A 49720-nucleotide genomic window follows, 5' to 3' on the forward strand; every position below is an offset into this window, starting at 1 on the left:
GCCACCTGGAATGATTTCCAGAACGCCAATGCCGGCACGATCGTCGCCGGTGACCTGGATGTTCAGGCCGACCCGGGAACCTGGACCAACGCATCCGGCAAGGAGATCGACATCAACTCCTACACGGTTGTCCCCGGTGACGTCCTCACCTTCACCCAGCCCGTCAAGGTTGTGCTGTCCGGTAACCAGATGAGGGCACAGTTCACGATTACCGGCCTGCCGCAGAACAGCTTCACCAATAGCGCGTATCCGAAGGTGAAGGTTGCCGGCGCGGACGGCGTGGATATCCAGAACGCGGTCCTCACGCAGAGCGGCGACTACACCGCATCAGCCGTCTTCACCTTCAACCCCGCCACGAGCGAGCGGGCGGACACCAACGCCAAGTTGAATCTCAGCGCTGTCGGCTACACCCTGAAGCAGCTCGCGGTCACCAAGTAACACCAAGCATTTCCCCTTGTTTCAACTCGGGTTGTGCGCGGACGCCAACTCCCCGCGCACAACCCGTTTCCCCTGGAGGAAGAACCCGTGAAGAACGTACTGAAAGCAGCCGGCCTGGTCCTGGCTGCCGTGGTACTCGGGCTCATGACCGTCCAGGGAAGCTATGCACTCTGGAATGCTTCTGCTCCGCAGAACGCAGGCACAATCCAGGCCGCGGACTTCAATGTTGAGATCAACGAAGTCAATATGGGACAGACTCCGCAGCTGCTGCTGGACCTGGGGTCTATCAGCCGCGGAACCTCGCTTTACTCATCCGTCCGGGTGACCAACAAGGTGAACGTCACTGCCGAATCGCCGCTGGTTCTCCAGCCGGCTGTAACGGCTCCGACGCCCGCCAACACCCTGAACGGGAACCTGACGGTGACCACCGCCGTCGTGCAGGGGCCCGCAGTCTGTTCGGCGGACCTGCCGTACCGGGCGGGGGCACCAGTTCTCCCGGTGCTTGCCACCGGAACCACACAGACCATCTGCTTCAAGGTCAGCCTTGGAGCCAACACCCCGGCAGCCTCCCTGGGCCAGCCGGTCAGCATCCCCGTAAACCTCAGCGTGGCGCAGCTTGCGCCGGCAGCTTAGTGATGGATAGGAAAACCATGTCGAGTGGCCGCAGGACAGCAGAGAAGCCCGCCAGCCCGTTGAGCATCATCGGAACCGGCCTGAGCTACATTGCCCTGTGCGCCACGGCACTCATCGCCCTGGTCCTGGTGGTTGTTCCGCTGGTAACCGGCTCTCAGACCTACAGTGTGCTCACCAGCTCCATGGCCCCCAAGTACGCCCCCGGCACGTTCCTGGTGGTGAAGCCCGTGCCCTTCGAAGAGTTGAAGGTAGGGGACATCATCACCTACCAGATCGAATCCAATGACCCGGCAGTCATCACCCACCGCATCATTTCCATGGGCGCCACCCAGGAAGGTGAACCGACGTTCATCACCAAGGGCGACAACAACGACGTCGCCGATGAGAACCCGGTCCGCGAGGTCCAGGTCCGCGGCAAGCTCTTCTACGCGGTTCCGTTTGTCGGTTTTGCCGCGAACGCACTGGGCAACTCCGACCGCGGTGCAGCCATGCAGTGGGGCGCGGTTGCCCTGCTCGGCTACGGTGTGGTGACCATGGTCCGCGGCGCCCTGGCGAAGAAGCGCCGTGACGGCGAAAACCCCCAGGGCGAGGCCGGCACCGACCAGCCCGGCGACAATTCCACCGACGGCGGCGCTGGTGCCCGTGAAGAGGTCGCCGACATCTTCGGCACACGGACCTTCGGCTCGCACAGCATGGAGGGCGACCCTGTCCTGGAGGAGTGCGAACACTGCACCCACGACAGCGCCCACTCCCACAGCCTCCGGAAGCCCGTAGCCGTCTAATGCCCGGCACCACGCCGGTAAGGCGCTGGCTCACCCTCGGCGCGGTGGGCAGTGCCGCTGCGGCCATCACCTTCGCCGGAATTCCTGCCGCCTTTGCGGCGGACAGCTACCTGAGTTTCAGCTCCAACGGTGCCGCGTTCGCACCCACCCTGACGGCTCCGGTCTTCAACCAGGGCGTGCGGCTAGTCCCCGGAAGCGCAACCGGCGGATCGGTTTGGGTCCGCAATGACGGCTCGGAAGCCGCGTACCTTTCGGCCGGCGCGGTCAGCACGTCCACGGACCCGGAGCTGGCCGGACTCCTCAGCGTCAGCGGATCCGCAGACGGCTTCACCGCTGGCTCCGGGGTCCTTCCCGAAGCGGGCAGCTGCACGGACATCTCACAGGCTTGGCGCCTGGCACCGGGGCAAGCCGTGCGCATGGAACTTACGGCTGCGCTTTCCACCGAGGCGCCGAACGCCGCCCGTAACCGAAGCGCCGGATTCGATCTGGTGTTCTACCTGCAGTCCGCGGAAGGCCCGGATGCTGGTCCCGGTGCCTGCCAGGCCCTGGACGGATGGATCGGCGGCGTACCGCAGAACCCCGGACCCGGAAACCCGGGAAACAACGACGCCGGTACCAGCGGTTTCGGCGGACCCGGCAACGGCCGCGGAAGCGATGCGGCACCGACCGACGGGAATACGGGGAACAGGGCACTGTTCCGGGCTGCGGCAGATAGCCGGGGTACCGCCGCGATGGCGGGTGTCCCGGCAACGGCTGCACAGCCGGGCCAGATACCGGGCAGCTCGCTGGACTTCAACACCAACGTGACGCCGGCGGAGGACGGACGCCTGATCGAGGCCGCCCCTGCAGGTTTCCAGAGCACCGTTGAACCGATTATCCGATCCCTCTCAGGTACGCTCCTGATAGTGATGTCGGTGGCGTTCTTTGCCGCGGCCGGTTTGCGACTACGAAGCAGGAGCCAATGAGCAGGAAGACGCAGCAGGGGACTGCGGAGCATACGACGGAGCGGATTGAGGCTCCCTCCGGCCGGTTCAGCCGGTTGCGGGCGCTGCCGGGATTCCGGCCGGCCGCCGTTGCCTTTTTCCTCACCGTTGTCCTGGGGATCGGCGGGACGGCCGCCTACGCCTATTGGCAGGTGTCCACAACGGCCACCATCAGCGTGACGCCCACGATCAACGTGGGCCAGCCGTCCGGCCTTAAGTGCGAATGGTATGCCGATCCGAACCGGATCTTTTGGACCGCCGTACCAGAGGCCGACGTCGATCGGGACGTGGTCTATTTCCTGACTTTCACCCGTGAGGGCCGGAGTAAGTCCTACGCGGTGCCCCGTACCCAGACATCTGTACGGCCTGCCAGGCTTGACAACCTGCAAGCGGCGCTCGGTCAGTCGCCCCTCGACTTGCGGCCACTGACGGTCACCCTGCAAACCGCTGTTCTCCGGACGCCGATAGCAGGCAAGGAACCGGTGGAAAGCAATCCGGGTGAAATAGTGGCGGCGTCCTCACCGTTGGAGCTGAAGATGTACTACTACACGTCCATCTGGGCCAACTACCCCTGCGGAAAGTACTAGTCCTCGCGCCCCTCGTACACATCGGGAATTCCGTCCCTGTCCGCGTCGATCTTTTCCTCGGCCTCAATCAGCCGGTAGCGGCGGTTCCGGGCGGTCAGCAGGGCTGAGGCGATGAGCGCGGCCAGGACGGAGGCCACCAGGATGCCTACCTTGGCGTCGTCGTTGTGCAGCGATCCCACGTCGAAGCTCAGGTCGTTGACCAGCAGCGAAACGGTGAAGCCGATGCCGCCGAGGATACCGATGCCCATGAGGTCCACCCAGCGCAGGTCCGGGTCCAGCTTGGCCCGGGTGCCGGCGGTGATGACCCAGGTGGTGAGCATGATGCCGATCGGCTTGCCGGCCACGAGACCCAGGATGATGCCGATGGCCACGGGGTCGGTGACTACGGATGCGAGCCCGCTCCATCCGCCCAGGGCGACGCCGGCAGAGAAGAACGCGAAGATCGGCACCGCAATACCGGTGGAAATAGGCCGGAAGCGGTGCTCGAAGATCTCCGAGAGGCCGGGAAGTTCCGGGTTGGCGGGAAGCTTCTGACGGTCCGGTCCCCGGCGGAGCACCGGCACGGCAAAGCCCAGCAGTACGCCGGCGACCGTTGCGTGGACTCCGGAGGCATGCATCAGGGCCCACGTGGCTATGCCCAGCGGCAGCAGGATCACCCAGGCCGCCCAGGGGCGGGTGCCGAAGAACCGGGCCCGGCGCTGGACCAGCAACGTAAAGACGGCCAGGGGAAGCAGCATCCAGAGCAGGAAGGACAGGTGCACGTTGTCCGAGTAGAAGAACGCGATGATCGCGATGGCGATCAGGTCATCCACCACGGCCAGGGTCAACAGGAAGATCCGCAGGGCGCTGGGCAGGTGGGAACTGATGACGGCCAGCACGGCCAGGGCGAAGGCAATGTCGGTGGCGGTCGGAATGGCCCAGCCGCGCAGTCCGTCGGAGCCGGCGATCAGGTTCACGGCCGCGTAGATCAGGGCCGGCACGACGACGCCGCCCACAGCCGCCGCAATGGGCACAATCGCCTGCCGGATGTCACGCAGATCCCCGGCAATGAACTCCTTTTTGAGTTCCAGACCTACCAGGAAAAAGAAGATAGCCAGCAGCCCGTCCGCGGCCCAGGCGCCCACGGTCAGCTTCAGGTGCCACGGTTCGTAGCCGATGGAATAGTCACGGAGCGCAAAATAGGTGTCCGCCGCGGGAGAGTTGGCCCAGATGAGCGCGGCGACGGTGGCGACCAGCAGCAGGATGCCGCCCACAGTTTCCTTGCGGAGGATTTCACCGATGCGCAGGGCTTCGCCGTAGCTGCCCCTGCCCAATACGGTCCGGGCGCCATGGGGCTTGGGTGAGTGGGGACCAGAGGCCATGAAAAATGTTCCTAACGGATTCGGGTACGGCAAACATATTGCCGACCAGACTTCCCGGCGCACCGTTGACTAGTCTACCCGCTCAATCGCCGAGCTGTGACGGGACCGACGGGGGCCGCTCCCGGCGGTCCCCCGAAGGCCGGAACGGCCGCGGGCAGCACAGTGCCCCGGCAGGCAGCCCGCCGGGGCACTGACAGTCTTTGCTGCGGAGGCTTTATCCGGCCAGGGCCCGGATGCCGACCACTACGGTGGCCAGGTTAAAGACCATGGCGGAGCTGATCTTCATCAGGCCGACCGTCATGGAGCGGGTAGGTGCACCGTTTTCATCGCGGGAAGCGGGCGACTTCAGGACGTTCCGCAGGAACGGGGCCAGGACGATAAGCGACCAGAGGCCGGCAACGATCAGGACGAAGGCGAGGGGAGTAGGAAGGCTCACGTGCGGCTCAGCCCTGGCGGCTTTCGATCCACTTGCCGGCCTGGCCGGCCTGGATGGTCAGCGCCTTGCCGATCATCGGCTCGGCAGCCTTGGCGATCTTGTCCCCGAGGAAGGGGATCGAGGAGCCCACCTTGCCGTCCACATCCACCCGGGTGCCCTCGGCCACGGTGACCAGGCGCTGCACAGCGGTCACCTTCAGGGGCACACCGCCAACGGACAGTTCGACGTCGGCCTCCCGGGATCCGTCCGCTGCGGGCGCGGCCCACTGCTCCTTCTGGGTCACCGTGAGCGTTGCACCCACGAACTTCTTGGCAATGTCCGGCAGCCGGTCCGTCGGCATGGTGCGCACGGCGGTCAGGACGAACGCGCCTGCAGTGTCTCCTTCAACCGAGGCGGACACCAGGGAACCGCCGACGTGTTCGCTGATGCTGCGCAGGAAACCTTCGTCGGCGAAGGTTTCCGTGACGGTAGCGACGTCGTAGGGCAGGATGGTTGATGCGTTCAGGGCCATGGGTCCTCCAGATCGGGTGTGGCGCCGGATGAAATCCGCGGGCTTGCAGCCCGCCTCCGGCCAACCCTCATCCTAAACTGCAGGCCGGCGTGCCCCGAAACCGCCGGCGGCCCGGTCCTATTGGCGCAGGGTCATGCAGCCTGCGGCAGCGCCATCGCCGCTTGCAGCCTCATCGAAGATCAGCAGCGAGTTTCCCGTGCCGTTGTCCGGCAGTATCCAGGGCACAGTCGCCGTGGCCGTGGCGTTGCCGGTGGAATCCGTGGTGAAGTCCACGGCCAGCCCGCTGCCGCCCGTGCCCTGGCTGGAATTCCGGACCTCCGCGCCGGCATCGGACGGAGCGGCGCCGCAGGCGTTTTCATGCAGCCGTGCACTGTACATGCGCTGCGCAGCAAAACCCTGGGCGGAGAACTGCACCGTGGTGTCCGCGTTGGTTTCCGTCACAGTCACGATGCCGGCAGCTTCATCGGGAATCGCGTCCGTGTTGTACGTGGTGGCGATGGCGTTGTCGCAGTACGGACCGAACGTCCCTTCGATGAGGCCGGCAGGGGCCGAACCGGACGCAGCAGGGTTGCAGCGGTCATTTCCGCCGGTGCTTCCGGGGATCCCGGCCGCCTGGCAGCTCGCCTCTCCGGGGCTGTTGGGGGAAACCGTGGCGCAGGCCGGATCGCTGGAGGCCGTCTGGGAGGGGGTTCCCGTGGTTGCGGTCCCGCCGTCGTCGTTGTTTCCGGAGCATCCGGCAAGCAACAGGGCGAAGACCAAAAGCCAGGCGGCCCGGAAAGAGGCTTTGCGTGCCATGGGGCTATCCTCCGTGGATCAAGGCGGCGGCTGTATGCCAGCCGCTGAAAGGAAGCTGCTGGAGAACTGCTGTGGTGCCGTGCCTTCCAAGCGTGGCAGTCACCCGGGGCAAAATCCAGACACTCTGCCCGGACCGGAGACGCTGGACGGTACGTGGCCAAATGGACGCCGGCTGCCGGGGGAACCAGCTGCTCAAATAGCTTCTGACCGTACCAACCAAGGGCGGGAGGCCTGCTTCGGCAGCCTCCCGCCCTTATGCGTGTTCCATGCGTTTTCCGCTCTCAGCGGGAGCGGACCGCGAGCGGTTCGGCAGCGGGTAGGGTGGAAGAAAACCCCGGGGTTCCGTCTGTGAACTTCGGGTATTTGCGTTGCGTCATGAAGGAGAAAACCACCCCATGAGCCTGAACGGACTGCGTGCCGCCCTCGCCGAGGACCCGTCCTACGCCCGGGTGCGGACCCTTTCCTCCCGGCCGCCCGCGACGCGGAGCGAGGACCTGCAGATCGGCGCGCCGCAGGGAATGCGTGCAGCGCTGCTGGCGGAAGTGGTGGACGGTCTGGCCGCGGCAGGGGCGGGCGACGGCGTGCCCCCGGTGGTGCTGGCCGTGACCGCAACCGGGCGTGAAGCGGAGGATTTGGCGGCGGCACTGCGCAGCTACCTCCCGCTGGCCGGCATCGAGGAATTCCCGAGCTGGGAAACCCTTCCGCACGAACGGCTCTCCCCGCGCTCGGACACCGTGGGCCGCAGGCTCTCCGTGCTCCGCCGGCTGGCCCATCCGGAAACAACCCCGGTGCAGATTGTGGTTGCCCCGGTGCGCGCCGTCGTCCAGCCGCTGGTTGCCGGACTGGGGGAATTGAAGCCCGTCTCGCTGAAGGTGGGACAGGAACAGCCCTTCGACACTGTGGTAGCGGCGCTGTCCGATGCCGCGTACGCCCGGGTCGACATGGTCTCCCACCGCGGGGAGTTCGCCGTGCGCGGCGGCATCCTGGATGTCTTCCCGCCCACCGAGGACCACCCCATCCGCATCGATTTCTTCGGCGATGAAGTGGATTCGATGCGCTGGTTCGCCGTCGCCGACCAGCGGACTCTCGCCGGCGAGCACATTACCCACCCCACCGAGCTCTATGCTCCGCCCTGCCGGGAAATCCTGATCACCCCTTCGGTCATGAGCCGGGCGGCCAAGCTCAAGGACCAGATGCCCGCCGCGGCCGACATGCTGGAGAAAATCGCCGGCGGCATTGCCGTGGAAGGGATGGAATCCCTGGCGCCAGTCCTGGTGGATGCCATGGTTCCCCTGATGGGCGAGCTGCCCGCCGGCTCCATCGCCGTGGTGATCGAACCCGAAAAGGTCCGGGCCAGGGCCCACGACCTGGCCGCCACCAACGAGGAATTCCTCGCCGCGGCCTGGGCCACGGCGTCCGACGGCGGTGCCGCGCCGGTGGATCTGTCGGCGGGGCTCAGCGCAGACCTGGACGCTGCCAGCTTCCGTTCCCTGGCGGACACCCGCAGCGCGGCCCATGCCAACGACGTCGCGTGGTGGTCCATCACCTCCTTCAACCCCGACGACGAGACCGTCCTCGATATTGACACCCTGACCATCAACGCGCGGGAGCCGCGCGGCTACCAGGGCGACGTGGCCGAGATGATGGAATTCATCGGCGGCCGGGTCCGGGACGCCTGGCGCGTCGTCGTGGTCACCGAAGGTCCGGGTCCGGCCTCCCGCCTGGCGGAACTGTTCCGGGAGAACGACATTCCGGCCGCGCTGGTGGATTCGGTCGACGACGAGCCGCGGCCCGGCGTCATCGCCATCACCACCGCCAGCGCCGGCCGGGGATACGTCTTTGACACCCTCAAGACCGGGCTCCTCACGGAAGCGGACCTGCTGGGCCGGGCGAGTGCCTACTCCACGCGGGACATGCGCAAGATGCCCTCGAAGCGGCGCAATGCAGTGGACCCGCTGCAGCTGCACGAGGGCGACTTTGTGGTGCACGAACAGCACGGCGTCGGCAAGTTCATTGAACTGATCCAGCGGGCCACCGGCGCCGGGGCCAACAAGACCGTCCGTGAGTACCTGGTCCTGGAATATGCCTCCTCCAAGCGCGGGGCACCGGGGGACCGGTTGTTTGTCCCCACCGACCAGCTGGACCAGATCACCCGGTACGTGGGCGGAGAAACGCCGGTGCTGTCCAAGATGGGCGGTTCGGACTGGGCGAAGACGAAGAGCCGGGCGCGGAAGGCCGTCAAGGAGATTGCCGGCGAGCTGATCCGGCTGTACTCGGCCCGGATGGCCTCCAAGGGGCATGCCTTCGGCCCGGACACGCCGTGGCAGCGGGAGCTCGAGGAAGCTTTCCCCTACGTGGAGACACCGGACCAGCTGACCACCATCAACGAGGTCAAGGCGGACATGGAACGCGAAGTGCCCATGGACCGCCTGGTCTCGGGCGATGTGGGCTACGGAAAAACCGAGATTGCGGTGCGCGCGGCCTTCAAGGCCGTGCAGGACGGGAAGCAGGTGGCGGTGCTGGTGCCCACCACGCTGCTGGCCCAGCAGCACATGGAAACGTTCGCCGAACGTTTCTCCGGTTTCCCCGTCCGCGTGGAATCCCTCTCCCGCTTCCAGACGGCCAAGCAGGCCAAGACCACCATCGAGGGGGTCAGGAACGGGTCCGTGGATGTGGTCATCGGCACCCACCGCCTGCTCTCCGCCGAGGTCCAGTTCAAGGATCTGGGGCTGGTGATCGTGGACGAGGAGCAGCGTTTCGGCGTTGAGCACAAGGAAGCGCTGAAGAAGATGCGCACCAACGTGGATGTCCTGGCCATGAGCGCCACCCCGATTCCGCGCACCCTGGAAATGTCCCTGACCGGGATCAGGGAAACCTCCACGCTGGCCACGCCGCCGGAGGAACGGCACCCGGTGCTGACCTATGTGGGTCCGTACACGGACAAGCAGGCCTCGGCCGCCATCCGCCGCGAGCTGATGCGTGAGGGACAGGTGTTCTTTGTGCACAACCGGGTGTCCTCGATTGAGCGGACCGCCTCGCACCTGCAGGAGCTGGTGCCCGAGGCGAGGATCGCCGTCGCGCACGGCCAGATGAGCGAGTCGAAGCTTGAACAGATCATTGTGGACTTCTGGGAAAAGCGTTTCGACGTGCTGGTGTGCACCACCATCATCGAAACCGGCCTGGATATCTCCAATGCCAACACCCTCATTGTGGACCGGGCTGACCACTTTGGCCTGTCGCAGCTGCACCAGTTGCGCGGCCGGGTGGGCCGCGGCCGGGAGCGGGCCTATGCCTACTTCCTCTACCCCTCGGAGAAACCGCTGGGCGAAGTGGCGCTGGAGCGGCTGAAGGCCGTGGCCACGCACAACGAGCTCGGCGCCGGCATGCAGCTGGCCATGAAGGACCTGGAGATCCGCGGGGCCGGCAACCTGCTGGGCGGTGAGCAGTCCGGCCATATTGCCGGCGTCGGCTTCGACCTGTACATCCGGCTGGTGGGTGAGGCCGTGGCGGATTACCGCGGCGAGGCCGAACAGAAGGCCGCGGAAATGAAGATCGAACTGCCGGTCAACGCGCACCTGCCGCACGAGTACGTGCCGGGGGAGCGGCTCCGGTTGGAGGCCTACCGCAAGCTGGCCAGTGCGCTGACCAATGAGGCAATCGACGAGGTCCTGGCCGAACTTGTGGACCGTTACGGCGAGCCGCCGCAGGAAGTGAAGAACCTGATAGATGTTGCCCGGTTCCGGGTCGACGCCCGCGAGGCAGGACTCACCGACGTTGCCCTGCAGGGGAACTTCATCAAGTTTGCACCGGCCGACCTGCCCGAATCACGCGTTATGCGGTTGCAGCGGATGTATCCGGGCGCCCAGGTGAAGCCGGCCCTGAACGCGGTGCTGGTGCCGAAGCCCAAGACCGCCAGGATAGGCGGCCGGGATCTCGCGGATGCCGAGATTCTCGCGTGGGCCAAGCAGCTCCTGGACGCCGTGTTCAAGGAGTAGCGGAGGATCAGCCCGTCAGCGCCACCAGCAAGAGCGCGGCGGCAGCCACCACGCAGGAGGCCAGTACCGAGTAGCCGATGAAGTTGACGCGCTGCTGCCGGGCCCGGTCCCGGCGCCATTCCCTACGGGTCATGGTGGTAGTCATGCAGCGAATCTAGGGAGGGGCAGGCGCGCGCGCTAAGAGTAAGCGCTACCTGCCTGCCCCGGAGGGCTACCTAGTTTCCGCTCCGCGAACCCGAATGTTACCGGTGGTTTTCGCAGTTTGTGATCCTTGCAGCGTCCTGCAAGGCACTGCGCGCAACCGTCTTAAACACCGATGCACCCGGGCCGGGCGGCTCGGGTGCATCAGCGGGTGGTTCGTGTTGCCGGCGGATCTACTCGTTGTGGGAGTATCCCTTGGCCAGCTCGGTGGTGGTGTCCGAACGGCCGATGCTGAAGGCCACGAAGTACATGCCGCAGGCGACCACCAGCAGGATGGCCATGGGCCAGACGTTGCCCAGGGTCAGCCAGTTCAGAGAGTAAAGGGCGCCGAGGAAGATCGCGAACATCACCGCGAAGGTGACGATGTTGCTGACCAGGTGGCCCTCACCCGAGTGTGTCGGCTGCTTTGACCGTGTTCCAACCATGGAGTTCTCCGTTTCAAAAAGTGTTCAGTAGCTATGCGGGTCAGTAGTCCGACGTGGCTTTGCTTCCATTAACAATAGCGATTCCGGAGCTCGCCCCGATACGCGTGGCCCCGGCGTCGATCATTGCCTGGGCATCTTCGGCCGAACGGACGCCGCCGGAGGCCTTCACGCCGAGGTCCGGACCAACGGTGCGGCGCATCAGGGCTACGTCTTCAACCGTGGCTCCGCCGCCGTTGAAGCCGGTGGAGGTCTTCACGAAGTCCGCGCCGGCGTCCACGGAGGCCTCACAGGCCAGTACTTTCTGCTCGTCTGTGAGCAGGGAGGTTTCGATGATGACCTTCAGGATGCCGCCACCGGCGTGGACGGCGTCTGCCACCGCGGCGATGTCGCGGACCAAGGCGGCGCGGTCGAGGCGGCGGGCTGCGGCGATGTCGATGACCATGTCGATTTCGTCGGCGCCGTCCTGCAGTGCACCCTGCGCCTCGAAGACCTTGACCTCGGTAGTGGTGGCACCCAGGGGGAAACCGATCACCGAGCAGGTCAGCACACCGCTGCCCTTCAGGGCATTGCGGACCGTGCCCACCCAGAGCGGGTTCACGCAGACGGACTTGAACTGGTATTCCGCGGCCTCGGCGCAGACCCGGAGGATATCCTCACGGCTGGCCTCCGGCTTCAGGAGCGTGTGATCGATATAAGAGGCAATGGGCGTAGGCATGGAATCTATCTTGCCACAGGGGGGTGCCGCGGGGACGCTCGGGAATGGGGCGGGCACGCGGACCAGCGGTAGATATCGACAAAAGAAAAGCCGGGTTCCAATGTTAGTGGAACCCGGCTCCTTACCAGCGGGCTGGTTTAGTGGTAGTCCGGCCAGTTACCGAACGGCTGGACAATGGAGCTTCCGGGAGCTGCCGTCGGAGTCGCAGCGGCGGCCGGCGCTGCGGCGCCTGCACCAAAGAGGACAGCTGCCAGAAGTGCTGCTGCACCAAGTTTTTTCATGGGGGCTCCTTGTAGAAAAAGTTACTCAAAAGGCGGGACGCTCAAAAGTATAGCTATGCTTGGGAATCTATTCATATGCGATACAGCATCCTTTGGTGAAAGCTGAGCAAATATTGAATGAGACCTTGAACTTCACCCTGAAAGGGCAAGCCGCGATGGAGCAAAATCCGGTCGTCGTCGTCAATGAATATAGGGCGCAACAGGCGAAGGCCAACCGCGACTATGCCGAGGCTGTTCGTTACACATCCATTGCCCGGGATGCTGCCATTTCCGATGGGGATAACTGGAGCTACTGCAGGAGCTCCTACAACATGGCGCATTTGCAGTATTCGCTGGGGCGAATCGATGACTGTATCCGTACTCTTGAGGATCTGGTGGAACATCCCGCGATCGCCGAATATCCGGAACTGATAGCTCAGGCACGGATACTCTTGGCGCACGCCCTCCAAGACAACGGTGCAAGTGAGCGGGCGGTGAACGTTGCTGAATACGCCTCAAATGCCGTTCCGGATCAGTCCGGGCAATTGAGACTGAAGCTCCAGCACTCTCTCATCTCCACGCTGGCAGAAAAAGGCGAGGTGGAAGCCGCTTGGAAGGAAGCGCTGGTCCTGAACGACCTGATCAGCTGCGATATGGATTCCCGGGCCAGCGGTATCGCCTACTGGTCCATCGGCAATGCCGGCTTTATGTCGGGCCGGATTGAGGAAGGGCAGAAGTACCACCGTAAGGCTGCGGAATCACTTGTGGCTGTGGGAGATGTCAACCTTTGGGCACTCTTCAACAAGGCTGCAACGAATATGCGCCTGGAGGCGGGACTTATAGACAACGAGACACTCGACTCTTTGGAGCGGGCAGAGGTCGCTATATCTGTCGCGGACGGCACTGTGGCCGACAAGTTGGAAATTGTTCTTGCTCGTGCACATTGGGAGCATGCCACCGGTAAGCATGCGACGGCGGAACGTTTGCTGCGAACCGTAGCAGACGAGGCCAAAGGCGTCTTCCCTTTTATACAGGCGCAGGCCTTTCAGCTGCTCGCGGGATGTTTGCTTCGAGTCGGGCGAACGAGTGAGGCGCTGAAATGCGCGCGCGATAGTTCCCGTTTGTTCGAAGAATCAGGGGCGACGGAACGCATGTCGCAGGTAAGGGTGATGATCGACAACATCCTGGACGACCCTGGATTTTAGCTGAAAGGAAAATTGTAAGAAACACGAGGATACCAACTCGATATTTAAGCATCGAAGGCGCACAATACAAGCACAGTCTCCGAACCATCGGCGGCAGGCACTAATCAGTTGTTGTTGGCACGGCGAAGCACATCCGCTGCAATGAGGTCCTGCGCGGCGACTTGGGGGAAGCATGGCAAGACACGAGGGACTGTCACAGGTTGAGACAGCACAATACCCGCAGGCCCGCCCCGGGCGGTCCGGCGGAGAAGCGCCAGACTCCCGTGCTCCGAAGGATGCTGCAGCGGTCCGCGTTGACCTGGCCGAAGAAGGGCACCTGGTGCTCCGCCTCCCTGCGGGGGAGGTCGTTACCGGTTCCATGGCGCTTTGGGCGGCCAAAAACATCGAGGCTATGGCCGGAGTCCACAAGCTTCCGTTGCTCCTGATTCTGTCCGGGGTCGAATCCATCACCCGTGGTGCACGCGACATCTTCAGTGCGGCCCGTTCCCTGTCCGCTGTCGCTGTCCTCGGAATCTCGCCTGTGGACCGGGTCATTGCTAACTTCCTGCTCGGGGGAGAGGTTCAGCCCTGCCCCACCCGCTACTTCTCGCGGGAGGCAGATGCCCTGCTCTGGCTCAAGCGATACGCGGCATGATGCCCATACAGGAACCCGGCCCGCTCTCCCGGGAGGACACCCGCCTTAACCAGATTGTCGAAGGCATTGTCAGGATTGCCGCCGGTGATCTGTCCGCCCGGATCCCCATTTCCCCGGCAAGGGACCAGGTCGATGCGGTCAGTACCGGCATCAACCTCCTGGCTGCCGAGCTCGACGACATTTACCGGGACTTCGAGCAGCGGGTGGAAAACCGGACCCAGGAGCTGCGGGACGCCCACGCGCAAATGCAGCACATGGCACTTTCGGACCCGCTCACGGGTGTGGCCAACCGGACTGCACTGGTGCAGTCGGCGGAGAGGGCCCTGGCGGAGTGGACCGGTGGCGACCCCGCCCCCGCGATCCTGATGATCGACCTGGACGGGTTCAAGGACATCAATGACAGCTTTGGCCACCATGCAGGGGACAAAGTTCTGCAGGAAGTCGCTGACCGGCTGCTAGGGTCTGTACCCGCGCAGAGCACTGTCGCCCGGCTGGGCGGGGACGAGTTTGCCGTCCTGTTGCAGCGGGTGAGCCGCATGTCCGCGCGCACAGCGGCAGAACGTATTCAAGAAGCCCTAGGTACGCGCACCAAGATCGAAGAACTCGATGTGTGGCCGCGGGCCAGTATCGGTATCCATATTGCCGAAGCCGGGCAGTCCGCCGCTGACCTGCTGCTTCGAGCGGACACCGCAATGTATGTGGCCAAGGAAGAAGGCCCGGGCCAGGTGCGTGCTTTCGAGCCGGTGATGCTCTATGCCCGCCAACTCCGCCGCGACATGGTGTCTGAACTGCGCAACGCCGTCGACCGCAACGAGTTCCGCCTGGCCTACCAGCCCGTTGTGGACCTGGTCACCGGCAGGATGCAGGGCGTGGAGGTGCTGCTGCGCTGGCAGCATCCCACGCAGGGGCTGATCATGCCCGACGCCTTCATCCCGCTGGCCGAGGAATGCGGTGCCATCCAGGGCATCGGGCGGTGGGTGCTGCGCACTGCCCTGGAGCAGCTGGCCGCCTGGCGGAAGGCGGGACAGGATCAGGACGGCTTCCACCTCAGGGTCAACGTTTCCCCGTCCGAGCTGCAGAGCATGGACCTCGTGGACTATGTGCGGTCACAGCTGCGCGCCGCGGGAGCCTCGCCCCGGGACCTGGTTTTGGAGATCACGGAGAGCGCGTTTGTGGGCAGCGGCGACGTGGAGACATACTCCATGAAGTCGCTTAAGGCGCTGGGCGTGCGGCTCGAGATTGACGACTTCGGCACCGGATACTCCTCCATCAGCTATCTGCGCCGCCTGCCCGTGGAGACGGTAAAGGTGGACCGGGCGCTCATCGCCGACATCAGCCGTGACGAGGACCAGCTGAAGTTCGTGGACGCCGTGCACCGGCTGATCCAGGCCGCGGGGATGGAGGCAGTCTTCGAAGGAATCGAAACGCGGCACCAGGCCCGCCTCCTGCGCGAGATGGGATGCAGCAGCGCGCAGGGCTACTTCTTCAGCCGGCCGCTGACGGCCGAGCAGGTGGCTACCCTTCTGGCCAGCGGCAGCCGGCTTCCGCTGGCCACCGAGCTGCTGGCCTGAACCGGTCCTGCGGCTTCCGGTGCCGCTACCTGCGCACCCGGTAGTGAAGGAACACCGCGCCGTTGCCGAAGCGCTGTTCCTCGACCAGCTCCAAATCCAGCCGCAGTCCGTCCGGCAGAAAGCGTTTGCCGCCCCCGACGATCACGGGAAAAAGCACCTGCCGCACCTCGTCAACCAGTCCCGCCTTGAGTGCCTGGCCGGCAAGGTCGGCACCGCCCACTGAAACGTCGCCGTCGGACGCCTCCACGAGCGCCCGCACGTCGTCCGGGTTGAAGTGGTGCTCCAGCCGGGCACGCGGTCCATCCACAGCGGCAAGGGAACGGGAATAGACCACCTTGTCGGCTCCCTGCCAGATCCTCGCGTATTCGTGGATCACCGGCGGTTCCTCCGCCCCCGGCTCCGTGTCCCAGAACGCCATGACTTCGTACATCCGGCGCCCCAGCAGATAGGTACCCGTGTTGCGGTCCAGGTCGTTGGCAAAGGCGTGGACCTCTTCGTCGGGCATGGCCCAGTCGAAGGATCCCGCCTCGTCCGCGATGTAGCCGTCCAGCGAGGTGATGCCCGTGTAGATGAGCCGTCCCATGCCGGCCTCCCGCCTGGTTAGATGCCCAGGGCCTTCCGCACATCCGCCAGCACGGCATCCAGCGTGGCGCGTGCCTTGGCGCGGGCGGCCGGAAGTTCCTCCGCCGAACCCACCGGCTCAATCACCTCGAGGTAGCACTTGAGCTTGGGTTCGGTTCCGCTGGGGCGGATGATGACCCGGGTGTTGTCCCGGGTAATGTACCGCAGCCCGTCCGTGGGCGGCAGGGCGCCGTCGCCCAGGGACAGGTCGACGGCGGAATCCACCTCCGAACCGGCAAAGGATACGGGCGGGTGCTCACGCAGTCGCTGCATCATTTCGGACAGCAGTCCCAGGTCCGCCACCCGGACGGAAAGCTGGTCGCTCTGGTGCAGGCCGTGGGCCAGGGCCAGGTCGTCCAGTTCATCAAAGAGGGTGCGGCCCTCCGCCTTCAATGCGGCGGCAAGTTCGGCAATGAGGACCCCGGCGGAAATGCCGTCCTTGTCCCGGACCAGGCCCGGTGCCACGCAGTACCCCAGCGCCTCTTCGTAACCGTAGGTCAGCTTCGGCACCCGGGAGATCCACTTGAATCCGGTCAGCGTTTCCTGATGCTCGAACCCGGCCTTCTCGGCGATGCGTGCCAGCAGGCGGGAAGAGACGATCGAGTTGGCAAACACCACGCCGGAGCGGGACTTCTCGCCGCGGACCTTCCACCGTCCGGCTGCGATCCGGCGTGCGATGTGCCGGCCCAGCAGGGCGCCCACCTCGTCGCCGCGCAGCATCCGCCACTCGCCGGTGGACGGATCCTTGGCGGCGGCCGCTGCGCGGTCCGCATCCGGGTCATTGGCCAGGACCAGGTCGGCATCGCGCGTCCGCGCCAGTGCCAGGGCAAGGTCCAGTGCGCCGGGTTCTTCCGGGTTGGGGAAAGCCACGGTGGGGAAGTCCGGGTCCGGTTTGGCCTGCTCCGGAACCAGGGTCACCGAGGTGAAGCCGGCCCCGCGCAGGACCGAGGTCATGGTTTCGCCGCCGACGCCGTGCATTGGCGTGAGAACGATGTCCAGGTCCCGCTCCGGATAGCCTTCAGCATGCATGAGGCGGTCCACGGCCCCGATGTAGTCGGCGATCAGCGACTCGGAAACTTCGGTGTACCCGTCCGGTGCCAGGTCGATGGAATCCAGCGGAGCGGTGTAATCGATACGGGCCGCAATCTCGGCGTCGTACGGGGTGACAATCTGGGCTCCGCGGCCTGGTCCCTTGACGGTGCGGCCGCCCAAGTAGACCTTGTAGCCGTTGTCCTGGGCGGGGTTGTGGCTTGCGGTCACCATCACGCCGGCGTCCGTGTCCAAGGCACGCACCGCGTAGGCGAGCAGCGGCGTGGGCAGGGTGCAGGGCAGCAGGAACGTCTCAATGCCGGCCGCACCGAACACGGCGGCGGTCTCCAGCGCGAAGTCCTTGGACTTGTGCCGTGCGTCGTACCCGATCACTGCGCTGGGGGTCCAGTTGTCTCCGGAGGCATCCTGCAGGAAGGATGCGATGCCCGCCGCGGTACGGCGTACCACCGCACGGTTCATCCGCCGCGGTCCCGCTCCCAGGGCGGCGCGCAACCCGGCGGTGCCGAATTCCAGCGTGCCGGCGAACCGGTCCGCCAGGTCCGCGGCTGCCGCGGCGCCGTCGTCGCCCCCTTCTCCAAGGGTACGGATCAGGGCACGCAGTTCCCGGACGGTGTCGGCGTCGGGATCGCTGTCAGCCCATGCCTTGGCGGCGGCAGTGAGTTCATCCAGTTCAACAGGAGTCAAAGTCATGATGGGTACCTATGTGTTGCGGGGGTAGGGGAGCGGGCAGTGCTGCCGCTAGATCCGGTTAATGATTTCGGCCAGCAGCTTCGAGATGCGGGGGCCGGCTGCCTGCCCGGCCTCCAACACTTCCTGGTGGCTCAGTGCCACCGGGCTGATGCCTGCGGCGAGGTTGGTCACCAGCGAGATGCCGAAGACCTCCATGCCGGCATGCCGGGCGGCAATGGCTTCCAGCGCGGTGGACATACCCACCAAGTCTGCACCAATGGTCTTCGCATAGCGGACCTCGGCCGGGGTTTCGTAGTGCGGGCCGGTGAACTGGGCGTAGACACCTTCATCCAGCGTGGGGTCCACGCTGCGGGCTACGTCACGCAGGCGGGAGGAATAGAGGTCCGTGAGGTCCACGAACGTCGCCCCTTCCAGCGGGGACGTGGCCGTGAGGTTGAGGTGGTCGCTGATGAGTACCGGGGTGCCGGGCTGCCAGGCCGGGTTCAGCCCGCCGCAGCCGTTGGTCAGGACCATGACCTTCGCGCCGGCGGCGGCGGCGGTGCGCACGCCGTGGACGACGGCGCGGACGCCCTTGCCCTCGTAGTAATGGGTGCGGGCGCCCAGGACCAGGGCGCGCTTGCCGTCGGTGGTCAGCACGGAGCGGATGGTGCCTACATGCCCCTGCACGGCGGGGGCGGAGAAACCGGGGATGTCGGCTGCGGAAAGCGTTGCAGTGGTCTCGCCGATGAGTTCCGCTGCTTCACCCCAGCCGCTGCCGAGGACCAGTGCGATGTCATGGGAGGGCACGCCTGTGTGCTCGGCAATGTAGTCGGCGGCCTGCTGGGCAAGTTCAAATGGGTCGTTAGTCACACAACCAACCTACCGTGAACGGAGGCCCGGCGGTTGCCGCCCCGGTTGCCGCCGTTTGAGCGCCGTCACGGGATGGGACAGAATAGAGCCTTGTGACGAGCCAACTAGATTTCACTGCCCGGAAAATTGCGATTCTCGGAGGAGGGCCCGGCGGCTATGAGGCCGCCCTGGTGGCCGCTTCCCTCGGTGCGGACGTAACCATTGTCGAGCGGCAGGGACTGGGCGGCTCAGCGGTGCTTACCGACGTCGTGCCCTCCAAGACCCTGATCGCCACCGCGGATGTGATGACCCGCCTGACCGCCGCACGGAACCTGGGCGTGGAGTTCGGCGATGTTTCCTCGCCGGTCTATGCGGACCTGAAGGTGGTCAACCACCGCCTGCTGGCCCTGGCCAAGGAGCAGTCCAACGACATCCGCCGCACCCTGGAGCGTGTGGGCGTCAAGGTGATGATCGGTGACGGACGCCTGCTGGACAACACCACCATCGAGGTGACGGCCGACGACGGATCGGTGGACACGGTCAAGGCCGAGGCGCTGCTTATTGCCACGGGCGCGAACCCGCGTGAGCTGGACACCTCCATGCCGGACGGTGAGCGCATCTTCACCTGGAAGCAGATCTACAACCTCACCGAGGTTCCCGAACACCTGATCGTCATCGGCTCCGGTGTCACCGGCGCCGAGTTTGCTTCCGCCTACAACGGCCTGGGCACCAAGGTTACGCTCATCTCCAGCCGGGACCGCGTGCTCCCTGGCGAAGACGCCGATGCCGCCGTCGTGCTCGAGGACGTGTTCCAGGCCCGCGGCATGACGGTGCTGGGCCGCTCCCGCGCCGATTCCGTGAAGAACACCGGCGACGGCGTGCTGGTCACTCTGTCCGACGGCCGCACCGTGGAAGGCAGCCACTGCCTGGTGGCTGTGGGCGCCATCCCCAACACCGCCGGGATCGGTCTGGAGGAAGCCGGCGTCCAGTTGGATGACCGCGGACAGATCAAGGTCGACGGCGTCTCCCGCACCACCGCGCCCAACGTGTACGCCGCCGGCGACTGCACCGGCGTGTTCAACCTTGCCTCCGTGGCAGCCATGCAGGGACGCATTGCCGTGGCCCACCTCATGGGCGACGGCGTGAAGCCGCTGAAGTTGAAGTCCGTGGCCTCGAACATCTTCACCTCTCCGGAAATCGCCTCGGTGGGTGTTACTGAAGCCGACGTGGCCGAGGGCCGCTACCAGGGCGATGTCATCAAGCTGTCCCTGCACACCAACGCACGGGCAAAGATGATGGACGTCAAGGAAGGCTTCGTGAAGATCATTTCCCGCAAGGGCTCCGGCACCGTGATCGGCGGAGTTGTTGTTGGGCCGCGCGCGTCCGAGCTGATTTTCCCCATCGCCATTGCCGTCAGCCAGAAGCTGCATGTGGATGACCTGGCAAACACCTTCACGGTTTACCCGTCGCTGACGGGCTCCATCTCGGAGGCAGCGCGGCGCCTGCACGTGCACATGTAAGGCTTTGCCCTTTCGCCCAACCCGCGTCCGGCGGTGAGCAATGCGCCGCCGGACGCGGGTTTTTTGCTGCCCGGAATATGACATCGACTGAAACAATGTCCATTATTTGGACATATATCTCAGATAACGGACGCTTTCTCCTACGATGTGGATACTTCACTTCCTCTTGCGAAAGACTCCCAATGTCTACTACGAATCCTTCTGCGGCCGCGGCGCCGGCCAAGGCCAACTCGAAGAGCCGGGTGATCGTTGCCAGCCTGATCGGCACGTCCATCGAGTTCTACGATTTCTACGTCTACGCCACCGCTGCCGTCCTCGTATTCCCCCGGCTCTTCTTCCCGAATGCCGAGGGTGCCACCGCCCTGCTGAGTTCCTTCGCCGTCTTTGGCGTGGCGTTTATCGCCCGCCCGCTCGGATCGATTGTTTTCGGGCATTTCGGTGACAAGGTAGGCCGCAAGGGGACCCTGGTGGCTTCGCTGCTGACCATGGGCATCGCCACCTTCCTGATCGGCTGCCTGCCCACTGCGGAACTGTCCGGTTGGAGTTTCTGGGCACCGGCCCTGCTGGTGGTCATGCGCTTCGCCCAGGGCTTGGCCCTCGGTGGCGAATGGAGCGGTGCAGCCCTGCTGGCCACCGAAAACGCACCGGCCAACAAGCGAGCCGTCTGGGGCACTTTCCCGCAGCTGGGCGCGCCCATCGGCTTCATCCTGGCCAACGGACTGTTCCTGTTGCTGAGCTTCCAGCTGACCGCGGACCAGTTCGACTCCTGGGGCTGGCGGGTGCCGTTCCTGGCCAGCGCCGTCATGGTGATCATCGGCCTGTATGTCCGGTTGAAGCTGGTAGAGACCCCGGCCTTCCAGAAGGCCGTGGATACGGGCAACGTAACCAAGCTGCCGCTGGGCCGGGTCTTCCGCTTCAGCTGGCGCCAGATGATCGCCGGCACCTTCATCATGCTGGCCACCTACGTCCTGTTCTACCTGATGACCACCTTCACCCTGACCTACGGCACCGCAGCGAAGACCGAGGAAGCGGCTCGCGCGGCGGCGGAAAAGGCCGGGAAGGTCTTCGATCCCGAGGCGTTCTCGGCAGGTCTGGGCTACGCCCGCAATGACTTCCTGATCATGCTGATCGTGGGTGTGGTGTTCTTCGGCATCTTCACCCTGGTGGCCGGACCGCTGGCGGAGAAGTACGGCCGCCGCAAGACGCTGCTGGCGGTCACCGCAGGTATTTTCGTCTTCGGATTTACCTTTGCCCCGCTGTTTGCCGGGGGCACGGTGGGTGTGATGGCGCTGCTGATCATCGGCTTCACCCTGATGGGCCTGACCTTCGGGCCGATGGGTGCCATGCTGCCTGAGCTGTTCCCGACCAACGTCCGCTACACCGGTTCCGCCATCGCCTACAACGTCTCCTCGATCCTCGGAGCGGCTGTGGCACCGTTTATCGCCGTCGCCCTGTGGCAGGCAGCCGACGGCAGCCCGTGGCTGGTGGGTGTCTACCTCAGCTCCATGGCTGTCCTGACGCTGATCGCCCTGTTCGTCACCAAGGAGACGCGCGACGTCGACTACGAGAACAACTCCAGCGAGGCCGTGAAGGTTCTCTAACCCGGAGCCTGCACGACAAGGCACGACAAGCGAGACCAGCAAAACAGGGCCAGGCCCGGTTCCCCGGCTGACGGGGGCCGGGCCTTGCCTGTTTTTCCGGACGGTCCTCCGCGGACCGGGTCAGGCAGTTCGGACCCCTGGACGCGGATGGTCCCGGTCCAAACTGGCCCGCCCAGGAAGACGCTAGTCCAGGATGCTCGCGATGACGGCGCCGGCGGAAACAGTGGCACCCGGGACAGCGGTAAGGCCGCTGACGGTGCCGGACTTGTGCGCGGTCAGCGGCTGTTCCATCTTCATGGCTTCCAGGACCACCACCAGGTCGCCTTCGCGGACGGCAGTACCGTCTTCGACCGCCACCTTGACGATGGTGCCCTGCATGGGCGAGGTCAGGTCGTCACCGGTGGCGGCCGCTGAGGCCCCGCCGCGCGAACGCTTCCGGCCCTTGCCGTTGCCGCCGTTGCGGGTGCCGTTGGACGGCGCGCTGTTTCCGGATCCGCCCAGCCCGGCAGGCAGCACAACCTCCAGCCGCTTGCCGCCGACCTCCACGGTCACGCGGCGGCGCTCGTCGTCGTCGTTGGCCAGGCCGGCTTCACCGCTCCAGGCCGGCAGCGAATTCACGAACTCTGTCTCGATCCAGCGGGTGTGCACGCCGAAACGCTCGTCGCTGCTGAAGGCAGGGTCCGCCACCACGGCCCGGTGGAAAGGCAGGACGGTGGGCAGCCCGGCGACGTCGATCTCCGCCAGTGCACGGCGGGCACGCTGCAGTGCCTGGGTTCGGGTGGCGCCGGTGACAACCAGCTTCGCGAGCATGGAATCGAAGTTCCCGCCTACGGTCTCGCCGGCCTCGATGCCCGAATCCACCCGGACTCCGGGCCCGGTGGGCAGCTTGAAAGCTGACACGGTGCCGGGAGCGGGCATGAAGTTGCGGCCCGGGTCTTCGCCGTTGATGCGGAACTCGAAGGAGTGCCCGCGGATTTCCGGGTCGTCGTAGCCCAGGGCCTCGCCCCGGGCGATGCGGAACTGCTCGCGGACCAGGTCGAGCCCGGTGACTTCCTCGGAAACGGGGTGCTCCACCTGCAGGCGGGTGTTCACCTCCAGGAAGGAGATGGTGCCGTCTTTGCCCACCAGGAATTCACAGGTGCCCGCACCCTGGTAGCCGGCTTCGCGGAGGATGGCCTTGGAGGCGGAGTACAGGCTGGCGGTCTGCTCCTCGGTAAGGAACGGCGCCGGGGCCTCCTCCACCAGCTTCTGGTTGCGGCGCTGCAGCGAGCAGTCACGGGTGGAGACGACGACGACGTTGCCGTGGGCGTCGGCCAGGCACTGGGTCTCCACATGCCGCGGAGCGTCGAGGAAACGCTCGATAAAGCATTCACCGCGGCCGAAGGCGGCAGTGGCCTCCCGGACGGCGGACTCGAACATTTCAGGGATCTCTTCGCGGGTGCGCGCCACCTTGATGCCGCGTCCGCCGCCGCCGAAGGCCGCCTTGATGGCCAGCGGAAGTCCGTGCCGGTCGGCGAAATCCAGTACGTCCTGGGCCGTATCGACCGGATCCTGGGTGCCCGGAACCAGCGGGGCGCCAACCTTGGCTGCAATATGGCGGGCCTGGACCTTGTCGCCCAGGGCGGAGATGGCGCTGGGGGAGGGGCCGATCCAGACGAGGCCGGCGTCGATGACGCGCCGGGCAAACTCTGCGTTCTCAGAGAGGAAGCCGTAGCCCGGGTGGATGGCGTCAGCGCCTGAACGGGCGGCGGCGTCGAGGATCTTGTCCATGTCGAGGTAGGACTCGGCGGCGGTGCTGCCGCCCAGTGCATAGGCCTCGTCGGCCAGGCGTACGTGCAGGGCATCGCGGTCCGGCTCGGCATAAACGGCAACTGCGGCGATGCCTTCGTCGCGCGCTGCACGGATTACCCGGACGGCAATTTCACCGCGGTTGGCAATGAGGATCTTGGTGAGTGCCTTTGCGGGGGTCGCAGGCGCGGGGGTGTTCTGGCTCATTGATGCACTGGCTCCTTTTGATCTGTTCGGAGCCTAGCGCGGTTTTGTGGTCTCGGGCCATAATGCGTGCTGTTTCTGCGTGGGAGGGGCACGTTCGTTGTGGGATTTCTACAAAGCGGGAGGCGCCCAGTGGAGACTGGCGGTGGGGCGGGCTGGGGGTCGGTCCTCCTGGGCCGTGGGGACGCCGCCAACCGGGGCCGGCAGAATCGGGCGGGGCTCCCGCCTTCTGCTGGCTTGCTCCGGCAGGGGCGCCGATCCTGAACCAACTTATCTGCGGAACGGTGACTATTCCTCCTGAGGTGGCGGTCTCGGAGTAGTTGTGTACGGTGGGCGTTCAAGACCTTCCATACTGCAGCGGCCACGGTGGCATGGCTGCATGAGATATCCGAGCCCTTTGCCTCTGTCCCTTCAAGCAAAACCTTTTACGTTGTCCGCCGCCAAAGCCCTCAACATCACGCCGGATCGGCTCCGCTCATCGGACCTGAGGACGCCCAGCCGTTCCGTCCGTGTACCGTCGGGTGGCCAGTTCACCTTGGCTGACAGGTGCCGGCCGTACACGGAGTTGTTGCCGGACGCCGTCGTAAGCCACGCAACGGCCGCACAGTTACACGGCATGGTGCTACCGCGGCGGTTGGCCGAGGAAGCCGTCATCCATCTGAGTCGGCCTCCGGGCAGGAGCCAGGCCCGGCGACGTCACATAATCGGACACCGCTTGGTGCTCCACCGCGACGAGATCACCGTTCTAGCGGGACTGCCAGTCACCACCATCGCCCGTACTTGGCTGGACCTTGCGGGCATGCTCACGCTGGAGGAGCTGATCATCCTGGGTGACCAAGTGGTGAGCGAGCATCGTCGCAGTTTCGGCCCCCGCAGAGTGGCCCGTGTTTCCCTTCCGGACCTGAAGGTTTTCATCCAAAAGAAGTCCGGAGTTGCGCATCTGTCCAAGTGTCGGACGGCATTGGGGTATCTCCGGGTTGGGGTGGACTCGCCGCCCGAAACCCGCTTGCGGCTGATGCTCGGGGAAGATCCGCGCCTGCCGGAGTTTGTTCCCAATATGGCCATTTGCGATGTGGACGGAACACCGCAGGTATGGGTCGACCTGGGCTGCCGCGAGTTCCGGACCTGTTTGGAGTATGACGGTGCCCACCACCTGACGCCTGAACAACAGGCGAAGGACCATCACCGGGACCTTCTGACGGCCGAGCTGGGCTGGGTCCAGGTGAAGATCAGCCGGGGCGATCTGATGCAAGGCGCAGGCTGGGTGCAGGCAAAAGTGCGCCGGGGACTGACGCTGGCGGGGTGGACGCCTCCTTTGTAAGCCTCAAGGGGTCGACATCGGTCGGGGACCGTACTGCCCGGCATCGACTGAGCAGCTGACGGGGTATTAGGGCTCGGGGAAGCCCGGGATGTGCTCAGTAGACGGGGAAGCGGGTCGGGAAGCCCGGGATGTGCTCAGTAGACCGGAAACCGGCCAGGCAACCCCCGGGCTACTTCCAAAGGTCGATGATCCGCACGTCGGCGCTGGCCAGCAGGTGGCGCAGGGTGGAAACCGACAGGCCGACGACGGCGTGCGGGTCCCCGACGACGCGCTCGATGAATGCCCCGCCCAGGGAATCGATGGTGAAGGACCCGGCCACCTGCAGCGGCTCGCCCGTGGCGATGTAGGCCTCGATCTCCTCGTCGGCCAGCTTGGCAAAGTGCACCTCGGCCGAACTCACCGCACCGAGGGTCGCGCCGGAACCTCCCTCGTCGGTGTCGCGGCAGTCCACCAGCCAGTGCCCGGTGTGCAGGACCCCGGAGGAGCCGCTCATCCGGCGGATCCGGGCGCGGGCGACGTCGGCCTCCCACGGCTTGCCGTGCGCCTCGCCGTCGAACTCGAACACCGAATCGCAGCCGATCACCAGGGCGCCCTCCGCTTCGGGGAGGGCAGCTACGGCCTCGGCCTTGGCCCGGGCCAGCAGCAGGGCGGTGTCATGGGGATCGGTCAGGCCGTAGCGGGCAGTGACGGCGTCTTCGTCGACGTCGGATACCAGGACCGTGTGGGCGATGCCGGCGTCGGTCAGCAGCTTGGTGCGGGCGGGCGAGGCGGAAGCGAGGATGAGGCTTGGGGTGGTCACGCCTCCAAGCCTAGTGCTCGCCCGGGGCTGTCAGGAAACCAAACCGGGGCTGCCAGGAAACCAAACCGGGCCAGGAAACCCAAAACGCCGGGCCGCCCCCGAAGGGACGGCCCGGCGATGGGGAAGCGGGGTGACCTTCAGCTCGGTCCCCGGTGGAGGGTCAGCTCCGGGTGTCGGCGAGGACCGGAGCTTCAACCTGCTCGGAATCGTCGGCGAAGGGATCGCCCTGCCGCTTGGCGTTGTACAGCTCGGCGTCGAGCAGCCCGTTGCGCTTGGCCACGATGGTGGGAACCAGGGTCTGTCCGGCAACGTTGACCGCGGTGCGGCCCATGTCCAGGATCGGATCGATAGCCAGCAGCAGTCCCACGCCGGCCAGCGGCAGGCCGAGGGTGGACAGCGTCAGGGTCAGCATCACGACGGCTCCGGTGGTGCCGGCCGTCGCGGCCGAGCCCAGGACGGAAACCAGGGCGATCAGCAGGTAGTCGGTGAAGCTGAGGTCAATGCCGAAGAACTGGGCCACGAAGATGGCCGAGACGGCCGGGTAGATCGAGGCGCAGCCGTCCATCTTGGTGGTGGCGCCCAGCGGAACGGCGAACGAGGCATAGGCGCGGGGGACGCCCAGGTTGCGCTCGGTAACCCGCTGCGTCAGCGGCAGCGTTCCCACGGAGGAGCGGGAGACGAAGGCCAGCTGGATGGCGGGCCATGCTCCGGAGAACCACTGGCGGATGGACAGGCCGTGCACCTTGGCCAGCACGGGGTAGACGCCGAACAGCACCAGGAACAGTCCGATGTAGATGGTCAGGGCGAACATGCCGAGGGAACCGATGGTGTCCCAGCCGTACGTCGCCACCGCGTTGCCGATCAGGCCGACGGTGCCGAGCGGTGCCAGGCGGATGATCCACCAGAGCACCTTCTGGATGACGGCCAGGGCGGAGGCATTCAGGGCCAGGAACGGCTCAGCGGCTTTGCCGACCTTTAGGGCGGCGATGCCTACGGCAATCGCAATCACCAGGATCTGCAGGACGTTGAAGCTGACACTCGTGGTCACGGCTCCGGACTCGGCCACCTTGGAGCTGGCGCCCAGGCCCAGGAAGTTCCCCGGGATCAGTCCGGTCAGGAAGCCGACCCAGCTACCCTGGGAGCCGGTGTATTCGCTGCCTTCGACGTCGGCGTTGCTGCCGGGCTGGAGCAGGACGCCGAGCAGGATGCCGATGACGACGCTGATCAGTGCCGTGATGGCGAACCAGAGGAGGGTCTGCCAGGCCAGCCGGGCGGCGTTGGAAACGGCCCGCAGGTTGGCGATTGAGCTGACCACTGCGGTGAAGATCAGCGGGACAACGGCCGCCTTGAGCAGTGAGACATAGCTGCTGCCGATGGTGCTCAGCGTTGTGGTGAGCCAGTTCGGCTCATCGTCGACGGTGCCCATCGACTTGGCAAGGAGGCCCAGAGCAAGGCCCACCACGAGGGCGGCGATGATCTGGGGTCCAAACGAGGTCACCCATTTGGGCAACCGCCGGGACGGGGATTCGGGGGAGGAGGTCTGTGAGGTCACGGAAAGACTCTAGTGGGTTGCCAATATCAGACCGGCGTCAAAGTTGCGAAATATTACGTCCGTCGAAATCCCCTACCGGAGGGTGTGGGCACACGAAACGCCGCAACTGTGCCGGGAAACGCCAAAGGCCCGGGATATTCCCCGGGCCTTTGTGACTAATGTCCCTTTGTTGTTACTCGCCCAGCAGCGCGCGGCGCAGGGTGTCCAGGCCTACCGAGCCGAGCTGCAGTGCCCGGGTGTGGAAGGACTTTTCATCAAAGGCGTCACCTTCACGGTTGCGCACCTCGTCGCGGATCTGCTCCCAGAGGCGCTGGCCCAGCTTGTAGGAGGGAGCCTGGCCCGGCCATCCGAGGTAGCGGGTGAACTCGAAATTGAGCTGGCCTTCGCTGATGGAGATGTTCTCCCGGAGGAACTCGTAGCCCTTCTCCGCGGTCCAGGTACCTTCGCCCCAGCGCTCGGGCACTTCCAGCTCCAGGTGCACGCCGATGTCGAAGACCACGCGGGCGGCACGCATCCGCTGCGCGTCAAGCATGCCCATCTTGTCGCCCGGATCGCTGAGGTAGCCGAGTTCGTCCATCAGCCGCTCCGCGTAGAGTGCCCAGCCTTCGCCGTGTCCGGAGACCCAGCAGACGTTGCGCCGCCAGTCGTTGAGCAGCCCGCGGGCCGCCGTCGCCGTCGCGATCTGCAGGTGGTGCCCCGGTACGCCCTCGTGGTAGACGGTGGTGGTTTCCTGCCAGGTGGTGAAGGTGTCTTCGCCTGCCGGGACGGACCACCACATGCGACCGGGACGGGAGAAGTCGTCGCTGGGCCCGGTGTAGTAGATGCCGCCTTCCTGGGTGGGGGCGATCATGCACTCGATCCTGCGCATGGGGCCGGTGAAGTCGAAGTGTGAGCCGGCCAGGTCGGCCACGGCGCGGTCGGCCAGGTCCTGCATCCAGGCCTGCAGTTCCTCGGTGCCGTGCAGCTGCCGTTCCGGATCCTCGTTGAGGATCTGCATGGCTTCCTGCACGCTGGCCCCGGGGCGGATCTGTTCGGCAACCGCCTCCTGCTCGGCAATGATGCGGTCCAGTTCCTCCACGCCCCACTGGTAGGTCTCGGCCAGGTCCACGGCGGCGCCGAGGAACTGCCGGGACATCAAGGCATACCGTTCGGCGCCGACGGCGTCCTTTTCAGGGGCAGCGGGAAGAAGCTCCGCTTCGAGGAACGCGGCCAGTCCCAGATAGGCCCGGCGCGCGGATTCGGCGCCGGCGCGCAGGTCGGCCAGCAGGGCTTCGGGCAGTTCCCCGCCGTCGGGCAGTGCAGCGTTGGCGGCGAGGGCATCAAAGAACCCGCCGTCCTCGGCGTACGCGGAAGCCTGCTCGATGACGATCTTCACCTGGCGGCGGGCCGGGACGAGGGAGCGTTCCAGTCCGCTGCGGAGGCTCGTGATGTAGCCGGCGACGGCGTCGTCGACGTTGTGCAGCCGCCCCGCAATGTGGTGCCAGTGCTCCTCGGTGTCCGTGGGCATCAGGTCGAAGATGCTGCGGATGCCCTGGGCCGGGGAAGCGATGTTGTTCAGGTCCGCCAGGTTCCAGCCGGACTCGTGGATTTCCAGGTCCAGGCCGAGGCGCTCGTGCATGGCGTCCAGGGTTACGCGGTCAACGTCGTCCGCCGGCTCCAGGCCGTCCAGGCGGCTGAGCGTTTCCCGGATGGCTTCGGCGAAGGACTCCAGGCCGGCGGGTGAATAGTCGCCGTATTCGGTTTCCCGCCCGGGGATGCCCAGGGAGGTGGCGAAGGACGGATCCAGCTGCAGGAGGGTGGCTGTGTACGCATCGGCAACGGCGTCGATGGCGGTGGGCTGGCGCGTGGGTGCGCTTCCCGCAGTGGACATGGACTCGGAAGATGATGTCTGTTGGGTCACAAACGTAGCCTAACCGCACTTCCGGCCCGCCGGCCTAATTGCGCTTAACGCAAAGCGGTCAGCGGAAACTGCGCCGCCACGAACCCGGCCCCGGGGCGGGTGCCAGGCTCAGCATCCGGCGCCGGGCCCAGAGGCGGTGCGCCGGACGGGGTGCCGGCAGCGGCGCCTCATGCGCCCCCAGACCGGCGACGACGGCGGCCAGCGCCGCGAGCTCCTCGTCGGTGGGATTGCCGGACACCACCGAGAGCAGCGGTTCAACGGCGCCGGATGCTTCCGGGGACAGGCCCTCGGTGCTCACAGCGGCATGTTCCCGTGCTTCTTGGCGGGCAGGGCGGCACGCTTCTCGCGCAGGGCCCGCAGCCCGCGGATCAGCTGCAGCCGGGTCTGGGACGGTGCAATCACCGCGTCCACGTACCCGAGCTCGGCGGCCTGGTACGGGTTGAGCAGTTCGTCTTCGTACTGCTCGATGTACTGCCGGCGCACCTCCTCGACGTCGGAACCGGCGTCGGCCGCTGCCTTGAGCGGACCGCGGTACAGGATGTTAACGGCACCCTGGGCGCCCATGACGCCGATCTGCGCGGTGGGCCAGGCAAGGTTGATATCCGCCCCAAGCTTCTTGGAGCCCATGACGATGTACGCGCCGCCGTACGCCTTGCGCGTGATCACGGTCAGCTTGGGGACGGTGGCCTCGGCGTAGGCGTACAGCAGCTTCGCACCGCGGCGGATGATGCCGTTGAACTCCTGGTCCTTGCCGGGCAGGAAGCCGGGAACATCCACGAAGGTCAGGATGGGGATGTTGAAGGCGTCGCAGTTCCGGACGAAGCGCGCGGCCTTCTCCGACGCGGCAATGTCCAGGGTGCCGGCGAACTGCATCGGCTGGTTGGCCACGATGCCCACGGTGTGCCCCTCCACCCGGCCGTACCCGATGATCACGTTGGGGGCGTACAGGGCCTGCATTTCCAGGAAGTGCCCGTCGTCGAGGACGTTCTCGATCACGGCCCGGATGTCGTAGGGCTGGTTGGCGGAATCGGGGATCAGCTCGTCCAGGGCCAGATCGGCGTCCGTGGTTTCCGGATCCTGGTCGAAAGCGGTCAGCGGAGCCTCGGCCAGGTTGTTGGAAGGCAGGAAGTCCAGGAGCTCGCGGACGAACTCGATGGCGTCCTCCTCGTCCGAGGCGAGGTAGGTGGAGGTGCCTGTGGTGGCATTGTGCTGGCGGGCCCCGCCCAGGGTTTCCATGTCCACATCCTCACCCGTGACCGTCTTGATGACGTCGGGGCCGGTGATGAACATGTGCGAGGTCTTGTCGACCATGACCACGTAGTCGGTGAGGGCGGGGGAGTAGGCCGCACCGCCGGCCGAGGGGCCCATGATCAGCGAGATCTGCGGCACGACGCCGGATGCGTGCACGTTGTTGCGGAAGATGTCCGCGAACATGGCCAGCGAGGCCACGCCTTCCTGGATGCGGGCGCCGCCGCCGTCCAGGATGCCGATGACCGGACATCCGTTGCGCAGGGCGAACTCCTGGACCTTGACGATCTTCTCGCCGTTGACCTGGCTGAGGGAGCCACCGTAAACGGTGAAGTCCTGGCTGTAAACGGCCACCGGGCGGCCGTCCACAGTGGCGTAGCCGGAGACCAGGCCGTCACCCAGGGGCTTCTTCTTTTCCATGCCGAAGGCGGTGGACCGGTGGACGGCCAGCGCGTCGAACTCCACAAAGGACCCGGCATCCACGAGCAGGTCGATGCGTTCGCGGGCGGTGTGCTTGCCGCGGGCATGCTGTTTCTCCACCGCAGCCTGGCCGGACGGCAGCTCTGCCTCCGCCTGGCGGCGCCGGAACTCGGCGATCTTGCCAGCGGTCGTGTGCAGATTCAGGTCCTGGTCGATGCTCAAGGAGGCCTCCGGGTGCCGGATCGGGTAGCCCCGGGCCTTCCAGTGCGAAGGACCGTGACGGGCGTTAAGTAGATTCCGCACAAAATTCCGTGCGGTTTACCCAGTCTAGTGAGCCGAACCACCGGGACTGAGTGTAGAAAACCTACAATTTCGCGTCCCGGTGCTTGGTTACAGCAGGCGCAGCTGCGCCCCGGAGACACGAAGTTACTGACGAGTAACATTGCCGTGACGTGCATTACTGTCGAGCTATGAGCACACCCAACAGCATCCCGGAAACGGCGTCCCGGTCACTGGCCGGACGCACCATCCTGATGTCCGGCGGAAGCCGCGGCATCGGACTCGCCATCGCCATGCGCGCGGCGAAAGACGGAGCCAACATTGCCATGTTGGCCAAAACGGCCGAGCCGCACCCGAAGCTGGAAGGCACCGTCTACACAGCTGCCGAACAGTTGGAAGCCGCCGGCGGAAAGGCCCTGCCGGTCATCGGCGACGTGCGCCGCGACGAAGACGTTGCCCGCGCAGTGGAAGCCACCGTCGACCGGTTCGGCGGGATCGACATCGTCCTGAACAACGCCTCGGCGATTGACCTCTCCGGCACCGACGCGGTGACCATGAAGAGCTATGACCTCATGGCGGACATCAACACCCGCGGGACATTCATGCTCTCCAAGTTCTCCCTGGACGCCCTGCGCCGGTCCGACAATCCGCACATCCTCACGCTCTCTCCGCCGCTGAACCTGGACCCCAAGTGGGCCGGCAACTACCTTGCCTACACCATGGCGAAGTACGGCATGTCCCTCACCACCCTCGGGCTGGCGGAAGAGCTGAAGAACGACGGCGTGTCCGTCAACTCCCTGTGGCCGGTCACCGGCATTGACACCGCGGCCATCCGCAACATGCCCGGAGGGGACAAGCTGGCAGCCGCCTCCCGCAGCGCGGACATCATGGCCGATGCCGCCCACGCCATCCTCACGCGCCCCAGCGGCCGGTCCACCGGCAACTTCTTCACGGACGAAGCCGTGCTCCGGGAAGAAGGCGTCACCGACTTCAGCCGTTACGCTCCGGGCGTGCCTGCGGACAAGCTGATGCCTGACTTCTTCCTCTGATCCTCAACGCGGCACCGGGCGCCCTGGAATGTCAGGGCGCCCGCGTAAGATCGGATGCATGCAACTGCACTACTCCAGCATGGAAAGACCGGCACTGGATCCGGCCCGCCTGAAGGCGGCACTGGTGTTTCCCGCCGGCCCGTTCGCCGCGCTGGAGGTAGTGAAGGAGACCGGTTCAACCAATACGGACCTGGCCGACGCCGCCCGGCTGCGCCCGTGGGAGGTCCCGGACCTGACGGTGCTTACCGCGGAACTGCAGAATGCCGGCCGCGGCCGGATGGACCGCAGCTGGGTGGCGCCCGAACGGTCCTCCCTGTTTGTCAGCGTCCTCCTCCGCCCCGTGAACCGGGACGGACGGCCGCTGCCCACTTCCTCCTACGGCTGGCTGTCCTTGCTGGCTGCCTTGGCGCTGGCCGAAAGCCTTGCCTCCCGCACCGGCGTCGACGCGGGCTTGAAGTGGCCCAACGACGTGATGGTGGACGGCCGGAAGCTTGCCGGGGTGCTGGCGCAGCTTGTTCCCTCCAGCGACGGCCTGCCTCCGGCCGTGGTGGTGGGGACCGGGCTGAACGTAAGCCTCACGGACGAAGACCTTCCGGTGCCCACGGCCACCAGCCTGCTGATGGAATATGCCTCCACCACGGACCGCAATGTCCTGCTCGAGGACTATCTCCTGGCGCTGGCCGATGCCTACCGTGCCTTCTGTTCCGTAGACGGCGACGCCGACGCGGTGCCCGAAGGGCAGCAGCAGTCGCTCCGGGAGCGGGTGGCCGCGAGGCTGACCACCCTGGGCCGGGATGTGCGCGCGGAAATGCCGGGCGGCGGCGAACTTACGGGGCGTGCGGTGGCGCTGGCGGAGACGGGGGCCTTGGTGATAGTCGATGGCCACGGCACCCCGCACACGGTCCATGCGGCGGACGTGGTGCATCTGCGTGCCGGACAGGCCTGAGAGCGTGGCCTTCCCGTTCCTGCCGACAGGCGGTGCACCGTGCGCCTGAGACTCTCTCCCGGAGAGCACATCATCACCGCCGGCCGCCCCCATGCCCGTTCCCTGTGGAAGCCGTTGCTGCTGGCGGGGGTGACCGGCGCCGTGTCCGGCTATGCCTACGGCTGGCTGGGCCGGGACACCCTTCCCGGGCAGCTGGCTGAATGGAGCCCGTACCTGCAGCCTGCCATTGCGGTTCTGGCCGTGCTGCTCCTGCTGCGCTACTGCGTGCCGCCGGTGCTGCGCTGGCTTGCCGGGCGGATCATCCTGACCGACCGCCGGCTGATCCAGCGCCAGGGCGTGCTGTTGAGGCGTGAGCACGAGATCTCCCTGGCTGCCATCTACCAGCTCGAAATCCGCCAGTCCGTGACGGACCGGATGCAGGGCAGCGGCACCTTGGTGCTGGACCTCGGCCACGGCCGGGTGATGCACTATCCGGCCGTTCCCGAAGTGCACCGTTTCCGGTCGATTGTGGTCTCGGCGATTGGACAGCTGCCGCTGACCGCAATGTTTGATGGTGTAGATATGGATTCAGACGGGGGATACGACTATGAAGGGAGGGACGATGACTGACGCCGGCCACAGCGAGTCCGGACCCGCGAGCCATCCCGAACCGATGACCCTGTCCATGCCGGCCGTACCGGCGCCGCGCCCCGACTTTTCGGCTGCCGACACCGGCACCGAAATCGACCGGGAGGACGTGCGCAGGCTGGAAGCCCAGCTGATCGGCGGACCCCGCACACTCAAGCGGCGTGAGGCTGCCGCCGAAGCGGGTGTATCCCTGCTCTCGGCCCGCAAGCTCTGGCGTGCCATGGGCTTCCCCAACCTCGACGACGACGCAGTCTTCTTCACCGAACAGGACCGCGAGGCGCTCAGCACCGTCATTGAACTGGTGCGCGACGAGCAGCTGACTGAGGAAGCAGCCATTTCCATCATGCGGTCGATCGGGCAGATGACGGACCGGATGGTGGTCTGGCAGGTGGAGGCCCTGGTTGAGGAAATGGTGTCCCGGCGCGGGATCACCGATGCCGAGGCCCGGAAAAACCTGGTCGCGGCCTTGCCGGACCTGATAGAACCCTTGGAGAAAACCCTTGTCTACGCCTGGAAGCGGCAGCTTAATGCTGCCATCCAGCGTCTGGCCCTGCGTGCCGAAGCGGGGCTCGCCAGCCACGACGGCAGCGCCTCCGACGATGCGCCGCTGCCCCTGGCCCGGGCTGTGGGCTTCGCCGACCTGGTCTCCTATACCAGCCTTTCCCGGCAGATGAACGAAAAAACCCTGGCCCAGATGGTGCAGCGGTTCGAGCACAAGTGCGCGGAGATCATCTCGGTGGGAGGCGGCCGCCTGGTGAAGACCATAGGCGACGAAGTCCTGTTCAACGCGGAAAGCCCCGAAGCCGGCGCCGAGATTTCCCTGGCCCTGGCAAAGGCTTTCACTGAGGACGAGCTGCTGCCGTCGGCACGGGTGTCGCTGGTCTGGGGAAGGGTCCTTTCGCGGCTGGGCGATATCTACGGACCCACGGTAAACCTGGCTTCCAGGCTCACGTCCCTTGCCGAGCCCGGAACGGTTCTGACCGACGCGTCCACGGCTGCGGCACTGAAGGACAACCCCGACTTTGTGCTGATCCCGCACCAGCCGCGCAATGTGCGCGGTTTCGGTGAAATCCATCCGGTGACCCTGGCCCGCGGTACCGGGCGCGGACTGGTGCTGGACTGACTCCCGGCACACGCCCCCCTGCCGCGGAAAGTGATGCATGTTACCTCGCCAGGAGATATGTGCAACACTATGCGGTGGAACTGCTGCGTCGCCCCGGTCATTGCCGGTAGGTGGCCCGGTTCCGCTGCAGGTCATCACCAGGGGGAAACATCGTGGCAGCGCATGGGGGAAAAGTACGTCTGCTGAGCCGTAAGCGGCGCAAGGCAGCTTCGGTAGGTTCGGCCGTGGCAGTAACGGCCGGACTGGTCACCGGGGCCTTGCTGTACCCGGGCTTCGCCAGCGCTGATGTTGACCTGAACGACGGCGGTGTGTGGGTGACCAACCGCACGCAGGGCATGGTGGGCCACCTCAATTACCCCTCCCGGCTGCTCGACGGCGGTTACACGGCCAACAGCGATCATTTCGACGTGCTGCAGAACGCGGGCACGGTCTTCAACCTCAACACGGACCAGTCCAAGGCCAGCCCGGTGGACGTTGCGAATGTTGCCCGCGGTGCCGAGGTCCAGCTCCCCGGCGCGGCTGAGTTTTCCTTCGGGGGCGACACGGTGGCCATCACGGATCCCGCGCAGGGCAGGGCATGGATCCTCCCGGCCAACGAGGTTGGATTCTTCAGCGATGCGGACAGCGAACCCGTGCTGGACGGCAACCCCGGGATCCTGGCTGCCGTTTCTTCGGACGGCCATGTGGTGGTGGCTGCACCCGAGGACCAGATGCTCTACACGTACGAAAAGGACGAGAACGGCAAATTCGGTGAGCCGGAGGGCCGTGAGGCGCCGGCGCTCAAGGACTTCAAGGACGCCCAGATCGCAGCCGTAGGGGACCGGGCCGTGGTGCTGAACCCGGAAACCGGTACCTTGCTCCTGCCGAATGGCGAAACGGTCAGTATCCCGGACGGGAAAACCGCCAAGCTCCAGCAGAGCGGCCCGGCCAGCGATTTCGTGGCGGTAGCCACGGCCAATGCCCTGATTCTGCAGCCCTTGGACGGCGGGAAGCCGGACATAACCGACGTGGACTCCGGCGGCGGCGCAGCCGCGCCGGTGCAGCTGGGCAGCTGTGTTTATGCAGCCTGGGCCGGTTCCGAGACCCATGTTCGGGAGTGCAGTAACGACTCGGAGGACGCCCGTGAAGAGATCCCCGGCCTCAGCCCGTCATCGGAGCTGGTATTCCGGGTCAACCGCGACGTGGTGGTGCTGAACGACGTCAACGGCGGCGGCGTATGGCTGGTGCTTGAAAACATGCAGCTCGTGGACAACTGGGGAGACGTTATTCCGCCCGAGCAGAGCAACGACGATGACGAAGAGGAAGCCGCGAGCGAGAACCCGGTCAACGCCCTGCCGGACCGGACCACGGACAACCGTGCCCCGGTGGCCTCGGACGATACCGTGGGAGCCCGTGCCGGACGGACCACCATTTTGCAGGTCCTGGAAAATGACAGCGACCCCGACGGTGACCTCCTGACTGCCTCCGTGGTGGGGGACATGCCCATGGTGGGCGGCGTGGAACCCATTTACAACGGTGCAGCCCTGCAGATCGTGGTCCCGCTCAATACCCCTGCGGGGACAGGAACCTTCACTTACCAGGTCAGTGACGGACGGGGCGGCACGGACACCGCCAGTGTGACCGTTCGCGTGGTGGGAACCGGGGAAAACACCCCGCCTGAACCTCGCCGGAACACGAAAATCCTGCTGGAACAGGGAAAGTCGGTCAGCCAAAACGTCCTTAATGACTGGAAAGATGCGGACGGGGACGACCTGGTCCTCATCAGCGCGGAGCCCACGGAAGATGGAGACCAGGTCCGTCCTGCCTCCGACGGCCTGCTGGACTTCCGGGACGTCGGGAAAACCCAGGGTGTCAAAGAAGTTGCCATCACGGTCTCCGACGGTACTGACGAAGTCAAGGGGACCGTCACCTACGACGTAAGGCCCTCGGGCGTTCTTCCCCCGGTGGCCAACTTCGACCACGTCACTACCACCGTGGACCAGCCCGTGCAGATTTTCCCGCTGAAGAATGACCTGGATCCGGCAGGGGGCCAGCTGACCCTCGCCAAGGCCGAGGGCGAAAAAGGCGTGGCGGTCACCCCGGACTACCAGACCGGGTCTATTGGGTTCATGCCAACCGAAGCGGGCACCTACTACATCGAATACCTGGTCACCAATGGGCCGCAGAGCGCCAGTGGACTGATTCGTGTCGATGCCAACCCGTCCGGCCGGGGAGGAGTCCCGGTGGCGGTGCGCGACGTCGCCCTCCTGCCCCGCGGCGAAAGTGTCCTGGTTGACGTCCTGGGCAATGACACGGATCCCACCGGCGGAATCCTGGTGGTGCAGTCTGTCCGCACTCCCGATGACGCGCCGGTGAACGTGGCAGTACTGGACCGGCATCTCCTGCAGATCCATGACACCCGCAGCCTGCGCCAGCAAATGACTATCGAGTACTCCGTCTCCAACGGCACTGCCGCCAAGACGGGTGAAGTGAACATTATTCCGGTGGAGCAGCCCGCCACCCTCCTGCCCCCGACCGCCGGCCCGGATGAAGCAGTGGTGCGGGTGGGCGACGTCGTCACCATCCCAGTGCTCGATAACGATTCCTCTCCCACCGGCGGTGAGCTGACGTTGAATCCGGTTCTTCCGCAGCCTGTTGACCCGCAGGACGGGCAAATGTTCGTCTCCGAAAACAAGCTGCGGTTCGTAGCCGGGCAAAGTGCAAAGACGGTGTATGCCATTTACGAGGTGTCCGATGAGACGGGCCAGAAGAACTCGGCGCAGGTTCGTATCAATATCCGGCCCCGTGACGACGAGAAGAACACACCCCCGGTGCCGGTGAACGTGGAGGGGCGGGTTGTCGCCGGATCCACCGTGCGTATCCCGATTCCGCTGGACGGGCTGGACGCGGACGGTGATTCCGTGGTGCTCAACGGAATCGGCAGCGCTCCCACCCGCGGTGCCGCCCTCGCCGGCCCGAATTACATCGACTACACCGCCCTGGCGCAGGCAGCAGGGACCGACTCCTTCACTTACACCGTCCGGGACCGTTTGGGCGTGGAAAACACCGGAACGGTCCAAGTGGGAATTGCACCCGCGGCACAGGCCAATCAGAAGCCTGTGGCAGTGGAGGATACCGTGACGCTGCGTCCCGGGCGGGCCCATGCCGTCTCTGTCCTGCGCAATGATTCCGACCCGGACGGTGACCCAATCTCGCTGAACACTGCAGCGGTCGCAGGAAGCGACCCGGCGCTGGAAACGCGCACCGACCTGTCCAGAGTGCTGCTGAAGTCGCCAAAGACCCCTGGCACGTACGGCGTCACCTACGCCGTTAAGGACAACAGGGGAGGGGTGGCATCGGGCAACGTGATGGTTTTTGTGGACGAAAATGCGCCCCTGCTGCCGCCCATGTCCAGGGATGACCTGGTAGACGCCTCCGAGACCCGGGACAAGAGTTTCGTGGAAGTTCCCGTGCTTGAAAATGACGAGGACCCGGACGGGCTGGCCGACGATATGTCCGTACGGATCTTGGGCGACTACCCCACCGCTTCGGTTTCCGGGGGGAAGGTTCGGGTGGACCTGACCAACGAGGCGCAGATCATTCCCTACACGGCCGAGGACCAGGACGGCGGCACCTCAAGCGCCATCATCTGGGTACCGGGTCTGAGCACGCAGTACCCCATGCTGCGTGAAGGGGAACCGTTGGAGGTCCAGGCCGGAAGCACCTTGGACCTGAACCTTAAGTCGCTTGTGGTGGTGCGTAACGGCCGCACTCCTCGAATCACCACCGCCGAACACGTCCGAGCCATTGGCACGAAGGACGGGGGAGCCCGGATCATGGGTGCCTCCTCCCTCCGATATGCCCCTGACCCCGACTATTCCGGTCTGGGATCGGTGACCTTCGAGGTGACCGACGGCGCCGGCCCCGAGGACCCTGAGGGGTTGAAGGCAACCCTGACCGTCCTCGTCAACGTGATTCCGCTGCCGGAGCAGAACTACCCGCCCACGATCAGTTCCGGGTCACTCGAAACGGCCAAGGGCGAGCCGGAAGTGATCCTCGACCTGGCTTCCCTTGCATCTGATCCGAACCCCGAGGATGCCAGCCGGCTGCGTTTCAAGCTGGCAGCGGACGTGCCGAACGGTTTTGAAGGTGCAATTGACGGCAGTCTCCTGAAGATCCGTGCATCTGACGACGCGGCTGTCGGAACTACAGGGGAACTGTGGGTTACCGTCTCCGACGGCCGCGGCGAACCGGTGCGGGGACGGGTGGACCTCACGGTTATTGCCTCCACGCGGGCATTGCCCGTAGCGGCCGACGACCTCGTTCCGGACGCAGTCCAGGGACGTCCCGTGACGGTCCCTGTACTGGAAAACGACTTCAACCCGTTCCAGGACCGTCCGCTTGAGATTGTCGAAGTGCGGTCTGACGCCAACGGCACCGCGGTCCTGCAGGGCTCGAATGTCGTGGTGACACCGGGATCGGAATTCGTGGGCAGCATGACCGTCCAGTACATCGTCCGGGACCGGACCGGCGAGGTGAGCCGCCGGGCCGCCGGCCAGATCCGGCTCACCGTACAGGGCAAGCCGAACGCTCCCTCCACACCCGTGGTCGAATCAACCCGCAGCCGCACCGTTGTGCTCGCGTGGAATCCGCCTGCCGCCAACGGCTCGCCGATTACCGGTTACACCGTCACGGCAGCCAACGGATTCAGCCAGGCCTGCCCGGCAACCACGTGCACGCTTACCGGGCTGACTAATAATGTGGAGTACGTTTTCAGGGTCACGGCGTCCAACGCCCACGGCACGTCCGCGCCGTCTCCCACCTCCGCCGTGGCGCGCCCGGACACCCAGCCGGGGCGCCCGGCACCGCCCACCTTGGTTTACGGTGACCGGGAGCTGAAGGTTGCCTGGAGTGCGCCGTCGAACGACGGCTCGCCCATCACCGGGTACGACCTGCAGATTTCCCCTGCCCCGCCGAACGGAGCGGTCCAGAAATCCGCACCGGCAGCGGGAGGCACCCTGGTGTGGTCCGGGTTGGATAACGGCACCAGTTACCGGGTGCGGATCCAGGCCCGGAACTCCGCTCCGGATCCCTCCGAATGGAGTGATTATTCGGCCCCCGAGCATCCCAACGGACTGCCGGGCGCACCAGGCGCACCGAGCACGTCCTCGGCACCAAGCGTGGGGAAAGAGTCCCAGCTGACCGTGGAATGGGGTGCCGCCCCCGGAAACGGGGCCGAAATCCTGGCGTATCAGGTGTACGAATACCAAGGCAGCAACCTCATTCGCACCATTCCGGCCGGCAGGGATACCCGGGTGACCATCACCGTCCCCAACTCGGAACAGGACTACTCCTATGCGGTCCAAGCGCAGAACCGATCAGGCTGGGGAGAGACGGGCCCGCAGTCCGCGCCCCGGCGTGCCCGGGGTATTCCTGACGGGCCGCCTGCTCCCGTCCTGGAGCCGGCGGAGACCGCTGGTGCCGGCCGGGCAGCCAAGGTCACCTTCCAAGAGCTGAACGCATCCCAGCGCAACGGTGCCAAAGCCGATGAAATTGCCTACGTGGCGGTCTTTTCCAACGGAACCCGGCAGCAGGTCCGAAGCGGGGACGTGGTGCGCGGGCTCTCCAACGGCGTTCCGGTCAGTGCCCAAATCATGGCAGTGGTGTCGGTCCCGGGGTCCACATATGACGGTCAGCCAGGGCCGGCATCCGGAGAGATCAGGCCCTACGGGGCGCCGGGCGCGCCCACGGTGACAGGGACCGACGGGAAACCGCTGGATCCCGGCGCCACGGTCACCTGGACGCCGCCGGATTCCCGCAGTTTCGACGTCTCCTATCTGGAGGCCCGCAAGGACGATGAGCCGTTTATCCCGGTCTTCTCCAACAGCACTGTCCTGGGCAAAAACAAGCTGAACGAGGTGCATTCGTTCGAGGTGCGTGCCGTCAATTCCAGGGGTGAGGCCGGAGCGCCGGTGAAAGTAACGGTGAACAGCGGCCGCTATTACGTCGGAACCGCGACTGCCCACACCTGCTGGCGCAGCCCGGACGACAATGTCAGCGGTGATTGCGGCATCTGGGGTGGCGTGGACCCAGGAGCAGAGGTCCAAGCGGAGTGCACCGGGGTGTGGAAGGGCGAGACCTGGCTGCGTGTGCCCGGACGCACGGGGCGGCCTGCGTACGTACTGAATCGGGACGTGGCTCCGCTCGAGGGCAACAATCTCAGCCAGATCGGGAATTGTCCGGCCACCTGGTAGCACCACGATTAACTACGAATCAAGCAACTGGAGATAAGAACAACATGGCAATGACCCAAGAACAGGCAGCATGGTTTGCGGAGACGTTTGAACGCCTCACGGCCAACGTGGGGCAGGCGGTGCTGGGAAAGACCGATGTCGTGCGCCTGGTGCTCACTGCCATGCTCGCCGAAGGCCACGTGCTGCTTGAGGATGCGCCCGGAACGGGCAAGACCATGCTGGCCCGGTCGCTGGCCGCGACCGTGCAGGGCTCGAACTCGCGCATCCAGTTCACTCCGGACCTGCTGCCGTCGGATGTCACCGGCATCACCATCTACGACCAGAAGACGCAGCAGTTCGAATTCCACCGGGGACCGATCTTCGCCAACATCGTGCTCGCTGACGAAATCAACCGCGCCTCGCCGAAAACCCAGTCCGCGCTGCTGGAAGTCATGGAGGAATCCCGGGTCACGGTGGACGGTGAAACGTACACCCAGGAGCGTCCGTTCATGGTTATCGCCACCCAGAACCCGATTGAGCAGGCAGGCACCTACCGGCTGCCCGAAGCCCAGTTGGACCGGTTCCTGATCAAAACCTCCATCGGCTACCCGGACCATGAAGCCACCCTGGAGTTGCTGTCGGGATCCTCCACCCGGGACCGGTCGCTGGCGCTGACACCGGTAATCACCACCACGGCCGTGCGGGACATGGCCGAACTCGGCACCACCGTCCACGTCGAACCCGCGGTGCTCGAATACATCTCGCACCTGGTATCCGCCACACGCACGGCGGCCGAAACCCGCCTCGGCGTCAGCGTCCGCGGCGCCCTGGCCATGGTCCGCGTGGCCAAGATCCGTGCCGCCTCCGAGGGGCGGAACTACGTACTGCCCGACGACGTCAAGGCACTTGCGCCGGCGGTCTGGACCCACCGGCTGGTGATGGACCCGGAAGCCGAGTTTGCCGGAGCCAGCCCCGAAGCCGTGCTGCTGTCCGTGCTGGCTGATGTGGCGGCACCCCAGCAGCGGGCCGGAGCGCAGGCCTGATCCATGTCCAACCTCACCAGGCGCGCCGGCCGCTGGGGCCGGCGCGCGGCAACAAGACTGCGCCTGCGTTGGGCCCGCCTCCGCCGTAACGTACAGCGCTCGGCCTATTGGCGGGCAGCGGCGCCCAGGCTTGCTCCCGTGCTCCGGCCGCTGGTGCCGATCCTCGGGCGGACCGGCGCGCTTTTTGCTGCTGTGACGCGCCGCCTGCACAAAGGCACAGAAGCCATCAGCCCGCTGGGTTGGATGGCGCTCGGACTCACTGCCGTTTTCTGGCTCCTCGGAGCGGTGTTCAACTGGCAGGAGGCGCTGGTGGCCGCCGTGGCTTCCGGCGTGCTGCTGGTCCTGGGGACGGCTTTTGTGGTGGGCCGGCTTTCCTACAGCGTGGACCTGGACCTGGCCCGGACCCGGGTGGCAGTTGGCGACCCCGCCGTCGGCAGCCTGAGCATCACAAGCACCGCTTCCCGGTCACTGCTGCCCGTTACTTTCGAACTGCCCGTTGGCAGCGCCGTTGCAGCCTTTGAGCTGCCCCGGATGCGTCCGGGCCAGACCCAGGAAGAACTGTTCAGTATCCCCACGCGCCGACGCGCGGTCATTGTGGTGGGGCCGGTGGAATCCGTGCGGCAGGACCCGTTGCGCCTGATGGGCCGGCGTCTTCGGTGGGCGGAACCGGTGGACCTTTACATCCATCCGCGTACGGTTTCGCTCAGCGGCTCCACCACGGGATTCATCCGCGACCTGGAAGGGGAACCCACCACGGACCTGTCCAGCTCCGATGTTGCCTTCCACGCACTGCGGGGATATGTTCCCGGCGACGACCGCCGGCATATCCACTGGAAGACCACGGCACGGACAGGCGCCTTGATGGTCCGCCAGTTCGAGGAGACCCGGCGCTCCCACGTAGCCGTGGCGTTGTCCCTGAATACTGCCGAGTACACATCGGAGGATGACCTGGAACTGGCTGTCTCGGTAGCCGGTTCACTGGGGCTTCAGGCGTTCCGCGAGCAGCTGGCACTGTCGGTGCTCAGCCAGGGCGGTCCGCTGCGCTGCACGACCCCCGGGACCATGCTCGACGGCCTGACCGAAGTGCAGGGACAGGCGCGCACCTCGGGAATCGTGGACCTTGCCCGGACCACCTCGGACGCGGTTCCCAACGCCTCGGTGGTGTTCCTGCTGACCGGAACCGAGCCGAACGGCGCCGCCCTGCGGTCTGCCTCCACGAAGGTTCCGCCCGGCATCCGCTGCATCGCGCTGCGGTGCGGAGCGGGGCTGGAACCGTCCCTGGCCGCGATCGGGGACCTGGCCGTATTGGACGTCGGCGACCTCGACAGTCTGCCGGCCGTGCTGCGGAAGGCCGTCGCATGAGTGTGGAAACAACCGGCACCAGGGGGCCCCTGGTGCCGCCGCGCCTGACGGACTGGGGAGTGCTCACCTCTGTCCTGGCGATCGCAGTCCTCGGATTCGGGCCAACGTTCGGCTGGGACCCGAGATTCCTCGTGGCCGGGTTGGGCGGGGTCCTGCTGGGTCTCGGGCTGGCGGAAGCATCGGCACGGCTGTCCTGGGGACTCTGGGCCACAGCCGGTGCCGCCGTTGCCGTGTACGTCCTGCTGGGAAGCGCGTTCGCTGCCCCGGTGGAAGCCTTGGGCGGCATCGTGCCCTCCTTCACCTCCGTGCGCGTGCTGGTCCTCTCAGTGGTGTTCGCGTGGAAGGACCTTCTGACCATCGCGCCGCCGGTGGGCGTGGCCGCGGGGATGCTCGTGGTGCCTTTCCTGCTGGCGTTTGTCGGCGCACTGGCATCCGGGCTGCTGGCCTGGCGCGCCAAACGGGCTTATTGGGTGTTGGTGCCGGTTGTGGTTCTCTACACCGCCGCCATTGCCTTGGGCACGGACGAGGCTCCGCTGCCAGGGCTTCGCGGGGCACTGCTCATCGCACTGATCCTGCCATGGCTGGCCTATCGGCGGGACCTGCGCCGTGGAACCATGGCGACCATTACGCTGCAGAGTCCTTCCCAGGCACCTGCGCGCGCGGAGGCACCGCGGCGGAGACAGCGTGAGGAACGGGGACGGCAGCCCTCCGCCACGCGTGCTGCCCGCGCCCGCCGGCTGGGCTTTGGGGCCGCGGTCCTGGCCGTTGCCCTCGCAGCTTCCGTGGGGGTTGCCCCGCTGCTGGATCAGGGGGAGGACCGGAAGGTGCTGCGCGACGTCGTCGAGCCGCCCGTTGACCTGTATGACTACCCGAGCCCGCTCACGGACTTCCGCGGCTACGTAAAGGACGAGTCCGAGACAACCCTCTTCACGGTGGAGGGGCTGCCCAAGGGGCAGCGGATCCGTCTGGCTGCCCTGGATGCCTATGACGGAGTTGTGTACAGCGTTGACCCCGGGACCGACGGGAACTTTACCCGGGTGGGCGACGCCCGCTCCGATCTTGCCCAGGCAGGCGGAGACGTAGCGACCCTGAAAATCACTGTCGGCGAATACAGCGGCGTCTGGGTGCCGGCAGGCGGCACCGCGACCGGCTTCAAGATGGACGGCGAACGTGCCGCAGACCTTGCCGCCGGACTTTACTACAGCGAGGCGTCGAGCACGGCGCTGACCGTTGCGGAACTGCAGCCCGGGGATGTTTATGAGGCCAACGTCCTCTTCCCCGAGGAGCCGGATGATGCGCAGCTGGCCAAGTACAGGTTCTCCAACACGGCGCTTCCGCGCATTACCAACGACCCGCCGGTGCTGGGCTCCAAGGCGGCAGATTACGTGGGGGACGAAGCACGTCCGGTCCAGCGGGTCCGCCGGCTCCAGCAGATCCTTGCCTCCGAAGGATATTTCAGCAACGGCAAAGAAGGCGAGACGCCGTCCCTGCCCGGGCACGGAGCTGCCCGCATGCTGACCTTGATGGACGCGGACCAAATGGTCGGCGATGACGAGCAATACGCCGTCGCCATGGCCCTGATGGCCCGCAAGCTGGGCATTCCGGCCCGAGTCGTGATGGGTTTCTACCCGGATTGGGACGAGGTGGACAACGCGTCCGGTCCCCTGGAAATCACGGGGGACGATGTCCATGCATGGGTGGAAGTGGAGTTTGAACACGTCGGCTGGGTGCCGTTCTTCCCGACCCCCGACGAGGATAACGAGCCGGTGCCGCCGCAGCAGCAGCCAAAGTCCACGCCGAAGCCGCAGGTGCTGCAGCCGCCGCCCCCGCCGCAGGAACCTGCCGAACTGCCGCCGGACACCAATGCCGAAGCCCGGGAACCCGAGGAACAGCAGGAAGACTTCTGGGCTACCTTCCGCTACTGGCTGCGCCTGGTCGGCCTTGCCGCGCTGCCGCTTGCCATCCTGTTCGGGCCGCTGCTGCTGATCCTGCTCGTCAAGGTCCGACGGCGGCGCTCCAGGCGCCGTACGGGCCCTCCGTCCCGCCGTGTGGGGGGCGGCTGGAACGAAGTGGTGAGCCTGGCAACCGACCTGGGTACCAAGCCGCCCAGCCGTGCCACCCGCCGGGAACACGCTGCCCTGCTGGAGCGCTCGTTCCCGGCGGCGGCGGAATCCACCGTGCTCCTGGCACGGCGTGCCGATGCGGGCATCTTCGGGCCGGGTGAACCGACCGAGGAGGAAGTCGAAGCGTACTGGAAGCACGTGGACGAACACCTTGGCAGGATGTCCGGCTCAGTAGGGTTCTGGCGCCGCCAGCGGGCAAGGTATTCTCCGAGGTCCCTCCTGCTCGATGCGCGGATGCGGACCCGCCGACTCAGCCCGGGCCGATGGGCGCTGCCGTCGGTTAGGGTATGGAGGAGAACTCGTAAGCCAGATCACTTTCGTGATACTTCCGGATAGGGCGTGAATGAACTCCGACGAAACGACATCCCGGGACACTGATCTGCATGCTGTGTTCGGTTACGCCTCCGACCGCGGCCTGCGGCGGGAACTCAACGAGGACTCGCTGATTGCAGCCGACCCGGTTTTTGCGATAGCAGACGGCATGGGTGGGCATGAGGCCGGGGAAGTGGCAAGCAGTATCTGTGTCCGGACCCTGGGCGACTCGCCGATAGTGGGGAAGCACCTGCCGGAGTTCTCCGCCGAACAGCTCGAAGCACTGCTGCAGGAAGCGGACCACCGCATCCGGGAGGCCACCGGCGGGCGGGCCGGGACCACCCTGACGGGTGCCGTCCTGGTCCGCGAAGGCGGCAGCCCTTACTGGCTGGTGTTCAACGTGGGAGATTCCCGCACGTACCGGCTCAGCCACGGTGTGCTGGAACAGATCACCGTGGACCACAGCGAAGTCCAGGAGCTGGTGGACCTGGGCCAGATCACCGCTGATGAGGCGCTGGTCCACCCGCGCCGGCATGTCGTGACCCGTGCCCTGGGCACCGGCAATGATTCCGAAGCGGATTTCTGGCTGATACCTGTCGAGCCGGGGGACCGGCTGCTGGTCTGTTCCGACGGGCTGACCGGAGAGGTCGCCGACGGGCACATCCTGCAGATCCTGACATCCGTCACCAACCCGCAGGACGCCTGCGCCGCCCTGGTGCAGGCTGCACTGCGCTCGGGCGGGCGGGACAACATCACCGTGTTGGTGATTGACGCCGAAGGAGGGCCGGAAGGGCACGAATCCGCCGCAATTACCCTGCCCGGCACATCGCAGGAGGAACAGGTCACGTCCCCGCGGCCCGTCGTCGGAACCGGTGCCGGCCCGGCTGCCGGTGCAGGGGAGGCCCCCGAGGAACAGGGGAGGTCTGCAGACTGATGTACGGCCTTCGATACCGCTCCGGCACCTGGATCTGCCTGGTGCAGGACTCGGTTCTGTGCCTGCTCCCGCCGGAAACGAGCGAGGACCGCATCCGGGAGATCTGGACCCTGCTCGGAACAAAGCCCGCACTGGACCGTGTTTTCGGCGCCGTGTCGGGCGGGCTGGCCGGCAACCTTGCGGACATGCCGTCCTTCGGGGTGCTTGCCCTCGGGGAACGCTGCCATGTCCTCCTGCGCGGGCCGCTGGAGCTGCAGCAGTCCGGGCAGAGTGAACCGGCAGCATCCGGAGAATTTGTCACCACGTGGAGCGAACGTGTCCTGAGCGGACCGGGCAACTTCACCCTGCGGATCACCGCTCCCGCCGTGGCGGGAGCTCCCGGGGCCGGCATGCTGCTGCCGTTGGAACGCGGGGCAGTGCTGGTCTCGGCCCTTGAATTCGGCCCACATGAGGAGACCGTCCCCGCCACCGGCTCCCGGGTGCAGCCGGTGGTTGCGCAGCCGGCTGCCGCGGAGAGTGAACTGCCTGCTGCAGCGGCTGCCGCGGGGGGAGGGCCGGCACCTGGACCTGATGCGCGGCACCATCCGGTCCAGCCCGGCGTGCCCCGCCACTCTGCGGCCGCGGATCTGCCGGCGGCAGCGGCGGGTCCGGAAGCCGGACCCGCCGGTTCACGTGATTCCGACCCGTCTGAAGTCGCTTCAGCTGGAACGGAACCCGTGGAAGCGGAGAACCCCGACCTAGGCGAGACAGTCCGTCCGCCCGAAGAGCACGAAGCGCCGGTGGAAGCCTCCCACCCCGAGGAAACCCTGCAGCCGGCCCGGCCGGTCCCACCGAGCCGGCCGCTGGCAGGACAACTCATTGATTCCGTGCCGTGGCTCCGCACCCCTGACGCCGCAGCAGCCGGAACCGGGCCTGCTCCCTCAGCGCCCGCCCCTGCACGGCCGGCACCCGCACAGTCTGCGGCTGCCTACCCGGCGACGCCGGTTCCTGCGCCGCCGACCCCGTCCGTACCGTCCGCTTCCGTGTCCGTTATGGACACGGCGCTGATGGACACCGCGGCCGGGCCGGGCGCCGGGGACAACGCCGACCTGGACCACGACGGCGACACGATCATGAGCAGCGAGCTGGCCAATGCCGCGCCGCCGCCCGCGCCGGACAGCCGTCCCATCACCGCTCCCACGGTACTGGCCCGCACCTGCCCCGTGGGTCATGCCAACCCTCCCACCAGATCGGTCTGCGCACTGTGCGGACAGCCGCTCGGGGAGGACCCGCAGCCGGTGCCCCGTCCCGCACTGGGCAGGGCGGTGTTTTCCACCGGCCAGGTGGAGCCGCTGGACAAGAACATGGTCATCGGACGCCAGCCTTCCGTTGCCCGCACTCCCGGCTCCGTGATGCCGCGGATGGTGCAGGTACCCAGCGGCGGCGGCGACATTTCCCGTTCGCATGCCGAGATCCGGCTGGAGGGATGGCACGTTATGCTGCGGGACCTGAACTCCACCAACGGCACGGTCATGGTCCGCGACGGCCAGCTGCCCCACCGGCTCGGCCAGGGTGAGGCCGTGATTGTGCTCGACGGCGACGTGGCCGAGTTGGGCGACGGCGTCTGGGTTCGCTTCGAGGGCCTGGCGTGAGCAAAAAGCGGGCCCCCGCACCACCCCCGGAGATCTCCGGCTACCGCTACCTGCGGCATCTGGGCTCGGGTGGTTTCGCAGACGTCTACCTTTACGAGCAGGACCATCCCCGGCGCCGCGTTGCCGTGAAGGTGCTGCTTTCGGACCTGCGGACGGACACCGCCCGGCGCAGCTTCGAGGCCGAGGCGAACCTGATGGCGCAGCTGTCCTCGCACCCGTACATCGTCACCATCTACGAAGCCGACATCACCGAAGACGGGCATTCCTACCTGGCCATGGAGTACTGCTCCCGGCCGAGCCTGGACGTCCGGTACCGGCAGGGCGGACTGCCGGTTGCCGAAGTGCTGACGGTAGGCATCCAGGTGGCCTCCGCCGTCGAGACCGCGCACCGCGCCGGGATTGCCCACCGCGACATCAAGCCGGCGAACATCCTGACGACGGATTACAACCGTCCCGCGCTGACCGACTTCGGGATTTCCGGGACCACCGACGCAGCCGAGGACGAAGACCTTGGGCTGTCGATTCCCTGGTCGCCGCCCGAAGCGCTGGCAGGCGGGCGTGCCGACGGTATCCGGGTGGACGTGTGGGCATTGGGTGCCACCCTGTACACCCTGCTGGCCGCCCGGTCGCCGTTTGTGGTGCCCGGGCAGAGCAACACCCAGCGCGAACTGATCGACCGGATCAGCAGCCAGCCGCTGCGTCCCACCGGCAGGGCCGACGTCCCGGAGTCGCTGGAACTTGCCCTGGCCACGGCCATGGCAAAGGCTCCGGAGTCCCGGTTTTCCTCCGCGTATGCCTTCGGCCTGGCCCTGCAGCGGATCCAAAGCGAGCTGAACCTCGCCAACACGCCGTTCGAAGTGCTGGCCGAGTCCGACCAATCGGAGGAGAGCGGGGAAGAGGAAGACCGGACCCGCATCCGCCGGGTGGTCTCGATCGACCCCGGCGCCGCCATCGCCCCGCCCCGGCGTGCGCCGCTGCAGCGACCGGCCGCCCGGGACCGGTCCG

The 49720-nt window shown here is 66.1% G+C and carries 40 protein-coding genes (1 of these 40 running past the window's edge); 23 read left to right on the forward strand and 17 right to left on the reverse strand.

Annotated elements, in window-relative coordinates; translation table 11 throughout:
- From AC5RUF_RS09395 to AC5RUF_RS09415, 5 genes are all read left to right on the forward strand, one after another.
- Nucleotides 1-438 carry the 3' portion of an alternate-type signal peptide domain-containing protein gene (locus tag AC5RUF_RS09395; protein WP_494130405.1) on the forward strand. 75 nt of this gene lie to the left of the window's left edge, so the window shows 438 of its 513 coding nt (coding positions 76-513); its start codon lies off the left edge, out of view; its stop codon occupies nucleotides 436-438.
- A gap of 87 nt (nucleotides 439-525) precedes the next feature.
- Nucleotides 526-1071 (forward strand): hypothetical protein, encoded by a 546-nt coding sequence (locus AC5RUF_RS09400; protein ID WP_494130406.1) that lies wholly within the window; start codon nucleotides 526-528, stop codon nucleotides 1069-1071.
- Between the two features lie 17 nt (nucleotides 1072-1088).
- A complete protein-coding gene (locus AC5RUF_RS09405; RefSeq protein ID WP_493996699.1) occupies nucleotides 1089-1853 on the forward strand; it encodes a signal peptidase I in 765 nt (254 codons plus the stop codon).
- The gene (locus AC5RUF_RS09410; protein ID WP_494130407.1) at nucleotides 1853-2818 is read left to right on the forward strand and encodes a hypothetical protein; all 966 of its coding nucleotides are present in this window, start codon (nucleotides 1853-1855) and stop codon (nucleotides 2816-2818) included. Before AC5RUF_RS09405 ends, AC5RUF_RS09410 begins: the two co-directional genes overlap by 1 nt.
- Nucleotides 2815-3423 (forward strand): hypothetical protein, encoded by a 609-nt coding sequence (locus tag AC5RUF_RS09415; RefSeq protein WP_494130408.1) that lies wholly within the window; start codon nucleotides 2815-2817, stop codon nucleotides 3421-3423. Before AC5RUF_RS09410 ends, AC5RUF_RS09415 begins: the two co-directional genes overlap by 4 nt.
- Here AC5RUF_RS09415 and nhaA read toward each other — a convergent pair.
- From nhaA to AC5RUF_RS09435, 4 genes are all read right to left on the reverse strand, one after another.
- Nucleotides 3420-4784, reverse strand: coding sequence for a Na+/H+ antiporter NhaA (gene nhaA, locus AC5RUF_RS09420; RefSeq protein ID WP_494130409.1), 1365 nt, complete (start codon nucleotides 4782-4784; stop codon nucleotides 3420-3422). The genes AC5RUF_RS09415 and nhaA overlap by 4 nt on opposite strands.
- A gap of 214 nt (nucleotides 4785-4998) precedes the next feature.
- Nucleotides 4999-5220, reverse strand: coding sequence for an SCO4848 family membrane protein (locus AC5RUF_RS09425; protein ID WP_493996695.1), 222 nt, complete (start codon nucleotides 5218-5220; stop codon nucleotides 4999-5001).
- Between the two features lie 7 nt (nucleotides 5221-5227).
- Nucleotides 5228-5731, reverse strand: a complete 504-nt coding sequence (locus AC5RUF_RS09430; RefSeq protein WP_493996694.1) for a DUF2505 domain-containing protein — start codon at nucleotides 5729-5731, stop codon at nucleotides 5228-5230.
- Nucleotides 5732-5848: 117 nt separating this feature from the next.
- Nucleotides 5849-6526 (reverse strand): hypothetical protein, encoded by a 678-nt coding sequence (locus tag AC5RUF_RS09435; protein ID WP_494130410.1) that lies wholly within the window; start codon nucleotides 6524-6526, stop codon nucleotides 5849-5851.
- Between the two features lie 395 nt (nucleotides 6527-6921).
- Here AC5RUF_RS09435 and mfd point away from each other — a divergent pair, with 395 nt between their 5' ends.
- Nucleotides 6922-10521, forward strand: coding sequence for a transcription-repair coupling factor (mfd, locus tag AC5RUF_RS09440; RefSeq protein WP_494130411.1), 3600 nt, complete (start codon nucleotides 6922-6924; stop codon nucleotides 10519-10521).
- A gap of 7 nt (nucleotides 10522-10528) precedes the next feature.
- Here the strand turns inward: mfd and AC5RUF_RS09445 are convergent, their stop codons facing one another.
- The 4 genes from AC5RUF_RS09445 to AC5RUF_RS09460 form a co-directional block, all read right to left on the reverse strand.
- The gene (locus AC5RUF_RS09445; protein ID WP_493996582.1) at nucleotides 10529-10666 is read right to left on the reverse strand and encodes a hypothetical protein; all 138 of its coding nucleotides are present in this window, start codon (nucleotides 10664-10666) and stop codon (nucleotides 10529-10531) included.
- Between the two features lie 229 nt (nucleotides 10667-10895).
- Nucleotides 10896-11147, reverse strand: a complete 252-nt coding sequence (locus AC5RUF_RS09450; RefSeq protein ID WP_493996581.1) for a hypothetical protein — start codon at nucleotides 11145-11147, stop codon at nucleotides 10896-10898.
- A 40-nt stretch (nucleotides 11148-11187) separates the two neighbouring features.
- Nucleotides 11188-11862 (reverse strand): deoxyribose-phosphate aldolase, encoded by a 675-nt coding sequence (gene deoC, locus AC5RUF_RS09455; protein WP_494130412.1) that lies wholly within the window; start codon nucleotides 11860-11862, stop codon nucleotides 11188-11190.
- 137 nt (nucleotides 11863-11999) lie between these two features.
- Nucleotides 12000-12143, reverse strand: a complete 144-nt coding sequence (locus AC5RUF_RS09460) for a hypothetical protein (protein WP_494130413.1) — start codon at nucleotides 12141-12143, stop codon at nucleotides 12000-12002.
- A gap of 125 nt (nucleotides 12144-12268) precedes the next feature.
- Between AC5RUF_RS09460 and AC5RUF_RS09465 the strand changes: the two genes are divergently transcribed.
- The 3 genes from AC5RUF_RS09465 (at nucleotide 12269) to AC5RUF_RS09475 (ending at nucleotide 15532) form a co-directional block, all read left to right on the forward strand.
- On the forward strand, nucleotides 12269-13327 hold the full coding sequence (locus tag AC5RUF_RS09465; protein WP_494130414.1) for a hypothetical protein: 1059 nt from the start codon (nucleotides 12269-12271) through the stop codon (nucleotides 13325-13327).
- A 172-nt stretch (nucleotides 13328-13499) separates the two neighbouring features.
- A complete protein-coding gene (locus AC5RUF_RS09470; RefSeq protein ID WP_494130415.1) occupies nucleotides 13500-13961 on the forward strand; it encodes a DUF7793 family protein in 462 nt (153 codons plus the stop codon).
- Entirely contained in the window at nucleotides 13958-15532 is a 1575-nt protein-coding gene (locus AC5RUF_RS09475) for a putative bifunctional diguanylate cyclase/phosphodiesterase (protein ID WP_494130416.1), read from the forward strand. The genes AC5RUF_RS09470 and AC5RUF_RS09475 overlap by 4 nt, the downstream gene beginning before the upstream one ends.
- A 25-nt stretch (nucleotides 15533-15557) precedes the next feature.
- On the opposite strand, the gene AC5RUF_RS09480 is transcribed toward AC5RUF_RS09475, so the two are convergent.
- From AC5RUF_RS09480 to AC5RUF_RS09490, 3 genes are read right to left on the reverse strand one after another with little or no spacing between them, the layout of a single operon-like run.
- On the reverse strand, nucleotides 15558-16115 hold the full coding sequence (locus AC5RUF_RS09480) for a dihydrofolate reductase family protein (RefSeq protein WP_493996576.1): 558 nt from the start codon (nucleotides 16113-16115) through the stop codon (nucleotides 15558-15560).
- 17 nt (nucleotides 16116-16132) lie between these two features.
- Nucleotides 16133-17893, reverse strand: a complete 1761-nt coding sequence (locus tag AC5RUF_RS09485; RefSeq protein ID WP_494130417.1) for a phospho-sugar mutase — start codon at nucleotides 17891-17893, stop codon at nucleotides 16133-16135.
- Between the two features lie 48 nt (nucleotides 17894-17941).
- Nucleotides 17942-18742: a purine-nucleoside phosphorylase gene (locus tag AC5RUF_RS09490; protein ID WP_494130418.1), complete on the reverse strand. Its 801-nt coding sequence runs from the start codon at nucleotides 18740-18742 to the stop codon at nucleotides 17942-17944.
- A gap of 92 nt (nucleotides 18743-18834) precedes the next feature.
- Here AC5RUF_RS09490 and AC5RUF_RS09495 point away from each other — a divergent pair, with 92 nt between their 5' ends.
- Both AC5RUF_RS09495 and AC5RUF_RS09500 read left to right on the forward strand, forming a co-directional pair.
- Nucleotides 18835-20241 carry an NAD(P)H-quinone dehydrogenase gene (locus AC5RUF_RS09495; protein WP_493997875.1) on the forward strand — a complete coding sequence of 469 codons (1407 nt, stop codon included), beginning with the start codon at nucleotides 18835-18837 and terminating at the stop codon, nucleotides 20239-20241.
- A 182-nt stretch (nucleotides 20242-20423) separates the two neighbouring features.
- On the forward strand, nucleotides 20424-21842 hold the full coding sequence (locus AC5RUF_RS09500) for an MFS transporter (protein ID WP_493997874.1): 1419 nt from the start codon (nucleotides 20424-20426) through the stop codon (nucleotides 21840-21842).
- Between the two features lie 183 nt (nucleotides 21843-22025).
- Here AC5RUF_RS09500 and AC5RUF_RS09505 read toward each other — a convergent pair whose 3' ends face one another.
- Entirely contained in the window at nucleotides 22026-23837 is a 1812-nt protein-coding gene (locus AC5RUF_RS09505; RefSeq protein ID WP_494130419.1) for an acetyl/propionyl/methylcrotonyl-CoA carboxylase subunit alpha, read from the reverse strand.
- Nucleotides 23838-24552: 715 nt separating this feature from the next.
- On the opposite strand from AC5RUF_RS09505, the gene AC5RUF_RS09510 reads away from it, so the two are divergent.
- Nucleotides 24553-25155 carry an endonuclease domain-containing protein gene (locus AC5RUF_RS09510; protein ID WP_494130428.1) on the forward strand — a complete coding sequence of 201 codons (603 nt, stop codon included), beginning with the start codon at nucleotides 24553-24555 and terminating at the stop codon, nucleotides 25153-25155.
- 169 nt (nucleotides 25156-25324) lie between these two features.
- Here the strand turns inward: AC5RUF_RS09510 and AC5RUF_RS09515 are convergent, their stop codons facing one another.
- From AC5RUF_RS09515 to AC5RUF_RS09535, 5 genes are all read right to left on the reverse strand, one after another.
- The gene (locus AC5RUF_RS09515; protein ID WP_494130420.1) at nucleotides 25325-25954 is read right to left on the reverse strand and encodes a Maf family protein; all 630 of its coding nucleotides are present in this window, start codon (nucleotides 25952-25954) and stop codon (nucleotides 25325-25327) included.
- 160 nt (nucleotides 25955-26114) lie between these two features.
- The gene (locus tag AC5RUF_RS09520; RefSeq protein ID WP_493997902.1) at nucleotides 26115-27506 is read right to left on the reverse strand and encodes a dicarboxylate/amino acid:cation symporter; all 1392 of its coding nucleotides are present in this window, start codon (nucleotides 27504-27506) and stop codon (nucleotides 26115-26117) included.
- Between the two features lie 172 nt (nucleotides 27507-27678).
- On the reverse strand, nucleotides 27679-29376 hold the full coding sequence (locus AC5RUF_RS09525) for a DUF885 domain-containing protein (RefSeq protein WP_493997904.1): 1698 nt from the start codon (nucleotides 29374-29376) through the stop codon (nucleotides 27679-27681).
- Nucleotides 29377-29464: 88 nt separating this feature from the next.
- Nucleotides 29465-29704, reverse strand: coding sequence for an acyl-CoA carboxylase subunit epsilon (locus tag AC5RUF_RS09530; protein WP_494130421.1), 240 nt, complete (start codon nucleotides 29702-29704; stop codon nucleotides 29465-29467).
- Nucleotides 29701-31296, reverse strand: a complete 1596-nt coding sequence (locus AC5RUF_RS09535; RefSeq protein WP_493996146.1) for an acyl-CoA carboxylase subunit beta — start codon at nucleotides 31294-31296, stop codon at nucleotides 29701-29703. The genes AC5RUF_RS09530 and AC5RUF_RS09535 overlap by 4 nt, the downstream gene beginning before the upstream one ends.
- Before the next feature lie 248 nt (nucleotides 31297-31544).
- Here AC5RUF_RS09535 and AC5RUF_RS09540 point away from each other — a divergent pair, with 248 nt between their 5' ends.
- The 11 genes from AC5RUF_RS09540 to AC5RUF_RS09590 all read left to right on the forward strand — a co-directional run.
- Complete coding sequence (locus AC5RUF_RS09540) at nucleotides 31545-32402, forward strand: SDR family oxidoreductase (protein ID WP_493996147.1); 858 nt, start codon at nucleotides 31545-31547, stop codon at nucleotides 32400-32402.
- 58 nt (nucleotides 32403-32460) lie between these two features.
- Nucleotides 32461-33348: a biotin--[acetyl-CoA-carboxylase] ligase gene (locus tag AC5RUF_RS09545; protein ID WP_493996148.1), complete on the forward strand. Its 888-nt coding sequence runs from the start codon at nucleotides 32461-32463 to the stop codon at nucleotides 33346-33348.
- Nucleotides 33349-33387: 39 nt separating this feature from the next.
- Entirely contained in the window at nucleotides 33388-33957 is a 570-nt protein-coding gene (locus AC5RUF_RS09550) for a PH domain-containing protein (RefSeq protein ID WP_493996149.1), read from the forward strand.
- Nucleotides 33950-35098 (forward strand): adenylate/guanylate cyclase domain-containing protein, encoded by a 1149-nt coding sequence (locus AC5RUF_RS09555; protein ID WP_493996150.1) that lies wholly within the window; start codon nucleotides 33950-33952, stop codon nucleotides 35096-35098. Before AC5RUF_RS09550 ends, AC5RUF_RS09555 begins: the two co-directional genes overlap by 8 nt.
- A 224-nt stretch (nucleotides 35099-35322) precedes the next feature.
- Nucleotides 35323-41331, forward strand: coding sequence for an Ig-like domain-containing protein (locus AC5RUF_RS09560; RefSeq protein ID WP_494130422.1), 6009 nt, complete (start codon nucleotides 35323-35325; stop codon nucleotides 41329-41331).
- Nucleotides 41332-41375: 44 nt separating this feature from the next.
- Complete coding sequence (locus AC5RUF_RS09565) at nucleotides 41376-42353, forward strand: AAA family ATPase (RefSeq protein ID WP_493996152.1); 978 nt, start codon at nucleotides 41376-41378, stop codon at nucleotides 42351-42353.
- A gap of 3 nt (nucleotides 42354-42356) precedes the next feature.
- Nucleotides 42357-43715 carry a DUF58 domain-containing protein gene (locus tag AC5RUF_RS09570; protein WP_494130423.1) on the forward strand — a complete coding sequence of 453 codons (1359 nt, stop codon included), beginning with the start codon at nucleotides 42357-42359 and terminating at the stop codon, nucleotides 43713-43715.
- Nucleotides 43712-46174 carry a transglutaminase-like domain-containing protein gene (locus tag AC5RUF_RS09575; RefSeq protein ID WP_494130424.1) on the forward strand — a complete coding sequence of 821 codons (2463 nt, stop codon included), beginning with the start codon at nucleotides 43712-43714 and terminating at the stop codon, nucleotides 46172-46174. The genes AC5RUF_RS09570 and AC5RUF_RS09575 overlap by 4 nt, the downstream gene beginning before the upstream one ends.
- Before the next feature lie 7 nt (nucleotides 46175-46181).
- The gene (locus AC5RUF_RS09580; RefSeq protein WP_493998119.1) at nucleotides 46182-47084 is read left to right on the forward strand and encodes a PP2C family protein-serine/threonine phosphatase; all 903 of its coding nucleotides are present in this window, start codon (nucleotides 46182-46184) and stop codon (nucleotides 47082-47084) included.
- Nucleotides 47084-48715 carry an FHA domain-containing protein gene (locus AC5RUF_RS09585; protein WP_494130425.1) on the forward strand — a complete coding sequence of 544 codons (1632 nt, stop codon included), beginning with the start codon at nucleotides 47084-47086 and terminating at the stop codon, nucleotides 48713-48715. The genes AC5RUF_RS09580 and AC5RUF_RS09585 overlap by 1 nt, the downstream gene beginning before the upstream one ends.
- Nucleotides 48712-49720, forward strand: a 1009-nt coding sequence (locus AC5RUF_RS09590) for a serine/threonine-protein kinase (RefSeq protein ID WP_494130426.1), incomplete at its 3' end; no start/stop codon positions are given. The genes AC5RUF_RS09585 and AC5RUF_RS09590, both read left to right, overlap by 4 nt.

The organism is Arthrobacter sp. Y3224198 (assembly GCF_059090025.1).

Excerpts from the sequence above, each read along its gene's own strand:
- AC5RUF_RS09500 (WP_493997874.1), top strand. The coding sequence starts at position 20,424 with ATGTCTACTACGAATCCTTCTGCGGCCGCGGCGCCGGCCAAGGCCAAC.
- nhaA (WP_494130409.1), bottom strand. The coding sequence starts at position 4,784 with ATGGCCTCTGGTCCCCACTCACCCAAGCCCCATGGCGCCCGGACCGTA.
- AC5RUF_RS09410 (WP_494130407.1), top strand. The coding sequence starts at position 1,853 with ATGCCCGGCACCACGCCGGTAAGGCGCTGGCTCACCCTCGGCGCGGTG.
- AC5RUF_RS09485 (WP_494130417.1), bottom strand. The coding sequence starts at position 17,893 with ATGACTTTGACTCCTGTTGAACTGGATGAACTCACTGCCGCCGCCAAG.
- deoC (WP_494130412.1), bottom strand. The coding sequence starts at position 11,862 with ATGCCTACGCCCATTGCCTCTTATATCGATCACACGCTCCTGAAGCCG.
- AC5RUF_RS09450 (WP_493996581.1), bottom strand. The coding sequence starts at position 11,147 with ATGGTTGGAACACGGTCAAAGCAGCCGACACACTCGGGTGAGGGCCAC.
- AC5RUF_RS09475 (WP_494130416.1), top strand. The coding sequence starts at position 13,958 with ATGATGCCCATACAGGAACCCGGCCCGCTCTCCCGGGAGGACACCCGC.
- AC5RUF_RS09460 (WP_494130413.1), bottom strand. The coding sequence starts at position 12,143 with ATGAAAAAACTTGGTGCAGCAGCACTTCTGGCAGCTGTCCTCTTTGGT.
- AC5RUF_RS09555 (WP_493996150.1), top strand. The coding sequence starts at position 33,950 with ATGACTGACGCCGGCCACAGCGAGTCCGGACCCGCGAGCCATCCCGAA.
- AC5RUF_RS09525 (WP_493997904.1), bottom strand. The coding sequence starts at position 29,376 with ATGTCCACTGCGGGAAGCGCACCCACGCGCCAGCCCACCGCCATCGAC.
- AC5RUF_RS09565 (WP_493996152.1), top strand. The coding sequence starts at position 41,376 with ATGGCAATGACCCAAGAACAGGCAGCATGGTTTGCGGAGACGTTTGAA.
- AC5RUF_RS09480 (WP_493996576.1), bottom strand. The coding sequence starts at position 16,115 with ATGGGACGGCTCATCTACACGGGCATCACCTCGCTGGACGGCTACATC.
- AC5RUF_RS09575 (WP_494130424.1), top strand. The coding sequence starts at position 43,712 with ATGAGTGTGGAAACAACCGGCACCAGGGGGCCCCTGGTGCCGCCGCGC.
- AC5RUF_RS09470 (WP_494130415.1), top strand. The coding sequence starts at position 13,500 with ATGGCAAGACACGAGGGACTGTCACAGGTTGAGACAGCACAATACCCG.
- AC5RUF_RS09580 (WP_493998119.1), top strand. The coding sequence starts at position 46,182 with ATGAACTCCGACGAAACGACATCCCGGGACACTGATCTGCATGCTGTG.
- AC5RUF_RS09405 (WP_493996699.1), top strand. The coding sequence starts at position 1,089 with ATGTCGAGTGGCCGCAGGACAGCAGAGAAGCCCGCCAGCCCGTTGAGC.
- AC5RUF_RS09570 (WP_494130423.1), top strand. The coding sequence starts at position 42,357 with ATGTCCAACCTCACCAGGCGCGCCGGCCGCTGGGGCCGGCGCGCGGCA.
- AC5RUF_RS09445 (WP_493996582.1), bottom strand. The coding sequence starts at position 10,666 with ATGACTACCACCATGACCCGTAGGGAATGGCGCCGGGACCGGGCCCGG.
- AC5RUF_RS09430 (WP_493996694.1), bottom strand. The coding sequence starts at position 5,731 with ATGGCCCTGAACGCATCAACCATCCTGCCCTACGACGTCGCTACCGTC.
- AC5RUF_RS09545 (WP_493996148.1), top strand. The coding sequence starts at position 32,461 with ATGCAACTGCACTACTCCAGCATGGAAAGACCGGCACTGGATCCGGCC.
- AC5RUF_RS09505 (WP_494130419.1), bottom strand. The coding sequence starts at position 23,837 with ATGAGCCAGAACACCCCCGCGCCTGCGACCCCCGCAAAGGCACTCACC.
- AC5RUF_RS09415 (WP_494130408.1), top strand. The coding sequence starts at position 2,815 with ATGAGCAGGAAGACGCAGCAGGGGACTGCGGAGCATACGACGGAGCGG.
- AC5RUF_RS09585 (WP_494130425.1), top strand. The coding sequence starts at position 47,084 with ATGTACGGCCTTCGATACCGCTCCGGCACCTGGATCTGCCTGGTGCAG.
- AC5RUF_RS09435 (WP_494130410.1), bottom strand. The coding sequence starts at position 6,526 with ATGGCACGCAAAGCCTCTTTCCGGGCCGCCTGGCTTTTGGTCTTCGCC.
- mfd (WP_494130411.1), top strand. The coding sequence starts at position 6,922 with ATGAGCCTGAACGGACTGCGTGCCGCCCTCGCCGAGGACCCGTCCTAC.
- AC5RUF_RS09540 (WP_493996147.1), top strand. The coding sequence starts at position 31,545 with ATGAGCACACCCAACAGCATCCCGGAAACGGCGTCCCGGTCACTGGCC.